Genomic DNA, 57,671 nt, shown 5'->3' with positions numbered 1-57,671 from the left:
AGAGGCACATTACAAAACCAATCCACAGGCATATACCATTCGTAAAATAACAGTAACCAGTAAATCAAAACTGTCAACTGTTAGTGCGCCGGGTGGCGGTTATGCCATCAGCATTATACCAGGTGTTAGCAAGTGACAATCTTTTTTAAGCAGCTGTTTCAGCGGCGAATGCCGTCCTTTGTGTGATTTTTATTGGTATCATCTTGTGGTTAAAAAAAATACTGGTCATTTTTTACAGAAACATAAAGCTATGCTTGCTGAATGAACTGGAAGTTCAGACGCCAGATTATTGCAGTGCAGTTCAGGAACGCTGAAAGAATTTGCTAAAATTGAACGAAAGCGAATGTTTTAGCTTTCGATGCATATAACATACACTCGAATAAACGGGGACGTATTGGTTGTTTAAAGCAGAAATTCAGTAGTGGTAAATTGTAATATTGAACTGTCCGGATTTAATTAGGCCGTTGACCTGATATTGACTCCGGATAATGATTTTGGCGCAAATAAAAATGGACAAACCGGGTTAAATGTCGGTTTGTCCACTTTGTGTTACCCGACCTGGATTCGAACCAAGACAGGCAGAATCAGAATCTGCAGTACTACCATTATACTATCGGGCAAAATTTCAGAGTGCAAACTTAAAGAAAAAATAAAACAAACCTTTTTTAAAATATTTTTAATTCTGCAAAAAAGATAGCGTGTTGCTTAATGGGTTACAATGAATGCCGGCAACAATTTTTATGAAGAGGCCCGTGTGTTGCAATAAAACTCACTATTATAAGTTATAAACTGGTTGTTAATATTTTATCTTTTTTTACATTTTATCAAACAGGTAGTTATTTTTGCACCGTGAACAATGTAACGAGTTATGCTTATGATAAAAGCTATGGATGGGGCGACGCCTGGCAGGACAGGTTGTTTCGTGCAAAGCTGATTATCGTCTTTGTGCTTTTTCTAACACAGCTTCTTTTGCTGCCTTCTTTTTTTGCTTTTATTGAAAAAAGAGATGGGGTAGTTTTAAATGACTGGTTGTTACAATATATTCCGGCACGTGATTTTTCGGTAGCTATTTTTATTTTAATATGGTCCGTTTTTTTGCTGGCCATTGTCCGCAGTGTGCAGGAGCCTGCAATTTTTTTACCCTTGCTGGCTTGTACTGTAGCCCTGCTGATGTTAAGGATTACCACGATCTACCTGTTTGCACTTGATCCACCAGAGGGATTAATTGTATTGAAAGACCCACTTACCAGCCTTACATATGGTGGGCGTGGACTGTTTATTACTAAAGATCTTTTTTTCTCCGGCCACACCAGCAACCTGTTTATGGTTTATTTACTACTTCCCAAAAAAAGAGATAAGTGGTTTGTGCTTGCCTGCTCGATAGCAGTTGGAGTGCTTGTCCTGATTCAACATGTTCACTATTCGATGGACGTTGCCGGGGCATTTATTATAACTTTCTTCCTGGTAAAAGGTGTTCGTAAATTTTTTGTTGTTTAGCCCGCGGTGATTTCTTTTCATAAACTGCTGTTGTTTAGTCAGATTCCCGTACAGATTACATGGTTATTAAAGAATGTGAATTTCTGCTGCCTGACAATCCAAAATATCGCATTCAAAGTCATTACTTGTATATCGGATGCAGTGCACCCCCTTATGGTTTCTTTGATACTTCCGGCTTCCAAAAGCCTTTAAGATAATATAATAAAGCCGTTGTCGTTTCAGTGTGGTTATTTAAAGGACAGGTGATTCCTTTTGTGAATTGGTTGCTTAATATTAAACTAAAGAAGGAATTTGCACACGGGTGCATCGGTTTGCACCGGTTGATTGTTATATTTGTATGGTTTTAATACAAGACGCAGTTATATTTTTCTGCGAACATTGTCCAGTCGCTGTAGTAAACATGTTTTAATAATGATCCGTTTAGAAATAGTTGTTAAGAACGTTACAATACTCTTTGTTTTATTTCTGCCGGCGCTAGCTGGCAGAGGACAGGATGTGTCTGCTGATAATCTACTGTCCATGACGGATTTACCTAAGTCAAAACTTTCATCTTATATCATAAAGAAGGGGTTTAAACATACCGGTAAAGATTTTATAAACGACACTTCATTTAATTTTTATCAGTTCAGAAAGCAGAGGGAGAAGGGTGATACAACTGTTGATTCTTCACTTCACTTTATAAATGAAGCCCAGTTAAAAGATGCTAATTGTATCATTTATCAAACTTCTCAGTTTACTGAATTCGGAGACCTGGTAAACCAATTTAAAAAGAAGGGGTTTTACACCAACCAGTCCGCCGACTCACTTTCCACACAACCGCTGATTTTTCAACACAATCAATATTTGGTACGTACCTTTTTTACGTTAAGCGACAGCACAAAATTGTTCAACTTAAGAGTGTCAAAAAATGTATTTCCAAATCCTAAAGATGTTGTGTATGCGGATGACTTGCTGGCCTTTACATCGCATGAATCGCTGGTATATTATTTCGGGAAAAATAATGTAAAGAGTGATGTGTATTTCTTTTCTGAAAACGAAGTGAACCGTTGCTCGGTTTTATTTTTAAATACCAGCCGGCAGGTAGTATATATCTGGAAAGATGATATTAATAAATGTGGCATTGATCATTTGCTATTCGGAGGACAACAAAAATTAGCCAGCTTGTCTACAAAAGATAACTTTGTTGCTGAAAACAACTGGCTTTTTAAAAGTGGTGTACATGCCGGCATGAGCCTGTATGAATTAATAAAGCTCAATGACAACGACTTTAAGTTTTACGGAGCTAACTCTGCTAATTCTGGTTTAATATTGGCAGATAATAGCGGCAAACTGAATTTTAAAAAGGAAAATATTGTATTAAGCTGTATCAATTGCCGGGATGATAAATTTTCCAAAACGCCTGTTATAAGTGCCAGCGATGCGCTTAGCGAAGAGAAGATTTTATTTGTATTAACTATCTCCCTTACTCCTGAAACAAGCACCGTTCCCTGATAAAAGATAGATGCGTATTTGATTTGTTTTTCGCTGCAATATGTCGTCGGAATGCAAAGCCGCAGATTACTTTAGCAAATGCTTTTTCACTTTGCACTAAATTGTTTAATTTCAAAATCTTTCCCGCAGCTTTTAAAATCATTATATGCCAACGACCCAAAAAAGTATGTTGTTTCTGCTGGCAGGAACATTTTTTATTATGAACACAGTGAATGCGCAATTGCAATACCCCGTTACAAAAAAGATAGAACAAACAGACGATTATTTTGGCACCAAAGTAAGCGATCCCTACCGTTGGCTTGAAGATGACAAAAGTGAACCCACCAAAGAATGGGTGACCGCAGAAAATTTAGTTACGCAAAATTATCTTGGTAAAATTCCTTACAGGGCAAGCTTCCAGGAAGCAATAGAAAAAGTATTTAACTATCCAAGATATTCAGCCCCTTTTAAAAACAATGGATGGTTTTATTTTTACAAGAATGATGGTCTGCAAAACCAAAGCGTATTGTACCGGCAGTTTGGCCTGGATGGGAAACCGGAACTGGTACTTGATCCCAATAAATTAAGTGCGGATGGAACTACCCGTCTGCAGCTTTTTGACTTAAGCAAGGATGGGCGTTATGAAGCGGTAGGACTTAGCAAAGGAGGCAGTGATTGGCAAACCTATTATGTGCGTGACATGAATACCGGAACCAATTTGCCCGACGAATTAAGCTGGGTAAAATTTAGTGGAGCGGCATGGAAGGGTAATGGCTTTTATTACAGCCGGTATCCTGAACCGCAAAAAGGCAGCAGTGATCTGAGTGCAAAAAATGAAAATCACCAGGTGTATTTTCATGTAGTGGGTACCAACCAGAAGGAAGATAAACTGGTGTATGAGAACAAAGAAAATCCGCAGCGCTTTGTTGGAGCCTCAACCAGTGAAGATGAACGTTATTTATTTTTAACCATCAGCGACAGGGGCAAAGGATTCGATGGCAATGCCGTTTATTTTAAAGACCTTTCTCTGGCAACCGACACAACATTCATCCCAATTGTAAAAGAAATTACCAACAGCGATTACCAGGTAATAGACAATACGGCAGACCAGTTTTTTTTGAAAACAAATGATGGTGCACCGAACAGTAAAGTGATAGCAGTGAACATTGCAAAGCCCGATATTGCAAATGCGAAAATAGTTATACCGGAAAAGCCGGAGCCATTGCAAAGTGCCAATACCGCCGGCGGAAGACTGTTTGTTGATTATTTAAAAGACGTTACCAGCCGCACGTACGTTTATGATTTAACAGGAAAATTATTGAATGAAATTAAATATCCCGGCCTGGGTAATGGTGGCGGTATAGGTGGAAAAGCAGATGACAAATTTGTGTTTTATGTGTTCACATCTTTTACTATTCCACCTACCATTTATAAATATGATATTGCCTCTGGCACAAGCACTGTATTTCGCCAGCCGGAAGTAAGTTTTAACCCTGCAGATTACGAAACGAAGCAGGTTTTTTATCCATCAAAAGACGGAACTAAAATACCCATGTTTATTGTCAGTAAGAAAGGTGTTAAGCTGGATGGCAACAATGTTACTTTGCTATATGGATATGGAGGTTTTAACATCAACCTGCAGCCTGCTTTCAGCGCAACCTTGCTGCCGTTTTTAAATGCCGGTGGTGTGTATGCGCAGGCTAACCTGCGTGGTGGCGGCGAGTATGGAGAAAAATGGCACAAGGCAGGGATGATCCTTAACAAGCAAAATGTGTTTGATGATTTTATAGCGGCAGGTGAATATTTGATTCAGCAGAAATATACGAGCAATCAAAAACTGGCTATTCGGGGCGGCAGCAATGGCGGCCTTTTAGTTGGTGCTGTTATCAACCAGCGACCGGATCTTTTCAGGGTGGCCATTCCGCAGGTGGGTGTAATGGACATGCTGCGCTTTCACAAATTTACCATCGGTTGGAACTGGATTGCGGACTACGGCAGCAGTGAAAAGGACGAAGCCAATTTTAAAAACCTGTATGCTTTTTCGCCTTTGCATAATATTAAGGCTGGCATTAATTACCCGGCGGTATTGGTAACAACGGCGGATCATGATGACAGGGTAGTGCCTGCGCATTCTTTTAAATACATTGCCACGCTTCAGGAAAAATACAAAGGCAGTAACCCGGTTCTGATACGCATTGATACCAACAGCGGACATGGCGCCAGCAACACTAAAAAGAACATTGAAACACTGGCCGATATTTATTCTTTCATTTTTTATAACATGGGCGTAACCCCTCAACTGTAATGAAAATTTTAATAACAGGATCTAACGGATTACTGGGTCAGCACCTGGTAAAAATGATACTGGACACAACTTCGTATGAGGTAATGGCCACCAGCAAACGGGAACCGCGGCTGGTAATACAGGATAGCCGTATTCATTATTATTCGCTCGACATTACCGACGGTATGGCGGTTAATTTATTGCTGGAAAAATTGCGCCCCGACACCATCATTCATTGTGCTGCATTAACGCAGGTGGATGAATGTGAACAGGACCCCATCAAAGCATGGGAGATCAATGTGACGGCCACCCGTTTTTTGGTGGAAGCAGCAAAGCAAATCAATGCTTTTATGATTTTTGTTTCTACCGATTTTGTTTTTGATGGCATACATGGTCCGTATAAAGAAACGGATGAAGTAAACCCGGTAAGTTATTATGGCAGTACAAAAGTGGCGGCAGAAAAAGCAGTTGCTGAAAGTGGATTGCCGTATGCTATTGTAAGAACCTGCCTGTTGTACGGCAATATCTTATTTGGCACCCGGAGCAATGTCATCAGTTGGGTAAAAGAAAACCTGGAGCAGGGGCAGAAGATAAAAGTAGTAAGTGATCAATGGCGCACACCTACTTATATTGAAGACCTCGCCAAAGGTATTTTGCTGATTGCAGAAAAAAAAGTCACCGGACTTTTTCATATTTCCGGGAAAGATTTTTTAAGTCCGTATGATATGGCCATGGCCACAGCGGAATACCTGCATTTGGACGCCTCCCTGATTGAAAAAGTGGATGCGGCTGTTTTTACCCAGCCAGCTAAAAGGCCCGCTACTACTGGTTTTATAATAGATAAAGCGAAAAATGAACTTGGCTATGAGCCACTGAGTTTTAAGGAAGGGTTACAAAAAATGTTGTCTTGATAGAAACGTTGATGACGCTGATTTAAACGGATTTTTTTATCCGATTTATCCGTATTTGTCCGTCTGATCAGCGTGCCTATCCTACATTCTTTCCGGCACTTTTATTCCCATTAACTCCATACCGCTTTTTAATACATTGGCTGTCATAACGGCGAGCTGTAAACGCAGTTGTTTCTTTTCATCGCTTTCTGCATTGGCGATGGAGTGCTCTACATAAAATGAATTGAATGTTTTTGCCAGGTTGAAAACGTACATCGCAATTGCAGAGGGGTTGTGTTCTGTACAAGCTTGCTCAATTGCATCAGGATATTGCTCCAGCAATACAATTACTTCTTTCTCCAGTTTAAGCAGGTCAGTTGCTTCTATTGGCTCCTGGCTGATGATTGGTTCCTTGCGTAAAATGCTTTTAATTCTTGCATGCGTGTATTGTACAAAAGGTCCCGTAAATCCATGAAAATCGATGCTCTCTTCAGGATTGAATACCATTGTTTTTTTAGGGTCTACCCGCAACAAATAAAATTTCATAGCGCCCAGGCCAATGGTTTCATAAAGGTCTCTCAGCTCGGCTTCGGTAAAGTCTTTTACTTTGCCGAGTTCTTCAGTAAGGCGCTGCGAAGTGGCGATCATTTCATCAACCAGGTCATCGGCATCTACCACTGTTCCTTCACGGCTTTTCATTTTGCCGGTGGTTAATTCTACCATGCCGTAACTTAGGTGCAAAATATTTGCGGCGTTGGGCATGCCCAGTTTTTTGCAGATCAGCTGCAATACTTTCATGTGGTAGTTTTGCTCGTTGCCGATTACATAAATGCTGCTGTCAATCTTAAATTCTTCATATTTTTGAAGAGCTAAACCAATGTCCTGGGTAATGTAAACGGATGTGCCGTCTTTGCGTTGTACCAGTTTTTCATCAAGCCCGTCGGCTGTTAAATCTATCCAGATGCTGCCATCTTCTTTTTTAAAAAATACGTTTTTATCCAGGCCCTGCTGCACAATGGATTTGCCCAGCAGGTAGGTGTTACTTTCATAATAGATCTTATCAAAGTCGCTGCCAATGCGCTTGTAGGTAATGTCAAAGCCTTCATACACCCAGCCATTCATTTTTTTCCACAGGTCAATTACTTCGGGTTTACCTTCTTCCCAGTCCAGCAGCATTTGTTTGGCTTCGGCAATGACTTTGGTATTGTTCCTTGCCAGTTCTTTTATTTCGTCATGCAGTTTGTCGATTTTTTCTTCATCTTTTATTTCATCCAGTTTGGTTAAAGCGATGAGTAATTTATCCAGTTTTTCCAGCGCTGGTCCGCTAAAATCGGTCAGGTCGGCCAGGTTAATTTTGTTGATTAAAATCTGGCTTTCGGCTTTTAAGTCATTTTCAAAACGCACATAATAATCACCCACCAAATGATCGCCTTTGATGCCGGTAGATTGCGGTGTAGCGCCATTGGCGTACTTCTGCCAGGCAATCATGCTTTTGCAAATGTGGATGCCACGATCGTTTACAATGCAGCTTTTAATAACGTCGTATCCGCTTGCTTTGTAAATCTCTGCCACGCTCCATCCTAAAAAATTATTTCTTAAATGGCCTAAGTGCAACGGCTTGTTGGTGTTAGGGGAGGAGTATTCCACCATAACCTTTTTGCCATTTTTTTCTTTATGTCCGTAAGCAGCATTGCTATAATTTTCCTGCAGCAGATTGCTCCAGAAAGTATCCGGAATGGAAAGGTTTAAAAAGCCTTTGATGATATTAAAATCAGAAAATAAATCGGGGTGATGCTGAACAAGATAGCCCCCCAATGCATCACCGATTACTTCCGGTGAAGTTTTCAGCGACTTCACCAGCGAAAACATTACAATGGTATAATCTCCTTCAAACTCAGGTTTGGTTTGGTTGATTTGAAAATCTTTTTCTGTATAGGGATGATTGTATAGGGCAGACAATGCGGCCGTTACATGCGATTTGATGGTGTTTACAATTGACATGCTGCAAAAATAATGAAATGAGGTTAGATGGTTTTGATGTTGTGGTTGTTACGCTGGTAATCAGCAGCGATGCTGAAGCGGCCTGTTCAAAATTAAACTTCGATCCATGGGCAACGGCTGCCAATTGCGTTGTCGCAAAAGAGGGCGATGCAAGTATGTTGCCATGGAAAACAATGCCCGGACTCAAAAAAATGCTTTTGATTATTCATTTAAACATTATCCATTATCCATTATTCTTTACCTTTGCCGACATTTTAAAGTTATGATAAGTGCAAATAATGTGACCCTGGCCTATGGCAAACGGGTTTTGTTTGATGAAGTAAATATTTCTTTTACCAAGGGAAATTGTTATGGCGTTATTGGTGCCAACGGTGCCGGTAAATCTACTTTTATAAAAATACTGAGTGGTGAAATTGAGCCCAACAAGGGAACGGTAAGCATTTCGCCCGGCGAGCGTATTGCCATGCTCAGGCAGGACCACTTTGGTTTTGACGAAGTATCTGTTTTGCATACCGTAATGATGGGCCACAAAAAAATGTGGGACCTGATGAATGAAAAGGATGCTATTTACCTGAAGGAAGATTTTACAGAAGCAGATGGCATGAAGGCGGGAGAACTGGAACATGAATTTGGCGAAATGGGCGGTTATACGGCTGAAAGCGATGCCGCACAACTGTTGAACGAGTTAGGTGTAAAAGAAGAAGTACACCAGCTAATGATGAAGGATATTGGTGGTAATGTGAAGGTGAGGGTGCTATTGGCGCAAGCGTTATTTGGTAACCCGGATATCTTATTGCTGGATGAGCCTACCAATAACCTCGATGTGGAAACCATCAGCTGGCTGGAAAACTTTCTGGCCGACTATCAGAACATTGTACTGGTAGTGAGCCATGACCGTCACTTTTTGGATGCGGTTTGTACGCATGTGGCCGACGTGGATAAACAAAAAATTAAAATTTATACCGGTAACTATTCCTTTTGGTACGAGAGTTCTCAACTGGCAGCCAGGCAGGCGAGTGACAAGAATAAAAAGCAGGAAGAAAAGAAAAAAGATTTGCTGGAGTTTATCGCCCGCTTTAGTGCGAATGCTTCTAAAAGTAAACAGGCAACCAGCCGTAAAAAGGCATTGGATAAACTGGTTTTTGAAGATATCACGCCAAGTAACAGAAAATATCCCGGCATTATTTTTAAACCGGAAAGAGAAGTGGGTAACCAGATTTTGAATGTAGAAAAACTTTCCAAATCGGTTGACGGCAGACCGCTTTTCAGCAATATTACTTTTGATATTAACAAAGGGCAAAAGATTGCCTTCCTCAGCCGCGACCATGTGGCACTGACTTCTTTTTTTGAAATCATCAATGGCAGGATGAAGGCTGATCATGGCAAATACGAGTGGGGTACTACTATTACATCGGCCTATTTGCCCAACGATAACAGTGAATTTTTTACCGGCAGCTTAAACCTGATGGATTGGCTGCGCCAGTTTGTGCCACCCAATACAAAGGATGTGGATGAAGATTTTATCCGCGGCTTTTTAGGTAAGATGTTATTTAGTGGAGACGAAATTTTAAAGAAAACAAATGTATTGAGCGGAGGTGAAAAGGTGCGTTGTATGATCAGCAAGATGATGTTGCAGAATCCTAACCTGGTTATATTGGATGAACCAACCAATCACCTTGATTTGGAAAGTATTACTGCGTTTAATGATGGCATGCTGACCTTTCCGGGTATTGTATTATTAACCACGCATGATCACCAGTTTATGCAAACGGTAGCCAACCGTATTATAGAAATTACACCAAAGGGTGTGATTGACAGGCTGATGACCTACGACGAATACCTGGCCGATGAACGGGTGAAAGCATTAAAAGAAGAACTATATAGTTAACACAAATATTTGCCAGTCTCCTGATATTGAGATAATTAAGATGTTTCAATCGTATGATCTGGCATGATTTTTACAAAACATTCAAAAACCCAAATTAAATACATGAGAAAAATTATTTTAAGTGCAGTTGTTATGCTGCTTGTTTCTGCAACAGCCTTCGCTCAAAGAGGTGGTCATACTGATTATAACACATCCGATAGTTATACGACTGCTGTTGGCGTTAAATTTTACCCCGGCGCTTTAACCATCAAACATTTCGTAAATGACAATACTGCACTGGAAGGCCTGGCATATTTCTGGAACAGGGGTGCAAGAATCACCGGGCTGTATGAAATTCACGGCAATATCAATGGGGCAGATGGTTTGAAATGGTATATCGGTCCGGGAGCGCACGTTGGTTTTTACAATACCAAATATGGCGGTGGTTCTTCTATCGGCGTTGATGGTGTTTTAGGGCTTGATTATAAGATTGGAGGAGCACCTATCAATTTGTCGCTCGACTGGCAGCCGTCATTTGAGTTTGGCAACAATTATGGCAACGGCTTTAGTGGAAACTGGGGCGGGTTTGCCATCAGGTACACATTTTAAATTAATTAATTTTTATTTATTAAACAGTTCTGCCCCAATGGCAGAACTGTTTGCATTACGGATACTACTCAAAATAATTATCTTCGCGGCGATTATATTTTTATGAGGGATGTTATTTTCGCACTGATTGATGTATTTTATCCGCCGTTCAGTAGAATTATGCCAAGGCAAACTTTTCGATATGCAGCTTGTGGCGGCGGAAATATGGTACTGGGGTTCTTAGTTTTTACAGGCGTATTTCATTTTATTGCCAAACAGCAGGAGGTGAATTTCGGCTTTATTGCTTTCAAATCCTATAGCTTTTCCTTGTTTTGCTCCTCTACAGTAGTTTTTATAATAGGCTTTCTGCTCAACAAATATGTTGTCTTCACTTCCTCAAACCTTAAGGGACACATACAATTATTCCGTTATTTTCTTGCCTCCATCTCCAGCCTTTGCATCAATTATGTAGTGTTGAATGGCCTTGTACTTTACCTCCATTTATATCCTGTGCTAGCCCAGGTAATAGCCACCGCTATAGTGGTAACCATCAGTTTTTTTATGCAGCAATACTTTACTTTTAAAGTTAAAGGAGAAATACCGCCGCAGATTGACAATAACTAACGTCATCGAAAACGCCTGATTCCCCCGCAATTTTTACATGGTTGACATGTAATTATTAACCCTTCACCAAAACCAGCAAGAAGTACTGCCATTTTTTCATCCAAAACCTTATGGCATAATCATTGAACATCTACCTTGAAACAAAAAAATAATCAATCATGGGTAAGATAATAGGAATAGATTTAGGAACTACGAACAGTTGTGTTTCCGTAATGGAGGGCAGCGAACCTGTAGTAATTGCGAACGATGAAGGTCGCCGCACCACACCTTCTATTGTGGCTTTTCTTAAAAATGGCGAGCGTAAAGTAGGGGATCCTGCAAAGCGCCAGGCCATTACCAATCCGCACAATACGATCATGAGCGTGAAACGTTACATGGGTCACAAATGGAATGAAGTTACAAGTGATATCAGCCATAGTAGTTACAAAGTGGTAAAAGGTGACAATGATACAGTTCGTATAGACATAGATGGCAGGATGTACACGCCGCAGGAAATAAGTGCCATGATTTTGCAGAAAATGAAAAAAACTGCAGAAGATTATCTTGGTTCAGAAGTTACTGAAGCCGTTATTACTGTTCCGGCATATTTTAATGATGCACAACGCCAGGCAACAAAAGAAGCCGGTGAAATTGCGGGCTTAAACGTACGCAGAATTATCAATGAACCTACCGCAGCTGCACTGGCTTATGGTTTGGATAAAAAGCACCAGGATCAAAAGATTGCCGTGTTCGACTTAGGTGGTGGTACATTTGATATCTCCATCCTGGAATTGGGCGAAGGCGTTTTTGAAGTAAAAAGCACCAATGGTGATACGCATTTAGGTGGTGATGATTTTGATAAAGTGATCATGGATTGGTTGGCTGAAGAATTTAAGAAAGATGAAGCCATCGACCTGCGTAAGGATCCAATGGCTTGGCAGCGTTTAAAAGAAGCTGCAGAAAAGGCTAAAGTGGAATTATCTTCTTCTTCTGAAACAGAAATAAACCTGCCTTATGTTACCGCTGTTGACGGTGTGCCAAAGCATTTGGTTAAAAAGTTTACCCGTGCACAATTTGAAAAATTGTCCGATGAACTGTTTTCAAGATGTTTAAAACCTTGTGAGCTTGCACTGAAGGATGCTGGTTTAACAATCAACGATATCAACGAAGTTATTTTGGTAGGTGGTAGCACTCGTATTCCAAAAGTGCAGGAAATTGTAGAAAAATTCTTTGGCAGAAAAGCCAACCGTAGTGTTAACCCGGATGAAGTAGTTGCAATCGGAGCTTCAATACAAGGTGGTGTTTTATCAGGCGATGTAAAGGATGTTTTGTTATTAGACGTTACGCCATTAAGTCTTGGTATTGAAACAATGGGTGGCGTTATGACAAGGTTGATTGAAAGCAACACCACAATCCCAACAAAAAAATCTGAAACATTCAGTACCGCAAGCGATAACCAGCCCGGTGTTGAAATTCATGTATTGCAGGGGGAAAGGCCTTTAGCCAATCAGAACAAGAGTTTGGGTAAATTTAATTTAACCGATATACCTCCCGCACCCCGTGGTGTACCACAGGTAGAAGTAACTTTTGATATTGATGCAAACGGTATTTTACATGTTACTGCAAAAGATAAAGGCACAGGTAAAAGTCATAATATACGGATTGAAGCAGGCAGTGGCTTAAGCAAAGAAGAAATCGAAAAGATGAAGAATGAAGCTAAGGCAAATGAAGCGACTGATAAAGCTGAAAAAGAAAAGATTGAAAAAATTAACCAGGCTGATAGTTTAATATTCCAGACCGAAAAGCAATTGAAGGAATATGGCGATAAAATCAGCAGTGGTAAAAAAGCACCGATAGAAGCCGCCCTTACTAAATTAAAGGAAGCTCATAAGGTACAGGACCTGTCACAAATTGATTCGGCCGTAGCAGAAATGAACGCAGCATGGACAGCAGCCAGTGAGGAAATGTACAAGGCAACCCAGGATAACGCAGGTGCGCAACAACCACAGGGTAATGCCGGCGGAGAGCAGGCCGCGGGAGATGGTAATGCCAATGCAGAAAACGTTACAGATGCTGAGTTTGAAGAAGTGAAGTAGTGTTGTGATGAAAATAAAAAGGAAGACCGCAGCGATTAAGTTGCGGTCTTTTTTATTCGGTTGATTTAATATATGGAGAGGGTAATTGAATTTACAATGGCAGATCCCTCACAGCGCTGGAACGGCCGCGGAGTAACAACCAGGTGAATCTTCGTTTCCGGACACCAACACCAGCAGCGGCAGAATTGCTTCTAACTTTACGGGGATGATAGAAGGAGCTTTAAATAAAAATACTAAGTACTCCTTGTGCACGCAATGTTTTCCTGATGCCGCTTAATCTAGTAGTGGAAAGCATGCCGGAAAAGCCGGAAGTGATCCATGCGATGTACCCGGTACTCATCATTTTGCCCATTTCAGTCAAATGACATATCTTTACATAGTCTGAAATCTTACCCAATCACACCTGCGTCCTTCCTGTTATTTTTTTATTGGAAAATTATATAATGTTATGAAGATTCAATTTCTTCTTAAGCTTCTTTGTGCGGGTACCTTTTGTGGCTGGTATTCTGCAGCTGCACAAAAAAAGGTGGTAATCATGGGCTCTTCAACGGCGGCTGGTTTTGGATCAAGTACCTATCAGTTGTCCTGGGCAGGCAGGTTGGAAGACAGTTATAATATCAACAAAACGGATGGAGAAGATACTGTTTTTTACAATCTCGCAGTGGGGGGGTATAACACTTACCAGGAATTGCCGGCTGGCTATACCCAACCGGCGGGTCGCCCTTCCCCCGATCCATTGGCGGATGTAACCAAAGCCCTGGGTTTCCATCCTGATATTGTTATCATCAATTTGCCCGGCAATGATGTCGGCGCCGGTTTTTCATTGACGGAAACGATGTGTAATTTTCGGCTGATGTACAATACAGTCACAGCCGCTGGCGCAAAATGTTATATCACCACTACTCAGCCAAGGAATGATTATAATATTGCACAACGTCAGGCCTTGCTGGTAATGAAAGACTCTATCCTTGGCGAGTTTGGAAATTTTGCAATAAATTTTTGGGATGATTTGGTGACTGGGGATGGCCTGAATATGCTCAGGGAGGACAGACGGAGCCTTGGCGGCCTGGTGCATCCGAACGATACAGGACACAATTATCTTTTTAAGAGAGTAAAGGATAGAAATATTTTTCGTGCCACTTCTGTAAATAGTCTCATAAATATTACTAAAATATATAGGGAGAATAACGGTGACAATTTAATAGCAGAGATTAGCTTAATTGGCAACCAAAATGTTTTGATGACTATTTACAATATCGCAGGTATATTGATGCAGCAAAAAAAATGGTATTTACCTCAGCCTTCAGAAAGGATGATTGTGCCGATAGCAGCTTTACCAACCGGAATATATTTCTTTAAGCTTAGCACTGGTAATAGTACTGATGCAGTAAAGGCTTTTATTAAATAATGAACTATAAATTCTATGATGATTGCTTGCCCGGTTTATTTTTAGGTTTAAATATTTAAAACGGAGGCAACATTACTGATGGTGACCGCAGTTGAGTAAAAAAACTGTCAAAGAATTATCGTACCAACCAAATACCCCATGTAAATCTTCAAACCTTCAGCATAGCATTGACGAGGGACGCATGGAGGCAATTGTATTGCCGTTATTGTGCCGTGGTCATCTTTCCGTTAATATCCATCTTAAGAAAACCACCAATTAAAAGGTCTTGCATCAGCATAAGTATGCAATTGAGAGGACTATATCAGATGATAATACCCCTCCAACAGTCAGCTGGTTGTTTCTTCACTATGATTTCTTTTGTAATCATAATCATCATAAAAATATTCGTCAAAGGTCCGTTCTGATGGTGTACCATCTTTTAGGATTTTATATACCATCCACAGTAATAAGAAAGGAGAGGCCAGGTACATTACGGCGATTGTATTGTCAGAAAAGCCGAGGAGTGACGCAGACTGGTAAATAATCAGATAGCTGGTTACAATCGCAATGGGCCATTTAATCTTTTGCATAAAAAATAGTTGAGTGGTTTAAAAATGTATTGAAAATAAGTGTGATAAAAGTTAAAATATCAATTGGTATGCCGCTGTTAACCCTTTCCTAAATCTCCACACCTGTTTATTGAAAAATCTCAGTTTGTGGTTAACTTGCCACAAATAAGCCATCGCATGAAGCAACTTTCCTTAGCAATAAACATTTTACTTACAGCAGCCGTGGTGGTACTGTTTTACCTGCATTTTGCAGGCAATAGGGGCAACCTTACCGAGGCTGAAAAACACACCAGCAACTATTGGGTTAAAGACAGCTGCGGTGACAATATTCCGGTGGTAGCTTATGTAGAGCTGGACTCACTGAACAATAATGTGTCGTTTATTAAAGTGCGTAAGAAAGAACTGGAGGCCGAACAAAAAAGCATTGCACAGGAGTACGAAAATGCTTACCGCTCTCTGACAGCAGAAAAAGATGAATTTTTAAAAAAGGGCAATGCCATCACACAGCAGGAAGCTGAAGCGTTCCAGGCAAAGCTGGGCCAAAAGCAACAGGAGATTGAAAATAACCGCCAGGTGAAAGGTCAGCGACTGGCAGAAAAAGGAGCTAAAATTATGGAAGATATGCAAACCCGGGTAAGGGCTTTTATGAAAGAATATAACAAAACAAAAAACTACAGTTATATTTTAGCAACTGGTACCGGATTAGATTATTTATTTTTTAAAGATTCAACCTTAAATATTACCAATGATGTAATTAAAGGTTTAAACCAGCAAATGAAGGAAACGGTTAAACAATAATTCCGATCAATTTATATATCTTCATTCCCGTTACAATGTAGCGGGATTTTTTATTATACAAGATTTTACCAGCTTATTATGGATGAAAAAATAACTTCGTTTAAACCCACCCTGAGTTTGTTTGATGCTACGATGATTGTTGCCGGCTCCATGATAGGGTCCGGTATTTTTATTGTAAGTGCAGATATTACACGAAATATAGGCAGTGCCGGATGGCTTATTGCTGTATGGCTTATCACAGGATTTATGACGCTTACAGCAGCATTAAGCTACGGTGAACTGAGTGCTATGTTTCCTAAAGCAGGCGGTCAGTATGTGTACCTGAAAGAATCTTATAACCCGCTGGTGGGTTTTTTATACGGCTGGAGTTTTTTCGCCGTGATCCAAACAGGCACCATTGCAGCCGTTGGGGTAGCTTTTTCTAAATTCGCTGCCTATCTTATTCCAGCCTTAAGCGAAGACAATAAAATAATCCAGGTACAAACTGGCACAGATGCCTGCAACGCACCCGTTTTTTTCAGCATCAGCGCAGCGCAGATAGTAGCAATACTGCTGATCATGCTTTTAACTTATACCAATACAAAGGGGGTAAAAGGAGGTAAATGGATTCAAAATATTTTCACTTCGGCAAAATTATTATCACTTTTCGGATTGATCCTTGCCGGCCTGCTTGCTTTCAATCCGGCAATATGGCATGCCAACTGGGCCAATGCCTGGCATGCTACCAAAACCTCGTTGCTGGATGTATGTAACTCCAGTGCAGGTTTTTCTGTTGCAACTATTACCGGTACTGCATTACTGGGCGGTATTGCCGCGTCCATGGTGGGGTCGGTATTTAGCAGCGATGCCTGGAACAATGTAACTTTCATTGCCGGCGAAATTAAAAATCCCAAAAAAAATATTGGCCTCAGTTTATTTTTAGGCACACTGATCGTTACTGTATTATATGTTTCTGCCAATTTGGTTTACCTGGCAGTTTTACCGATGGATAGTATTGCGCACGCTGATAAAGACAGGGTAGCTGTTGCTGCCAGTAATGCAATCATGGGTAATATTGGTACTTACGTGATTGCAGTTATGATCATGATTTCAACCTTTGGGTGTAATAATGGATTGATATTGGCGGGGGCGAGAGTATACAATACAATGGCAAAGGATGGACTCTTTTTTAAGCAGGCCGCTACACTTAATAAAAATGCTGTTCCGGGTTTTGCCTTGTGGATACAATGCCTGGTGGCAGCCCTGCTGTGTTTAAGCGGCAAGTACGGTGACTTGCTGGACATGATTTCGTTTGTGGTAGTAATGTTTTATGCACTCACCATTGCAGGTATCTTTATCTTAAGAAAAAAGATGCCCGATGCAGAAAGACCATATAAGGCCTTTGGTTACCCCATACTGCCGGCCATCTATATTGTAATGGCCATCTCTTTTTGTATTTTGCTGATTGCGTTTAAACCGGCATTTACCTGGCCGGGGCTGATAATTGTACTCATTGGCATCCCTATTTATTATATTGCAGTGCGAAATAAAAAAGTAAACGGATAATTTTTTTAGAATGATGATAAGTGAATTGTGCAATACTATTTTCGACCGCAGTATTAATGACTATCATGTGGAGGATAATGTAGAAACGCAGGTTAAAAATCCATTTACTGCGGCTACTTTAGAGCACCTGTTGTACACAAAGAACTGGATAGATACCGTACAATGGCATTTGGAAGATATAGTTCGTAACCCGGATATTGATCCTGTAGACGGTCTTTCTTTAAAAAGAAAAATTGATGCCTCCAACCAATTGCGGACAGATATGGTAGAATATATCGACAGTTATTTTTTAATCCAGTACAAAGATATTCAGCCCAAAAAAACTGCCACCATTAACACAGAAAGCCCCGCCTGGGCAATTGACCGTTTGTCAATACTCGCCCTTAAAATTTATCACATGAATGTGGAAGTACACCGCCGCGATGCCAGTGCAGAACACATCATAGCCTGCACGGATAAACTGGCCATTTTAATGGAGCAACGAAAAGACCTTTCGGCTGCCATAGATGCATTGCTTGCAGATATCGCAGGTGGCGATAAATACATGAAAGTGTACAAACAAATGAAAATGTACAACGATCCCGGATTAAACCCTGTTTTGTACCAACAGCAAACCAAGTAGTGCAGCAATCCCAACATATACTGGTAATCCGTTTTTCAGCAATGGGTGACGTTGCAATGACTGTACCGGTAATACAATCCGTCCTGTTACAAAATCCACAGTTAAATATTACCATTGTATCCAATGCATTCTTTCAGCCACTTTTCCACGGAATAGAACGTTGTCATTTTTATCCTGCCAACCTAAAGCAGCAACACAAGGGGATGAAGGGCATTTTCAGGTTGTATCAAGAGCTTAAAAAGTTTACTCAAATCAATGCCATCGCCGATTTGCACAGTGTTTTACGTTCCTCCATCCTTAAGTTCTTCTTCCGTTCCGGCAGTCACAAAATTGCTACCATTGATAAAGGCAGGGCAGAAAAAAAGGCGCTGACCCGAAAGGAAAATAAAATTAGTCGTCCGCTCACAACCACCCATGAACGTTATGCAGAAGTGTTCAGGCAACTTGGTCTTGTTGCGGATATAAAAAAACAATTGCCCGTATTTGATGTGCGGCCTGTTCCTGCCGGTGCAGCAGCAATGTTTGAAACAGGTAAAAAAATAATTGGAGTAGCACCCTTTGCACAACACAAAGAAAAAATGTACCCGCTTGAAAAAATGCAGACTGTAGTCCAACAACTTGCGGCTAAAAATAACAAGGTATTGCTTTTTGGCGGTGGTGAAAAAGAATCAGCTGTTTTGCAGCAATGGGAAAATGATATCGAAAATGTACATTCGGTAGCTGGTAAATTTTCATTTGCAGAAGAACTTGCTATCATCAGCAATTTAAGTACAATGGTCAGTATGGATTCTGCCAATATGCACCTAGCGGCTTTGTTTGGTGTTCCGGTAGTCAGTATTTGGGGCGCTACTCACCCCTATGCAGGGTTTACCAGCTGGGGTTTATTGCCTGAAAATATAGTGCAGGCGGATTTATACTGCAGGCCGTGTTCCGTATTTGGCAACAAGCCGTGTTATCGCGGCGACCACGCCTGTATGAATATGATTGCACGCGAAATGATACTTGAAAAAATAATACGGATGTCTGACGTATGATTTTTTGATATCTGATTTGGTGCTGCATCCTGAATGACGGATAAATTTAAGTGCTGCAAGGTTACAAGAAATAAGCTATTAGTGTCTAACCGTATTTTAGTTTCGACAGAAATCAGGTGTCAGCTATGAAAAACCAGGCACATAAATCAATTTCCAACGGTAACTGTTACTTTTTTAAACCCGGAATTCTGTAAAAAATTTTCCATAATCAATTTTGCTTTATCTCCCGCCTTTTGAATGATGTTTTGTCTAAGCACTGTGATGATTAGTTTGTCTTTTAGTTTTTGTTTTACAGCTCTTACTTCATCATCTGTCCAGGTACCGGTTTCTTCAAACGTTTCAAAATCCGACGGATTGAGAATAACCTGTAACAGCAGGGCCTTGGGCAGATGTATTGCCACTGAATCGCCCTTTACAAATATATCTTTATCTGAAAGTTTGGATAACTCTACGCCTGCCAGTACTTTTCCTTTTCCAATCAGTATTATTTTTTTATCAGGGAATTTTATGCCCGGTAAGGAGGGTACCAACGGACCGGAAAAAACAGGCACTCCCTTTATGGTCTGTTCAATTACCACTTCATTATAGGCCGTGATGGTAATCAACTGCGCCAGCGCATTTACTTCCTTTATTACCAGGGGCGTATTGTCAATTTCAAGTGGCTGACTTGTAAATACATCTTTGAAAGAGGGTAACCATTTTATTTGTTGCAATAGCAGCACCGTTGCCAGTAAAAGCACTATTAGCCATAGGTACCTGGTAATGGTTTTACGCATTTAATTTTTTGTATTGAGGACGTTACCAAATTGAATCACTATTTTTTCATATCCCAGATGGTGTAAAAAGCTGTTGACAAACAGGGCTGCATTTGTTTCGGCGGTTTGTAAAATGCCCAGTTCGGCAATACTGGCTTTTACCTGGTTTTCGGCCTGTATAGCAAGGGCGTTTCTTTCTTTTCCCGTAAAAGGTTGCCGTAAAACGTCAATGGATTCATATTCCTCCACAATGTCTTCCGGTTTGATATTTACGGCCATCATTTTAGAGTGCGGTAGTATAAGTGTAATATTTTTCCCCTCAATGTTTATATTTTCTCTTTTAATGGAAGAAAGATCAATACCTGCTGTCAGCGTGGCTTTGCAACTCATCAATATTTTTCTGTCGCCTATTTTATACCAGGTTTTATTATCGCTGGCTTTAATAATTTTAGTAACAACATACTCCACCGTAGCAAGATCGCTCATTTGTTGCAACGCCATTACCTGCTGTAATTGTTGTTCTTTTTTATTGCAGGCTGAAAAAAAAAGAACCAACAGCAAAAGGGGACTGTATCTACAAAAAAACATGGTGCAAAATAATTACTAATATTTATTGTACCCGAAAAATTATAATTTTGTAGTAATGAAAAAAGTAGCAGTAATAGTGGCCGGCGGTAGCGGCACAAGAATGAACAATACAATCCCCAAACAGTTTTTGCTTGTTAAGGGTAAACCCGTTTTGTATTATACACTCAGGACCTTTTTAGATAGTTACAAAGATCTTGAAATAATTTTGGTACTGCCGGAAGAGCATATTGCGGCAGGCCAGGAAATCATAGATGCATTTTTTGATTATAAAAGAATTCAGATTACAGCGGGCGGACGCACCAGGTTTCATTCTGTACAAAATGGGCTTGCTTTGATAACTGATGAATGCATGGTGTTTGTACATGATGGCGTAAGATGCCTGCTCACAAAAAAGCTGATCAAGGATTGTTACGAGGCGGCCCTTGAATTTGGTTCTGCAGTGCCAGTGACAGAATGCAAAGATAGCATCCGCCTTATAAAAGAAGATGACAACGAAGCTTTTGACCGCAACAGGGTAAAACTCGTGCAAACACCGCAAACCTTTCACAGTAAAATTTTATTACCTGCTTTTAAAATTGACTACAAAGATAAATTTACAGACGAGGCAACCGTTGTAGAAGCTTTTGGTTTAAAAGTATACCTGGTAGAAGGCGAAGAAGACAATATCAAAATTACCCGGCCAATTGACCTTGTAATAGCCGAAACACTATTGGCTGAATAATCTTTCCCGGCAGGTTGTTGCTATTTCAAATACTTCAGCGGCCAGGGCAAATGATTGTATCGCAGAAAGAAATAAGGTTCATTAACAGCTCCGAATTTTTGGTAAAAGCCGGCTATGCCGGGGATGGAAGAACCTTCAAAATCCAGCACAAAATCCTGCCCGCTGAATTCCTTTATCAATTGATCAAATAAAAAATGATTGGCTTCGCATTGCCTGCCCTCTTTTGTAACAGTTGACATGAGATTGTACAAACGTTGCTTGTCCTTCAACAGCAGTCCAACAGCGATCGTAGCGCCATCGTCATTTATAACCTTTCGTATCAATAACAACCCTTTTTGTTTTGCAGACTGGCAAAGCACCGAAAAACGTGCATAATCATGCTGATGCACATGCGGCATTCTTTGTGCGTAGTGAAGCTGGTAAAGCTGTATAGCCTCTTGTATATCGTGTGACGAAACATAGCTGAGATGGAATTTAGCCGCGTGTTTCAAATTTTTGAGTAAATCATTTTTGTATTGCTGCCGTGTTATTTCGTATGGCTGTTGAAGCGGTAAAATAAAATTCACCTGGGCTGTACCGACAGAAAAATTGACAAATATTTCAGCAAACCGGAATCGTTGTTTTGCTCCGGTAATAAATAATTGATGCAGTATGTCATCGGTGTTTGCCGGGGCGAAAATACCTAGTTGTTGTGTAAACGGCGGCTGGTACAAATAAGCGATGCCATATTTTTTATTCCAGGTCAATGGCATTACAGCTTCATAATCATTTAGTACAAGCGCATCCCAGTGTTTGGCCATGGCATCCAGGTAAAACGAACGGGCATATACCAGGCTGTTACAGGCTGACTCGATACAGGCATCCCATTTTTGTTTATTGATTTGCTGATATGGAATGTATTGAACAGGCACAGTTAAAATGCAATTTGAGGAACAACTTTCTTAAGGCTGAAGTTTTGTATGTCGATGCTGAAAGAGATATTTTTTAAGAATCGCTTTTCAGGTATCGTTGATTTAAAATAATCCCTGTATACCTTACTGTACAGCAGCGGAACATACACCTGTACTACATCTTTAAAGAAAGATAATTGCAGGCCGGCATCATAAATAAAACGGCCTGTTGCAGCATTTTTTTGCCATGATTCTGCGTAAGTGCCCACATCCACGAAGGCTTTTAACGGAATTTTTACCGGCAACAACTGTAAAATATTGATCGCTTTAGGTATGTCGGTTGTAAAGTTGGCTGCCATCAGCCAGTTGTCTGTTTTACCAACTTTGCTACTCAGCAAATCGGTCCTTACTTTAAAAAAGCCATCGCGGTTCATTATTTGTTGTGATGCCCACCCGTTGAATTCGTGTCGACCCGCAAAGTAATTGCTGTATGTATAGTCTTCATATCCTTTTGGTCCACTCATGTTCAAATGGTAGGCATCTGTTTCAAATTGTTTTAAATAAGTCTTATCACCCAGGTAAATAAACTTGCCTGCAAATAGGCGTAGGTTTAAGCCACCTTCCTTTGCATAGTTAAAATAATAGTTACCTGTAAATGCCAGCCTTAAAAAACCTTCGCCCTGTTCCGTAAGTAATTCGGTGTTATATGGATATAGCACCCTGCTGTTTGCCAGCACAAAACGAAGTTGATTCAGATAACGGCTGGCTGTCGGATAGGTAATTATGTTTTGTTGGTGAACAGTATCTTTTGTAAAAAGAAGGCCCTGTTCTTTAATAATAAATGTTTTCCATTGAATAAATTTGATGGTTGTATTCAAAGCATTTTTTCTGCCAAAAGTATATTTTACAGAAGGCACCAGTTTGCTGAAGCGAAATGTTTTTTTGTTGCCGGCAGAGTCTGTGAAAGAATCATTGCTAAATGTCTCGCCGGAGAAGGATATTGCTGTATTGGCACCATTACTGCCATTGTACCAATGATAACTGATTCGCCCAAGCCCATTCAACTGACGGCTTCCGGTTGCGTACATGGGAGCTAAAAAAAATTGAAATTTTTCTGCAGGCAAAGTATAATTATGTATCAAAATACCCATCATCAGCTTGTCATAAATATTGGCGCCAATAGCCGGTGCAACAAAAATGTAGTGATGCTTATCCGTATTGTTGAAACTAAATAGGGATGTAAATTTGATATCTCTTTTTACTGCTTTTTGCGGAAGCTGTCCTTTTTTATTGAGCAGGTTAAAGTCGGCCTCCAAATCCTTGCCGCTCACTGCTTCAAATACTTTTTGCAAGTCTTCGGGATAAGGATGTTTAAATTGCCAGCGCTGGTAATAGGTATGCATACAACTGTCAAATATTGCCCTGCCTAAATGCTCTTCCAGCATCTCCATCCACTTGCCTGTTTTATAGTAAGCGATGGTATTATAATTGGGTTCATTAAAATTCTGTGATTCAGTTTCAATGGGCTGGTCTTTTTTTGAATCATATAAATTTGCTGCTATAAACTGGTCATGGTCTGCCGGCATCTTGCTTTCCAAATATCTCCTGTTTCTTGCATCTTCATTTTGGGGAACAATGTTTTTACCAGCGCTGTAATAGCGGTTGTCGTAATAGGTATTGATACCTTCATCCATCCATGGATGCATTCTTTCGTTCGTCGCCAGGATACCATAATTCCAGTTGTGGCCCACTTCGTGTTCCAGTACGCTTTCCAGTGCTGCGCTGCTTTTGACGGGCGAAATGGAAGTAATAGTTGGATATTCCATACCGCCGTCAAAACCCATTTCCGCTTCAACCGCTGTAACTGTGCTGTAAGGGTATTCACCCAAAAAACTACTTCTTGTAATAACTGCTTGTTTGATATACTGCAAACTATTTTTCCAAATGTCTGCTTGCCCGGGCTGGTAATATGTTGCCACCTGGATGACTCTTCCCGACGGCAACTGCAAACTGTCTTTTTTTACAATAAAAGATTTGTCAGCAAACCAGGCAAAGTCATGCACATTGGCTTGTTTGTAAACAAGGGTTTTGGTATTGGTTGCAGATAGAATGGAATTGTCTGGAGCCTTCTTTTTTTTAAGAAACGGAGGATGCTTTGGAGTGGTAATTACCTGTTGTACAAATTTAGTTTTTAAACCAACGGGTGATGTGGTCTCACTGACTAGTTCGCCAGTAGCGGCCACTACATAATTGGCAGGTAAAGTTATTTGTACTTCATAATTTCCAAACTCGCTGTAAAATTCACCCTGATCAAGGTACGGCATCGTATGCCAACCCTTACGGTCATACACCGCCGGTTTGGGATACCATTGAGTTATTTGATAAGTCTGCCCAACATGGCCTCCACGTGAAAAATTGTAAGGCAGTTTGACATGAAAAGGCGTTTCAATTTTCGCCGTGCTATGTGGTGTAAGTGGTTGCGGCAACAGTAGTTTAAAAATATCCTGGTGCTCCGGATGATCCTGTAACGGTGCCAGTTGTCCGTTCACCTTAAAATCAAGCCGGTTAATGTAGCCGCGTTTATCTTCATTGCTAAAATAAAAATCGGTTCGTCCATTATGCAGCAACTGATCGCTAAAGGCCGTTCGATCGTTTTTATACGCATTGGGCCAGGCGTGTATCCAGATGAAAAAAAGTGTATCAGGCGAGTTGTTAGAATAATCCATTTTTACATACCCATCCAGTGTATGGGCAGTGTCATTTAAAGTAACATCGATTGTATAATTTACCTGCTGCTGCCAATAGTTAGTTTGACAAAATATTGCTGAAAAACAAAAACTAAAAAGAACCATTAACAGGATTGTTTTTTTCAAGACAGTTGGGGTTTATCCAAAAATAATAAAAATGTTTCGCACTGACGGGTTTCACACCAAGTGAACAACGGATACAACGGGCGCCAAGGACTTTTGTTGTACTTTGATTACAGATGTTTTCAGGACAAAGCCTCATGCAGTTATTTTCCTTTTCCGGATAAAATAATGCGAATGCTGTGCAGCATAATTTTCAAATCTAAGATGATGGATACGTTCTCTATATACATAATGTCATAGGGCATGCGTTCAATCATTTCGTCAACGGTTGAAGCATAGCCAAACTTTACCATACCCCAACTTGTTAAGCCGGGTTTTACTTTCAGCAGGTATTTATATTCAGGATGTTTAGCCACAATCTGGTCAATATAAAATTTTCTTTCGGGGCGGGGGCCCACCAGGCTCATTTCTCCCTTTATAATATTGATTAGTTGAGGTAGTTCATCCAAGCGCCATTTGCGCATTATTTTCCCCCACCTTGTAATACGCTGATCATTGGCACTGCTTAACATCGGCCCATCTTCTTCCGCATTTTTATTCATGCTCCTGAACTTGTAAATAGTGAAAGGTTTTCCCTTATAACCCATTCTTTGCTGAAAAAAAATGACCGATCCTGCAGATGAAAAGAGTGTTCTGACGGCGGCGTATAATAATAATGGAAAGAGTATTACCAGTCCCGTAAGTGCGATCGAAATATCCATCAGGCGTTTGATATTTTTTTGCCAGGATGGCAATATACCACTATGTACATCAATTAATGGTATCCCCATTACGTTGGTTGCCTGCACAGCACCACTTATGATATCAACGGCATCAGGTGTGATTTTAATATTGACATCTTTATCACTCAGCAGTCTTAAAATGTCAGCGAGCAGATCCCGCTCGTTTTTTTCAACAGTAATAATAACTTCTTCAATGGCATCGCCGGCAATAATATCGTCAATGGCAGACAGCTGATTGTATTTATAGACTGAGGCAGGTAAGTCAATGCCTGCATTACCATTAATATTTAAAAAGCTTGTTATTAAATACCCTGAGTGAGAATTGGTAGTAGTAAACGTATTAAAAAAACGAACAGCATTTTTACTGGTTCCAATAAGCAGCACATTAAAAAATACTTTATTCTTTTTTAGCTGCAAATTAACGGCTCTTAAAAATAAGAGTCTTGAAACAATGGTAAGGAAAAGTATCGGAATCAACAGGCTGTAAAATTCAGCGTAATAATTAAAATTATTTTGCTGGGGATTTTTTAATATAAAGATAAAAAGCAGCACAAGAGCCCCAATCAGGCTTACAACAATTGTTCTTAAAACCTCAGACAATTTTGATTTGTGATAGATATCTTCATATGCGCCGCTTAAAAAATGCAGACTTAACCAACCAGTGGTGTATAAAAGCAGTCCGAGATAAAACCCGGCAGGTAGTGTAAAAGGATAGTGGTAAATAACGGTTCTAAGAAAATAGAAGCAAAGCCATGTAAGTATGGCGATACCTGCATCGCTGAGTATATATAAGGTACTATTTATCCTGGGTTGCTTCAAAATGCAGCGTGAATTATCTTATGGAAAAAAATGAAAGTCTATACGCCGCCAATTTTATCCAGTATCTGGTGGGCCACATCCATTGCTCTGAAACCATCTACTACATTTACCGGTGTATCTGTATTTTGTACAATGGCCTGGTAAAATGCCTGCAGTTCCATCTTTATGGCATTGCCCTCTTCAATAACCGGGTTGGCAATGGCAATCGTTTTTTTACCATTGTTGGTTTCAATATCAAACGTAAATACATTGGTGTCGTCCGGTGCACTGAGCTTAATAATTTCTGTTTTCTTTTCTAAAAAATCAATACCAATATAGGCATCTTTTTGAAACAGGCGCATCTTCCGCATTTTTTTCATGGAGATACGGCTGCTGGTAAGGTTGGCAACACATCCATTATCGAACTCTATGCGTACGTTGGCAATATCCGGCGTGTCACTCATTACAGCAACACCATTGGCATTGATTGATTTTACATTGCTTTTTACAAGGCTTAAAATAATGTCGATGTCGTGTATCATCAAATCCAGTATCACACTAACATCTGTACCCCGGGGATTAAATTGTGCCAGGCGATGCACTTCAATAAACATGGGTTCCAGCCTGCGATTTTTCAATGCTAAAAAAGCAGGGTTAAATCGTTCCACATGCCCCACCTGGAATTTTATATTGGCTTCTTTGGTAAGTTTTACGAGTTGCCTTGCCTCATCCATTGTGTTGGCCAAAGGTTTTTCAACAAACACATGCTTGCCTTTGGTAATAGCTGCTTTGCACAAATTAAAATGGGTGATAGTAGGTGCTACAATGTCAACGGCATCACAGGCGTCCATCAATTCTTCCGCATTATCAAATCTTACTAACTTGTATTTTTCAATAACCGCGTTGGCTATTTCATCATTGGGGTCAAAAAAACCAACAAGTGTTGCGCCTTCTATTTCCAGCCAGTTATTTAAATGAAACTTTCCGAGATGGCCAACTCCTAAAACACCCACTTTAAGCATATCAATATTCTTTGTTCAAAGATACCATTGTATCGTTTAATGTGCAGTTATTAAGTTTGTTACGCTGTTCACATCACATGCCCACACTAACAAAGCTGTCGTACACATACTCCACCTCGCTAAAATCAACTTATCACTTACCACCTATAACTTATAACTATCTAAAGGTTTCCTTTCTTTAACTCGTCCACCGCATAATTAGCCGCTCTTGCTGTTAAAGCCATAAAAGTCAACGATGGGTTTTGTGTACTGGTTGAAACCATGCTGGCGCCATCGGTAACAAAAACGTTTTTACAATGGTGCATGGCATTGTTTTTATCTAACAAGGAAGTGGCCGGATCTTTACCCATCCTTACACCACCCATTTCATGTATATCCAATCCCGGCGCCTGTTTGCTGTCGTTGGTGCGGATATTTTTACAACCTGCTTTGGTAAGCATTTCCTGTCCCTGCTCTAAAAAATCTTTTAATAATTTTTCGTCATTATCATCATAAGCAACTGAGGTTACCAGCAACGGGATGCCCCATTCATCTTTTTCATCTTTGCTTAAGCGCAGATGATTAGATTCTTTCGGAATCGTTTCCCCCTGCATCATCATAAACACGCCCCAGCCGCCCGGTTCAGACATCGCATCTTTATAAGCGCCGCCAATATCTTCTTTGTTACTGCCATCACCGGTTCTTCTGCCCGCGCTGTAATGAACCATATAGCCACGCAAGAAATCCATTTCCTGTTTGTGTACATTTCTAAAATTCGGCATCATGGCACCTGTTGGCTTACGGCCATAATAATATTGATCCAGGTGTCCATCCACATCCGCTGTTAAAGTGCCACGGTAATTGTGAAAGGCAACATATTTTCCCAGTAGTCCATTGTCGTTACCCAATCCATTCGGAAAGCGACTTGAAGTTGAATTCAATAATACCAGGTTAGAATTTAAACAGGCTGCATTTACAAATATCACTTTGGCAAAATATTCAGTAGCAACTTTGGTGTGTGCATCAATTACCCGTACACCCGTTGCCTTCTGTTTTTTTTCATCATAGATGATTGAATGTACAACCGAATCAGGCCGCAAGGTAAGGTTGCCGGTCTTCTCAGCCCACGGCAGGGTAGAAGCATTGGAACTAAAATAACCTCCAAAGGGACAACCACGATCGCACATGGTTCGGCCCTGGCATTGTTGCCTGCCCTGGTCAAGATGAATTTGATTGGGTTTGGTTAAATGCGCACAACGGCCAATGATAACATTGCGGTCTTTATAATTGCTGTTTATTTTTTGTTGTAATTCCTTCTCTACGGTGTTCAATTCCCACGGCGGTAAAAATTCACCGTCCGGCATTGTGTCCAGTCCATCCATATTGCCGCTGATGCCTGCAAACTTTTCTACATGACTGTACCATGGCGCCAGTTCATCATATGTAATCGGCCATTCTACTGCAAATCCATCCCTTCCCGGCCCTTCAAAATCGTATTTGCTCCAGCGCTGCGTAGCCCTTGCCCACAACAAAGATTTTCCTCCAACCTGGTAGCCACGAATCCAGTCGAATGGCTTTTCCTGTACGTAAGGATGTTGTTTATCTTTTACAAAAAAATGTTCAGTCGCTTCACTCAGTGCATAGCACCTGCTTACTATGGGGTTTTCTTTTTCCACTTTCAGCGGCATGCGTAAACGATGTGTAAAATCCCATGGATCTTTGGTAGCGGTAGGGTAGTCTTTTAAATGCACTACATTTTTACCTCTTTCCAGTACAAGCGTTTTTAATCCTTTTTCACATAGTTCTTTCGCAGCCCATCCACCACTTATTCCCGAACCTATTACGATGGCATCAAAAGTGTTTTTGGCAGTACCGCCTGAATTGATGTTGATTTGTGTTGAATCGCCCGGCATAGTTTGTAATTAAAAATTAATAATTAAGAATTAACAATTTTTTCGAATCAGCAATACAGAAATAAGTAAAAATTCAAAAAGAAAAATTCAAAAAGAGCCTGTCAATCTGATCCCTATAGCTGATCACTTTTAATCTATGACTTTGTAACTCATAACTTATCACTATAACTCATAACTCTTTAAAGGTTTCCTTTCTTCAATTCTTCCACCGCATGGTTGGCAGCCCTTGCTGTTAATGTCATGTATAATATCGACGGGCTTTGATTGCCTGTACTTGTCATGCAGGCGCCGTCTGTTACAAAAACATTTTTACAATGGTGCAACGCATTCCATTTGTCCAGCATCGAATTGTTGGGATCGTTCCCCATCCTGCAACCGCCCATCTCGTGAATATCCAGTCCCGGCGCCTGTTTGCTGTCGCTGTGCGTAATATTTTTTACGCCGGCGCCGGTAAGCATTTCTTCTGTCTGCGTAAAAAAATCTTTCAATAATCTTTCATCATTGTCATCATATCCAACAGAGGTAACCAGCAATGGAATTCCCCACTGGTCTTTTTTATCAGCACTTAAGCGAACATGGTTGATTGCTTTCGGAATGGTTTCGCCCTGCACATACGCATATACATGCCACGGACCTGCTTCCGTCATCGCCTCTTTGTAAGCTGCCCCGATTTGTTCAGGGCAACGGTCGCCATCACCTCTTTCACGGTAGGCGCCGGCGAAGGTGGTAAAGCCACCCACAAAGTCAGTATCTATTTTATGTAAATTTCTATAGTTCGCAATTATGGTATCTGTTGGATTTCGGCCGTATACATACTTGTCTTCAAAGCCATCAATGTGGCCACTCATCCAGCCACGGTAGTTGTGAAAGCAAACATATTTTCCTAAAATGCCACTGTCATTTCCAAGTCCGTTAGGAAACCTTGCAGAGGTTGAATTCAGCAGAATTAAATTGCTGTTTAATGCAGAGCCGTTTACAAAAATTATTTTAGCAAAGTACTCTGTTGTTTCTTTTGTAACGGAGTCTATAACCCTTACGCCGCTTGCTTTTTGCAGCTTATCATCGTAAATAATGGAGTGCACAACCGAGAAAGGCCTGATGGTAAGATTACCTGTTTTGGCAGCCCATGGAAGGGTAGAAGAGTTGCTGCTGAAATAACCGCCAAACGGACAACCACGCATGCATAAATTTCTTGCCTGGCATTGCGCACGTCCCTGGTCTAGATGTATTTGATTGGGCTTTGTTAAGTGCGCCCATCGTGCATGTACCAGGTAGCGGTTGCCATAATTTTTTAAGAAACTATCTTTCAAATGCTGCTCCACCACATTCAAATCAAAGGGCGGTAAAAACTCTCCATCGGGCATAGATTCAATGCCATCCTTATTACCACAAATACCAATAAATTTTTCAACATGGCTATACCAGGGAGCTACATCAGCGTATCGAATCGGCCAGTCCCATCCATAACCAAACCGCTGCGGGCCGGTAAATTCAAAATCGCTCCAGCGCTGCGTAGCCCTTCCCCATGTAAGCGATTTGCCGCCCACCTGGTAACCCCTTATCCAGTCAAAAGGTTTTTCCTGCACGTAAGGATGGTCTTTATCATTTACAAAAAAATGCTGGTTGTCTTCGCCATAACCAGCCGCCTTTGTTATCAGTGGATTTTGTTCATGTGTTTCCTTGGTAATTCTGCCGCGGTGTTTTAATTCCCATGGGTCTTTGGTAGCAGTAGGATAATCCTTGTTGTGTTCCACATTACGGCCTCTTTCAAGCACCAGTGTTTTCAATCCTTTTTCACACAACTCTTTTGCCGCCCAGCCGCCACTGATGCCGCTGCCGATCACAATGGCATCGTAGGTATTTTTTTCAGCACCGCCACTGTTAATATTCACTTTTGAAGAATCACCAGGCATCGTTAATATTTTTATGTACCCAACTTATGTATTTCAATTAAGCTGTATTGGCGTCGCACTCTTGTACTAAAACAGCAACGGGCAACTTTTATCAAAGCGTAGCGGGTGTTTTAATATCTACACAGAAAAAATAAAAAACTGGGATTATTAAACACCGGCAGCTTCCGCGGGCAACTCATTCCAGAAGCCCATTTTTCCAAATTTTACAATGCGGTCAGCACAACGTTTTTCAGCAGGTATCTGTTTCAATTCTTTTATAATTGGTATCAAATGTTCTTTTAAAATCCGGCCTGCCTCATCATAATCCCAGTGACTGCCACCGGCGGGCTCTGGCACCACGCCATCCACCAGGCCAAACCGCATCATATCCGGACCGGTTAAACGCAATTGTTCAGCTGCTATTTCTTTTTTATCCCAGCTACGCCATAAAATGGAACTGCAGTTTTCCGGCGATATTACAGTGTACCAGCTGTTCTCTAACATCAAAATCCTGTCACCAACACCTATGCCTAGCGCACCACCACTGGCGCCTTCACCAATAATTACGCAAATCACCGGTACCTTCAACCGCATCATTTCGTAAATGTTGCGGGCAATGGCTTCGCCCTGTCCACGTTCTTCAGCTTCCATTCCGGGGTATGCGCCCGGTGTATCAATTAAGGTAACAATAGGTTTATTAAACTTCTCGGCCAGGCGCATTAACCGCAGGGCTTTTCTATAGCCTTCCGGGTTGGCCATACCAAAATTCCGCAGCTGACGCATTTTGGTGTTGATTCCTTTTTGCTGCCCTATAAACATAACGGTTTCTCCATCCAGCTGGGCAAAACCGCCCACCATGGCTTTATCATCTTTCACATTTCTGTCGCCATGCAGTTCAATAAAATTTTCCGTCATTTTATCAATGTACTTTAAAGTATACGGTCTGTCGGGGTGCCTGCTGAGTTGCACTTTTTGCCATGGAGTAAGATTGGCGGTCAGATCGCGTTTAGTATCATTGATTTTTTGTTCCAGTGTTTGTACATATCCGCTTACATCAGTCTTGTTTTTTTCAGCGGATACTTTTATCTGTTCTATCTGGTCGTATAAGTCCTTGATTGGCTTTTCAAAATCAAGGAATTGTCGTTTTTTAAATTCAGGCATAAGAGCAATTTACAGCTTTGTGTGTAAGCAGTGAAAAATAATAAATCAGCGTTGCAAAAATAAGTCTTCAAAATTTTTAATAAAAGTTTTGGCTCAGGAAATTGAAAAACATATCTTTGCAATCCCGAAAAACAAAGCAGGATTTTTAAATGAATTTTGTTGCTGTAAAAAGGGAAACGGATTGGTAGTTCAGTTGGTTAGAATGCCGCCCTGTCACGGCGGAGGTCGCGGGTTCGAGTCCCGTCCAGTCCGCAGAGTTACTTACTCAAATACTTCAAACGCTCGCAAACTCAATGGTTGCGGGCTTTTTTGTTTTTCCACCTTCTCAAAAAGTATCAAATAAGCTCAAATTTCTGAGGCAAATTCGGTTACCCGCATTTTTCCATTCACCGGGTAACCGAATTTCAATGAAATGCAGTACAGGCGAGCAGTCCATTGAATGGACATCTTGTTTTAAAGGCTTTTAAAATTTATTTTTAACTAAAAGAAAAGGAGGAAATTATGGACACGAAACTGAGTATTCTTTTTTACAGCAAAACATCTAAAAAAAACAAAGACGGATTGGTTCCTATTTACTTAAGAGTTACCATCAACTGAGTAAGATTTGAACAGACAACACAGCGGTATATAAGCCCGGAAAAATGGTCTGTTGATACGGGCTATGCAAAAGGCAATACCGAAGAAGCAAAATCAATCAACAGCTTTTTGGATGCGCTAAAACAAAGGGTGTATTCTTACCAAATAGAGATCGTTATGGAAGGCCTGCCTGTGGATGCTAATAACTTTCGAATAAAATGGTTCGGCATTAAAGAGAAGGTTTTCACTTTGCTGGAAGTGTTTAAAAAACACAATGATCAGATGTTTGAATTGATCGGAATTGACTGTTCCAAAGCAACCCATGGCAAATACAAAACGACTTATGATCATACCAAAGCGTTCCTGGAGTGGAAATATCAATTGAAAGATATTGAAGTACAAAAGCTGACCTATAATTTTCTCACAGAATTTGAATTTTACCTGAAAAGCAAACAAAAGTGTAACCACAATACAACGATCAAATATTTGAGCAATCTGAAAAAGATTGTGGGTGTTTGCATTAAGAATGGGTGGCTGGCGAAAGATCCCTTCTTTGGTTTTAAAATGAGTAAAAAGGAGGTTATTCGCCAATTTCTCACACAAGAAGAAATACAGACAGTTATAACAAAAGACTTTGGCAATGATCGTTTAAACCAGGTAAGGGACATTTTTATTTTTAGTTGCTATACTGGTCTTGCATATATTGATGCACAAAGACTAAAACGTGCCGATATAGGCATTGGTATGGATGGAGAAAAATGGTTATTCACTAAAAGAAAGAAAACAGATTCACCAACCCGTGTGCCATTGCTGCCTGCAGTACTTGACATTTTGGACAGATATAAAACGCACCCTCAATGTATCAATAAGGATTCGTTGCTACCAGTTCCCAGCAACGTAAAATTGAATGCCTATTTAAAAGAAGTGGCTGACATCTGTGGTATTAATAAACACCTCACTTTTCATATTGCCCGGCACACCTTTGCAACTACAGTCACCTTGAGTAATGGAGTACCCATTGATACGGTTAGCCAGATGCTTGGGCATAAAAGTATAAAGGTGACGCAACTTTATGCGAAGATACTTGACAGACGGGTAAGTAATGATATGCAAGTCTTGAGAAATAAATTTGCTGAAAAAAAAAAGAAGTTAAAAGTTGATTCATGATTTACTAGGATATAGCAGGTCATTTAAAAACTTTCCACCCAAACTAAAATATTGCTAATTCACGTGATTTCAATACAGAAGAAATGATGTTGGTTTTTTAATACAGCTTGCCTTTTCTTTACCAGACCTGTTTGCAAATGTTTTTGCACACTTATTATCGCAGATGGAATTCAACCGAATAATTACAGGTAGAAGCAATTTTTCAATCATTAGAAAAGGAGTTCACCAATCAGATGGGTCAGTTATAACAATTGATGTTCTCGATCCGCTGGCGATATTATCAAATGGTCCAGCAGCTTTATATCCAGTAGCTTTCCCGCATCCTTAATTCGCTTTGTCAAATCAATATCTCCTTTTGACGATTTCATGTTACCAGATGGGTGATTATGTGCCTGCAGGACACTTGTGAAAGATATTGTAAGCGCCACAGAAAAGATCAATCTTATATCAGCAACGGTACCTGTCATTTCACCGATGTACATTGGATAGACGCCTAAAATGCGGCTCATCCCGTTCATGTACATTACCATAAACGATTCCTGCAAATTGATGGGACTATCATCAAAAAACGGTTTAAATATAAGGTATGCATGGAGGGAGCTGATGACAATTGGTTTGTTCGCAACTGCCGGACGATAACTGACGCTGATCTCAGCGACTTTTGTATTTTCTTTTACCATGATTCTATAAATTAAAATGTCCGGCGTCCGTTCTTATAATAAAACGGACAACCGGACAGTGGTTAAAAATAATTCCTGATGCATTGTTGCACCAGGGACCGTTAAGTGTTTTTTGTTTTTTTTATATGTACGGATTTCATTGAAGGACCACATGGTATTAAACCTCGACGACAACGAAATTTAACTGGATTGAAATTGCATCAAGTGTGTTTATTGCCGAAATGATGGTAATCAAGAAATAGACTGATACCCATCATTTTTAAAACTAAGTAAGTTCACTTTTTTTGTTGTGCTTTTTTTACTCCACACAGTTCTCCCTTTATTACTGCAACATTTTTAAACTATAAATTCACTTTATGAAAAAGATTGCAATGGTTACTATTTACCTATTATGTTTTTTATTTCTGCACTCACAAGGAATTTACAAAATTTGGGGAACGACGTCGAAGGGCGGTTCTCTTAATAAGGGTGTACTTTTTTACACAGACGGTAACGGCAATCATTTAAAACCCGTATATGATTTCAGTGATAGCACGCAGGGGGCAGAACCCAGGTCAGTGTTGACCGAATGGAATGGAAAATTATATGGATCAACCCTATCGGGGGGTAAAAATAACAAGGGAGTTATATTTGAATGGAACCCGGAGAAAAATACATACACGAGAAAGGCAGATTTTAATGGGTTAAATGGCGCTAATCCACATGCTGGTTTAAGTTTGTACAACAACATATTTTATGGTACCACCTTAGCCGGCGGACTTTATAACAAGGGAGTTATTTTTGAATGGAATCCTTTGACGAATACACTCACGAAAATGATGGACCTAAGTGATACCACCGGTTATAGCTATGAGTTGGGTGGTCGTATGACGCTCAAAGACGGAAAATTCTATAGTGCAGCAAATCAGGGAGGATCCTTACACGGCGGTGTTATTTTTGAGTGGGATCCCGTAACAAATAGCTATCTTAAAAAGATAGATTTCAATTATCAATACCAACCACCAATCTTTGCTCAAACCAGGCCACAGGGTACACCCTTATTATTAAACAATGGTAAATTCTACTCAGTGGCGACAGATATAGTGAGAGGTCATACAAATAGTATTTGTACGTGGGACCCATTAACAAACCTTTATACTGACAATAATTTTATCGGTTACTATGTTTTTTCAATTGGTAGTTTAAAATTCCATGATGATCATCTGTATGGCGTATCCACAAGTGCGGGTGATTTTTCTGGTGGTACAATTTATGCATGGGATCCGGTTACGAGAGAATATGAAAACAAAGCAGGCTTTGATAATGCTAATTCAACTGAATATTCCCCTGCCGGAAGTTTAACAATGAGTGGCAGTAAATTTTATGGGATGATGAAAGCCGGGGGTACTAATAATCTCGGAGCGTTCTTTGAGTGGGATCCGGTTACCAATGTATATACTAAAAAGGACGATTTTAATGGCGTCAACGGTGCATCTCCACAGAACAATGACCTTACACTCGCCGCAGCTCCTGTTACTAAAGGGCTTCCAGGTAGTTGCATTACTGTACCATCAATAGCGATTGATCAAAATAATAATAATCAATGGGTGCCTATCGTAGATGAACAGGGAAATGCAGTAGCCGAGATAAAAGCTAATGGTAATAATCTTGGTGTTGTTAGTACATCTATCTTCATTAACAATGCAACTGTAAGACAAGATGAATCCCAAAAGTTATACCTTGACAGGAATATATCTATAACATGCCAGACACAACCAACATCTCCTGTAGACATACGTTTATACATTAAGGCTACAGAATATTCAGCTTTAAAAAACGCAGATAATTCAAATGGTCAGTCATCTGGTATTAACAGTATAAACGATTTAGGCATTTATCAAAGTGACAAAGGTTGTCAAAGTCAAATTTCAGTTTTAAAAAATGCTGTTGAAACTAATGCCGCTATCTGGGGGGCAGATTATGTTTTCTCTGCAAGCATCCACTCTTTTTCTTCATTTTATATCGCAGGTAAATGCTTGTCCGGAACGCCACATATTTCAAACGTTTGTGTAACACCCGCAATACTATGGCCGCCGAACCATCAGATGAAAAATGTAACGGTTAATTACAACGCATGGAGTGATTGCGGAGCTATCAACAGTTCGCTTTCAGTTACCAGTAATGAACCAGCGGACTGCACAGAAAATGGCGATGCATCACCGGACTGGATAATACTTGACAATCATCATCTACAATTACGTGCAGAAAGATCAGGCCGCGGGAATGGAAGGATTTATACCATTACCATCACCAGCACCGATGCTTCCGGTAATACTTCCACAGAAAAAACCAAAGTGGTGGTACTGCATGATAAAAATGGTAATGGCGGAGACGACGGTCTTCACCATCATTTTGATTGTAAAATACTGCCCAACCCAAGCAACCATTATTTTACAATACAAGTCACCTCAACCAACGCCAAAAAAGTGGAAGCTTTTCTACTTGATTTGAATGGAAGGTTAATGTTAAAATTAAATACAGTAAAAAATAACACTTTTCGGTTTGGCGAGGATTTAAGACCTGGCGTTTATATGGTTCAAATAACCCAGGGAGATCAGCGCAAAACAATAAAGGTGATAAAACAATAAGAAATATTTACAAATCCTTTCTGTGCCAATGCAGGGAATTTGTTTCACCAACGCTTTTAATTTCATTAAAATATCGAGAATAAAAAAGCTCCCCCATTTTGAATAGTTAGCACGGATAAAATTCCCGTCTATTCATTCTGATCCAAATTAATGTAAGATGCTTACTGGCATTTCAGGGTACTTCATATTTTAAAATAGCAAAACTGCGATAACTTTTTTGGACAACAACGTGCAATGATGAACATCAAGATAATCTCTGACAACCATCATTTGATTCAATAGTACTTTTATATTAGTTTGTTACTCAAAATCCTTTGTAGCTGCAGGTATTTTCTTTCTGATTGGTGACAAACAAAAACTAAAAAAATGAAAAGTATCACGTTATTTGTTGCAGTTTTCCTCATGTTTAGTGTAACCCGGGCACAGGTTGGTATCGGAACAGCGACACCTAACACATCAGCGCAGTTGGATCTGAGTTCAACTAGCAAGGGATTTTTACCACCAAGAATGACAGCTGCACAAAGAGATTCAATTGAGCATCCTGCGCAGGGCTTGATGATTTATTGTACAGATTGTGGAGACGGTGAACCAGAATATCTGAATAACAGTTCAAAATGGGTAAATCTAACAGGAGGACCTGTAGCACCACCTTTAGCAATTGGATCGGCATTTCAAGGTGGTATTGTTTTTTATATTTTACAACCAAGCGACCCAGGATATAAGGTTGGTGAAATACATGGTTTAATTGCTGCTACTTCAGATCAAAGTACGATAGCTACTAATTGGAGTGAGTGTCCTTATGATACTATTTCTGACCCTGCTAATCAAGATCCTCCCAAAGTCTGCCCACTTATAGTACCAGAAACAGAAAATTCAATTGGAACAGGGTTATCAAATACTAATGCAATCATAAAATCTCTGGGGCAACCATCCACAAGCTATGCAGCTGGGTTAGCAAGAGCGTATAATGGTGGCGGGTATACAGATTGGTATTTACCGAGTCAAGATGAATTAAATTTGTTGTTTTTAAATAGATCGGTTGTTAGCGGCTTTTATAGTACATTATTATTGCCAGCTTTGCCAAATCTCTTTGTAACGAAATATTGGTCATCATCACAAGCGGATTTAAGGGCTGCATATTTACAGAATTTTGACGGTGGTCAACAACTACCGGACTATAGGTACTACGGATACGCTGTTCGGGCTATTAGGTCTTTTTAATTATTTTTCAATTGAACCCGCAAAATCCTAACCCGGCATTTCGGGTTGTTAAAAAATGAAAAAGCTCCACCAGTTTATTAGTGAAGCTGTTGTTGTCGTTATTGCCGCAAAATAGTAAAGCACCAGTACACATACCAGTTCCCGGTTATCCGGTAGCACATTTTGTGTTCTTTGTGCAAAATAATTCTTTCAATGAAAACGGTGGTACCAACAGGTATTCCTTTAACAGCATATTTACATACTGCTGGTATGGGAACAAACAGCTGGAGTATTTTACCTGCCGGGTTGATCACCATCATTGATCCGGCGTTCATGTATATCGATTCTGGAGGGTCTATATTAATGATTTAGAAGTTTGTTTTCTCTTAGTTTAAATACCAATTGCTGCTTCTTCCTTCAAGCCCGGACCGTATCTGTTCAACGAAATTATGTGCACCAACGGAGCGTTCCAGAAAGCTATCAATATAGCTACTCTTATTGGCGCCAGTGAACAGATTATGCAGTTTCCAGAGGTTGATGTTCCCGTCATTATCCCTGCAAAAGCTCTTGTCTTTGTAAAAGTCTTTCACAACGGTTGACATTAGCATGAAATAGACTTTACAGCCTACGATGTGATGGATAATTCAGTTTTTTTTATACGCCCCGGCCAGGTGCACCAGTTGGGATTGAAAGCATGTTGCACGGGATATTTAGTTGAGTTCAATGCTGAATTTTATCACCCTAAAGACAAGCTTTCAATCCAGCGCTTAAGAAAAGCAAGCAATAAAAATTATTGCGAATTGGAAATAAGCAGGTTTAATAAACTGCAAAACATTCTGTCCTCTATGCTGGATGAATACACTTGCAAAGATGAAGGATACCGGGATGTTATAAAATCGAGCCTTGACATTTTCTTTATTGAATTTGGAAGACAAAGTTCCAATCCCAGGGGAATACAAACAGCTGCTAATTCCTATACACATGAGCGCTTTGAAGAATACTTAGAATTACTGGAAAACCATATTGCCACTCATAAGCAGGTTGCCCAATACACTGATTTGATGAACCTCTCTTCCTACCAGCTAAATGAAATCGTAAAATCATCTATTGGTAAAACGGCTTCAGATATGATCAATGAACACATTATCCTGGAAGCTAAGAGATATTTATTAGCAACTCCAAACCAGGTAAAAGATATTGCTGACCAACTAGGGTTTGAAGACACCTCTTATTTTATTCGCTTCTTTAAAAAGCATATAGACCATTCGCCTGAAGCGTTCCGACAAAGCTTTAAATAAGTCCTGCATAACTGCGGTATCGTCCTGTTATACTGCCTTGCGGTGAATTTACTTTTGCGTAAATAAACTTTAAAAATTTACAAAAATGAAAATTATCATCGTTGGTGCATCAGGCACTATGGGAAAGCATTTAACAACAGCCTTTACAAAAGATCACGAAGTAATCACAGCAGCTTCCAAAGGATGTGATGTGCAGGTAGATATTACTTCAACAACATCCGTTGAAAATATGTACAGGCAAGCTGGCGCATTTGATGCATTGATTTCAACTGCAGGTCCAACCTTTGTTGGTCCCTGGAAAAAGCTAACTGATAAAGAATTTCGGCAAGGCGTGGAAGGTAAAATGATGGGGCAGATTAACCTTGTATTAATAGGCCAGCATTATATTAATCCAAAGGGATCATTTACATTGATAACGGGAGCTCTGTCACATGATCCGCAGAAGAATTTTGCCAATGCATCGGCGGCCAATGGAGCGGTAGAGGGATTTGTGAGAGGAGCGGCTATTGAGTTGGAAAATGGTATCCGTATTAATGCAGTTAGTCCAACTGTTATAGAAAACTCCCCGCAATATTTCCCCTATTTTCCAGGTGATATTCCCGTAACGATGCAGCAATTAGAATATGGATTTCGTAAATCTATATTTGGCGCAAATACCGGCCAAATAATTAAACCTTATTAATTACAACATTCAATCAGCTTAAAAAAAGAGCCCGGATTTTTAAAAGCCAGGGCTCATTTTTTACATTTATATTGAGTATTATAACGCTCAAAAAGGTATCGATTACCATGTTGAGTATGCTAAATGTTAAATTACTTTAGGATTAGCCTGCACAGTTTGCTGTCCGTTTCTCTCTTTAAAAACAATTCCTTTATTTACAAATATTTTGATAGCAGAATAATGCCCTCTGTTATTTTTTATAATTCAATTTGGGCATCTTTATCAGGTACCTATTATTGGTAATGAGTTTTAAGGCTGGAAGCAGCACCGCCCCATGTTATTGTTTCTGAAGTTTTTAAAAAAGCCGTGGATGAAGGTTATGTGCCGATGCCGCCGCTAAACCTGGTTACACTGGTTTTAAAAATGTGCTATACAATTGCACGTTTGTCCTACTACGGAAGCCACTGCAAAAACTACTTTTGTGCCAGCAAAGAAATCATTCACTTAAAAATATTTATCATGAAAACAAAAATGAAAGTGATCGCATCTTTAAAAATCTGGATTGCTATCTATCCTTCTATCACTTTGTTTCTTTACCTGTTTGGGGAAAAGCTGGCTGCATTACCATCGTACCTGCGAACATTTCTGTTAACCATTTCATTGGTGTCCTGGATTGTATTTGCTGCTGTTCCATTTATAGATACAATACTTAAAAGAGTTGCATCTAATAGTTAGAACCGAAAAAATAAAACGCGTCGCTACTATGATGCAAATACAAAGACGTGACTTTATAAAAATGGGTACGATTGCAATACAAACTATTGCGTTACCATTTTCTTCTTCAACAATACTAAATATAACATGGCACCCGAAAATAAATTTGATGTAATCATTATTGGAGGCAGTTACTCCGGCCTTGCTGCCGGTATGGCACTTGGCCGGGCCTTAAGAAAGGTATTAATAATCGACAATGGAAAACCGTGTAACAGGCAAACACTTCATTCGCACAATTTTCTTACAAACGATGGAAAAACACCCACTGAAATAACAGCATTGGCCAACCTTCAGGTAAGCAGGTATGAAACCGTTCAGTTTTTCAATGGTCTCGCTGTTGCGGCAAAACAAATTGAAAAGGGCTTTCAAATACAGGTGGCCACCGGCGAAATATTTATGGCAAAAAAACTAATTTTCGCAACAGGCATCCGTGACATGCTTCCTGCTATTGAAGGGTTTGCACCATGTTGGGGAATTTCTGTGCTCCATTGCCCGTACTGCCACGGCTACGAAGTAAGAAATGAAAAGACTGGCATATTTTTAAATGGTGATGCTGCCTTTGATTTTGCCAGGCTTATAGCTAATTGGACAACGGATTTAACTTTGTTTACTAATAAACCTTCTACTTTATCTGCCGAACAGTCTGCAAAGCTCGAAAGTCACCACATCAAAATAATTGAAAAGCAAATTGAAAAATTAGCTCACGTTAAAGGGCATCTTGAAAGCATTGTTTTCAGCGATGGTACAACAACACCCTTAAGCGTTCTATATGCACCCGCTCCATTTGAACAGCACGGCACAATATCACAATCATTGGGGTGTGAACTGACTGAAGATGGATACATCAAAGTGGATCATTTGCAGGAAACTACCATAAAAGGTATTTATGCTGCTGGCGACAATGTAAGCCGCATTCGGACCGTAGCAAACGCAGTGTCGATGGGAACAACTGCCGGCATAGCCATAAGTAAGAAAATGATTTTAGAAGAATTTTAAAACAAATAATTATGAAAAAAAGCTGGGATGAAATGTATAAAAATATGTGGGATGAACGCTATAAAGAAACGACGTATGCTTACGGTAAACGGCCTAATGTCTTTTTTAAAGAATGGCTTGAAAAATTTACACCCGGTACCATTTTAATGCCTGCGGATGGTGAAGGCCGCAATGGAGTTTTTGCTGCACGTTTGGGCTGGAAGGTAACCTCCTTTGATTTGAGTATTGAGGGAAAAACAAAAGCATTGGCACTGGCAAAAGAGTTTAATGTTACGCTAGATTATATCGTTGCAGACCTGGAGCAACTCGACTTCAGCAATGAACCTTTTGATGCAATCGGGCTGATCTATGCCCATTTTGCAGCCGATAAAAAAGCAGCATTTCACGCTAAATTGAATAAATATTTAAAGCCGGGAGGACTAATTATTATGGAAGCTTTTAGCAAAAATCATATTGCACTCAATAAGCACAATCCCGGTGTTGGCGGCCCGAAGGATATTGACATGTTGTATTCTAAAGAGGAAGTATTGAAAGACTTTGATGGCTATCAGGTGCTGAAATTGGAGGAAGAAGAAATAAGTCTGAATGAAGGGAAGTACCATAACGGACAGGGTTCGGTAATAAGGTTTGTTGGAAGGAAAAGATAATCGTCGAATGTTATTAAAGAAACAATCCGATTCGCAATTTTTAAAGGAAATGTCCCTGGTTGTTATTTTTTGTGCATGAATTGACCTTTACCAGTATGTGACGGAGTCTTAACTAGTTGGTTTCTATATGGCCCGTTCGTAAGTCTTATTATTTATCTTTTTTCAAAAACACCTGCAGGTTTAGCCTTGCTTTATGAAAATTACTTTTGAGGTACCTTCGGAAATGTTGAGTTTATTAGCAATTTCCGCATGCGAATAACCTTCTATGGCATACAAGTCAAAGACCATTTTATAAACTGGTGATAACTGCTGGATGCAGTGGATTATGTCTTTGTGCTGTAATATTCCCACGGCATTTTTACAGGTATCTTCAATTGCTACCTTGGCGGGCTCCACTATTACCCTTCCTTCCTTTTTATTATACTTCCTTAAGTGATCAATGCAGGCAAATATTATTACTTGTTTAAACCACGCCATAAATGAAGCAGCTGTATTCTCATTTCTCGGCGCAAATTTTTTCAGCTCCCTGAAAATTTTAAAAAATCCGTCATTTACCATTTCTACTGCATTATCATAATCTGAAGTATATCTAAAAGCAATTGACATGGCATATCTGTAATACCTGTTGTACAATTGTCTTTGCGCCGCTCCTTCATTAAGCCTGCAGCCATCCAGGATCATTTCAAATTGTTCATGTTGTGAATCTACCCGTTCTGTTTGTTCCTTAAGAATGATCTTTTTCATAGTAAGAATTATTATAGCAGTCAGAAAATAGCAGAACTAATTTTTCAGTAATTGTAATTTTTAAGCCATGCAGCCTGGATCAATAAAATTACCCGGGCAATTTTTTAAACGGCAACTTTTTGCAGTTTCGCCGGCATAGGTATAGACTAAAAAAAGGTTGCTTTGCAAGGCAGAACATTGTGCACAGCCTGGTTAAAATAGTTGCAACAAGATTTGTCAAAACCCGTCCAGCAGGCAACCGTGACAATATACTTGCTCATCCACCGGAAGCACGCCTGAAAAAGGCCCACCTTACATTTTCAAAAACACGGATCGTAGTTGATTTAAAAACGGCCTTTGGCGCTTTTTCTTCAGGTGAAAGAATTGTTGGTATTTGTGGTTTTATAAAAGTGCCACGATTGAAACAGACCATCGGGAAGAGATTGCACACGTGTCTGTTAAGACACAATATGCAAGTCAGGGAGTCGGTACCAAATTACTTTAACTGATCATTAATAAAGCTTTTGACAATAGGCAGCATGAGCAAATAATACTGGGCGTTGTTTATACAAATGACAATGCAGTAAATTTTTATCAGCAATAAAAAGTAAGGTAATGAATCTTCCAGTCCTGATTCTCGCCTGTAAGAAAAGTTGTTTTAACCAGGAGCAGGATTTAACTCTAATTAATCAGCAACCGGGGCTGCCTCAGTTTTTTAAGATTCGCTGTAATTGTCTTGCTGTTTTAAAGCCGCACTGGGAGGCGATATATTCAATAGTATAATCAGGATTATTCAGCATTGTATTAGCATACTCTTTTCGTAGCAGTGTTAAATATTCCAATACCGTAGAGCCCGTTTTTTCTTTAAACACCCTGCTCAGATTTCTTGGACTCATACCCACCAGCGACGCCAGGGATTCAATACTGTTCTCTTTGGAAAGATTATCAATCAGGTGATCCTGCACCTCATGTACCTGGGGATTGATGTGATTCCTGTAGTCGAGGTATATGCTTTGTTGCTTATGCCTGCCGCTCCTTCTGTGATAAACAACCAGTCCACGGGCAACTTTATGCGTAAACAGTGCACCTTTTAAATCTTCAAGAATGGCTAATGCCAGGTCAATACCGGCACTGATACCTGCGCTTGTGTAAACATTGTTGCTTTTTATGTATAGGATATCTTCAACTACTTTTGCCTGTGGAAACTGTGTTTGTAAGGCCTTCACTCTTCTCCAGTGCGTGGTACATTCGGTATCTTTCAGCAGTCCTGCATGCCCCAACGCAAAAGCACCGTTGCAAATTGAACATACAATTACTTTCTTTTCCGAACATTCTTTCAGCCAGTTAAAGAATGCCCTTTCGGCTTTAAATGGAATACTGTTAATATAGTCGTTGTCCATGCCGGGTACAAAAACAAAATCTCCTTCTTTTAATTTTGCTTTTTTATAATTTTCAATTTTACCAAATCCAAGGCCGGCCGTGCTAACGGGTTCCTCGCTGTACTGATAAAATTCCATTTCTATTTCGAAACCATAAAATTTAGCTTCTGTAAAAACCTGGACAGGACCGGCAAGGTCCAGCAGTTCGACCGCAGGAGGGATGATAAAGGCTACCTTTTGCATATTATTTTGTTCTTTAAATTATTTAATAAAGGTAAAGCGATGTTTTGCTGAGAGCCGGACAAGATGGTGTCAATTACAGACAGTTAAATTGCTTTCAGTTTCACGGATATTTTAAAATTACCGGATAAATATTTAAGCTGCCAACCGTGTAGCAAATTGAACCCGAATCCATGGCTTTCCTTTGCAGCTTTAGCCATATCAGCGATCGTTTTTCACTTCATCAATTTCGTTCTGTATTCTTTTATTGATATCAATCTTAGCCTTTATAAAAACAAATATGGTTGTTCCATATTCCCTGGCAAAAGAATTTGTTATTGCCCCTGCTACATACGCAGTGTCAAAAAAAGGACTTGATTTTTTGAGTTCACTGCCTACGCCCTCCACTGTTTTTACCCTTATCAGATTAACAAATTTTGTATCCAGTACAAACCAGTTGATATAATCTGCATTAAAAGAAACGGCCCTGTTGTTTTTATTTTTTGTATAGTAATTGATAGCCCCGGCCTGGCCATAATTGTCACAAAGAATGAGCGTGTGTTCACGCTCCGGAAGCGTTGAATCAATTGAGTCAATCTTGTGCGCCAGCTCTTTCCAGCCAAGCATGTCTGCAAAGTCCTGTGGCAGGGAATGGTCTTTGCCGTCTTCCCAGCGTAATAAGCCCCAATTTTTATATGCTCCTGGATGACCTGCAATATAGGCGGGGCTTTTATTTGGAAATATTATTTTGTATAGAGGGATGAAAAATAATAATGGCAGGGCTATTACAAGGGGCTTTAAGTATTTTTTCCAGCCAGGTTGTAAAGTCCTTTCGAGGTAAACGGAACCAAAAGCTATGTAAACTGGATATAATCCGATGGCATAGTAGCTTTTTGCTTTCAGGTAAGTAAAAATTGCCAGCGTAAAGCACAGTGTCCAAAAGAAAAACCTGTATTTTTTGAACGGCGGGTAAAATAACAGTGCATACAGTGCTGAAAAAATCACCAACAATGAGCCGATAAAAAATAGCAACTGATCTTTTAAAAAACTCCACCTGTTTACATTAACCAACTGTGTTTTAGCCAACTGTTCCAAATGGTGAAATACAGGAAAGTGGTTGTTATACTGCCATGCAAGATTGGGTGAAATCAATGCGAGGCCAGGTAAAATTGAAAGGTAAAAATGTTTATTGGTAAAAACCGGGCGCCTTGTTAGTATGAGAGCGGGCACAAGTCCTGCCAGCAAAAAGACAATATTATATTTATTTAAAAAACCGATAGCAAACACAGTCATTGCTATGTAAAACCATTTCGGATGTTCATCATTGGAGTATTTCACTAGAACAAAGCAAAAGGTGGTCCAGCAAAGTACATCCAGCGAATTGGGATGATATAATAAGTTCAATCGCAGAAGAGCGGAAAATAATACGCAGGTGGCGCCTGATATCAATGCAAAAAGATTTCCGTTCAATGCTTCAATGGTTTTCCAGACAACTACTATTGTCAGCGCACCAAATAAAGCAGGAAAAAATCTAACCCAAAAAAGGGAGTTGCCTAAAAAGATGATGATGCTGGAAATCCAGCTTGTAACAGGAGGTACCGAGGTATATCCCCAGGCCAAATGTTTTGCCTGGTCAAGATGTAAAAACTCGTCCCTGTGCAACTCATATTCCTGGCCCACTACCATGTATTGCAGCAGCAATTTCGCAATTACAAAGAGTATTAAGATGTTTATTTTCTTTTTCATTCATTTATATTTTAACCCTGCTACAGCTAACCTGTGTCAAGTTAATTTAAAATTTCACATTTAAATCCCAGGTTATTCAGATCTTTTTCAAGTTCCTCTGTATGGGAATTTTCCTTCCATTTAATCAAAAAACTTTTCGGAATTATGCAAGTCAAAATTTACCCCGGCATCAGAAAATACTTTTGTCACGCTAAATTATATGCATTTTGCAGCTGCCTTACTTTGACCATTCATCTATCGTGGTATAAGTATTTATTTGGTGAGCCATTTATGTCTGAACTTATTTTGATTTTTACAGGTGCTCTGAACATAAAGTTATCCGTAATGGGATAATCCGGGAAGACAAACTTCTGTCATAAACAGACATAAAAAAAGCCGCCCCTATAAGGAACGGCTGGAGGTTGCTTCAACAGGATTAACTTACTTACAATTTGCACAAGTACAGTCAGCACCGCAGTTGCAGTTAAGACAGTCGCAGTTTGGGTTACTGCATTTTACATTTTGTGCGCCCTGGTTTTTTGTTGTCGTTGATTTCATGTTTTTATTTTTTAATTTTTATTTGATATCACAAAAGTAGTTGGAGAAAGAGGGGTGGTTGTTACATTACTTTGGGTAAACGTTGTACAATTTTGGGTTTAAATTTTATCCAGCGATTTACGCTTTGCAATACCAATCTCTTTAAAGTAAGTAGGCGTTAGCCCGGTTATTTTTTTAAATTGGGAGGAGAGATGTGCCGTACTGCTGTACTCAAGATCAAAGGCAATTTGCGATAAAGTCAGTTGCCCGTAAATTAATAGCTCTTTGGCTTTTTCAATCCGCTGTTCAATAAAATAATTTTCAATAGTTCTTCCTTCAACAGAAGAAAATAAACTGCTCAGGTAAGTGTATTCATGACTCACTTTTCCGGTAAGATAATGTGACAGTTTTATTTTACTTTCCCTTTCGTCAACTTCATTCCGGGCCCGTTTAATTACAACCTGCTTAATTTTTTCAATGAGTCCGCCGGTATAATTGTCAATCAGTTCAAAGCCAATTTTATCCAGCTTATTTACCAGCCGCTCCTGTTGGTCCGGCGATAGGTTTTCCACCAAATTGATCTCACCAAAATTTACATTTTGAAAGGGGATTGATTCCTTTTTTAAAATGTCCTCCACCGCAAGTATGCAGCGATGACATACCATGTTTTTAATAAGTAATGTTGTTGAAGTCATAACGATGCTATTTTAATTATGTGCCTTCATTTTCAAGTTTCGCTTGTTAAGAATCAAAAGGTATACAGCAATGGTAAAGTCGAGCGAGGAACAAAATAAATCGTAGTGCGGGGGAATTAATCCGGGGTCCTGAAAATAGTGGTATGCAATATCCCAGCAGCCATGCAGGAAATACCCTGCAGCCAAAAAGTTGAGGCTCTTTTTAATTCCATAATAGGCCAGGAACAAGAACAGGATTGCCTGCGCACAATTTACAACGAGTGCCTGCAAATTCGTCCAGGCAAAGCCAACGTAGAGAAATCCAATTCCTGCAAGTGCCATGCCATAAATTATCTTTTTATCCAGTTGTTTTAAAAGACCAATCAATAATATTATTAAAAGCCCCGAAGAAATTCCGATGATTGTTGCAGCCATTGTTTTGTCGTTTAATATGTCAATGTTTTTATTTTATTCTTTCAAAATATTCAGTGCGGCCAAACAGAGAAATGCCAACATATCCTCTTACTTTAAGTTTATCGCCTTCCAGGTTCATTTTGCAGGAGTACGTTTTACCAGTTTCCGGATCATATATTTCACCGCCACTGTATACCCCGTTATTGTAAGAAAACTTAGTTAACAATTCCAATCCCAGCACATCCCTGCTTTGTAATTCTTTTGCCGGGTTTTTAGTGTCCTTTTTGGGTGTTGCCAGCCATATAAATTTCCCAAAGTATTGCTGCCCCTTTATATAAATTTCAATTTTTGCATCTTTTTTAGGCGACCAGTATATCCCGATAATTTCATTGGGAGAAATATTTTTCATCTCCATAAATGCCTGTGAAAATAGTGACAGTAAAGTCAAAAAGATAACTGTGTGTAGTTTTTTCATAACCTTTATTTAAGTTTATCGTTAGTGATTATATTCTTTTTATTGATTTTATTTTTGCGTTAACTTATTAGTTGTAATCCAGCGATATTTTTACAAATTCGCCGAACCGGGTTCCATATTGCTCATTGATTCTTTTCAAACAAATATCAATCGGGTATTGGGATTGGACTGTATCGTAACAGATTATTTTAGCATTGTTAAAAATCGATCCGCCAACTTTTGGAAATGAGGAGGATTTCAATAAGTGCACTTCATCCAATCCTTTTAACCGGGCTTTACCTGTATTTATCAATGTCAGTCCATATTTTGTATGGATAGTAGAGTCGTTTAAATTGAAAGTGGTAAACGATGCCGGGAAAGTGCGGCCATAGGTCTCTATGATGCTTGCCATTTCAAATTCATTCATTCCATTGTCGAGCAGCATACCTATGTTCCTGTTCTTTCTAAACATAACTTTTTTAACCACAGTAAATATATTGCTGCCACCGAGTGCCACACTTGTATGTGCTGTTTTTATTGCATTGCCGGGGTAAGAGATACTTGTCAAAACGGTTTGCATTGTTTCCCTGCCAAACAATTCATTGATAACCGTAAGGCTGCCTTCCACAGCATTGGATACACCCGCGGTACTGTAAAGATTGCCGCTATTTGCAACCGCAACATCTTTTATCCAATCCGGTTTACTGAAGTGTTTTTTCAAACCGGTAAAGTCAGATGCATGACAGGTTAATGGTTTGCCATCGTAGAGCCCGGTGGCAGCTGCAGTAGATGCGCCATCACATACGGCCAGCATTTTAGTGGTTGGTGTAAAATGGGTTTTTATCCAATGGATGATTACCGGATCCTGCTGCTCATCTCTTGTTGATAAGGCCGGAATTACAATAACATCAGCCTGCAGTTGCATAGCATCGGCTTCGTCAAAAGTTAATTGTGGTGCTACAAACAGGTCCCGCTTTATTAAAATGGGCGTTTTGTCTTTTGTAATGATATACACATTGGCTTTTTCAGTTGCATTGAATAAATAGAATGGAGCCAACATATCAAACAGTACGGTCAATCTGGAGTCTGCTATGATGAAGACATTTTTTTTTGTCGTATCATGAACCAGCTTTTTGATCTCAAAATTACGTTCACCCTGCCAGGGGGCTGGCGGATGTGTAAGATTGCGAACAGGTCCGCAAGCATTTAAGCATATTGCTGCTAACAATAATAAGCTTACTGCTAAAGCTGAAGTTTTAAATATTTTCATGATGATGATAGTTTTTGATGGCAAAAAAATGCCTTGTAATTAATATTTTTTCGGAGAATCTGCCGTCAAAAACAGACGGCAAAAAATGACAGCCATTCTACTGACTAAGTATTGAATTAGTAGTCCTGAATTTCAGATTTTGCGAATTGCTTTTTAAAAGCAAAATGATACCGCTCACTTTCACCAATGCGAACAGGATAGGCGTTAATGAATACCCAACCGTCTCTACTCATATAATTCATGGCATCAATAATGGTATTAAATTTTTTAATTTTTCCACCATAAGTTTTAAGCCTTGTATCCCGCCAAAAACTTTTCTCTTCACCAAAGTCAATATCAATGGTTACTTTGTTGCTCAATAGTCTTTGAGTAGCGATTAGCTGGCAATATTGTTCAATCGTAGATGTGTCCCGCTGGGCATTTGAAGCCTGGGAATACAATAAGACTATCGCGATTACTAATATCTTTTTCATGTTATTTATTTTGTTTTATTTGATTTATATGATTGAACACTCCAAGATTGCCGTTGGTATGTGAATTGGGTTTTGAAATTTGCACCGCAATATTTCCAGGCAATCTCCCAGTGCCCGGCTTTATTTCAAGTGATACACATTTCAGAAATAAAGCAACGGAGCCGACAGCCTGTAATCCAAATAAGATTTTTTTCATGTTGTTTTTATTTCCCTGCTATTTGATGATGTAAAGGTATTGTGGCTTTCAGCGCCTTAAAGGACAGCATGATGTCAAAAACGGACAATCCATTTTTACTACTTTTACCGAAGAGATGCTTTTAGATTAGTTATAGAAAGAAGGGATTGTAAAACGCTGATTTTAAAAAGCATTAAAAAAGTTATGCTCCAGCCGGATAAAAAATCCATTTGGTGCGGTTCTTAATAAACTGCTGCTTACTTGTTTTCTATAGCCTATATCTATCCTGCTTTCGCTGTTAAATATCAATTGAATGGAAGGCGCAATATCCAGGTAATATTTTCCTGATCCGGTATTAACCTGGCTTAAGGTTTCTACCATCAGGTTTATATTTGTCTGATGGTAATTACTGTATTCCTTCGGTAACATTAATTTTCCAATTGATAAACTGTAGTTGATTGCCTTGTTATTTTTTGTGCCATATACATATTTGTTGTTGTTGCCGTTGTCCACCGCTTTTGCCAGTGATATGGAAGAGGATAAAGCAACCTTATGTAATAATTGAGTAACTACCATGCCTGCTTCAAAACCGGTGTTATGGCCGTACATATTGATTTCTTGCTGGTGAATATCACTGTTATTAAAACTCATTGTTCCAAAAGCAGCCACACGGAAATGCTTTTGTACTGCATCATTACTAAGGAACCGGTACTTGGCATAAATACTGCCTCCTTCTCTTTTAAGTTGTTTGGTCCGGTTACTGAAAAAGGCGTTGGCGTTAATCATCAGTTTCTTTAATACACCGATCCGTATTTCGGGAATGAGGTGATAGTTTATTTTTGAAGAGTTGGTCTCATCCATAATAGAATTATCAATCCTGAAACCAATACTTCCGGCAGCCATATTACTGGCCGGTTCCGTCATTGAAAACAATTCCTGGGCATGACAGGACAGGGAAAGAAAAAGCATTCCCAATAAAAGTAACTTCGTCATTGTTTAAATTTTTATGGATGATATTAACAAATCTGATGGCTACAGACTGACATGAAAGGTTTCAGGAGGTGAAGCTATAAAAGAATTCATTTTATATTCCTTTGGTGACACAAAGCCCTTGTCCAGTATTTTGACTTGTTTGTCACCGTTTAAAATATGCTCCCCGGTATTTACAAAAAGAAATGTTTTATCCTGAAATATGACAGGTTGCCGGTCCTTCACCCGGACATTGTCAAAATGAATATTGGCAACAAAAGCGCAAACAGTAAAGCCTGCGCTTTCAACGCTTTTTCTTAGCATGTCAAAATTGATAACACTGTTTGGTTTAAATGAAATTTCAAAAGTGGATGTCTTAATTTCTGCATCTACCTTTTGAACAAAATCGAGTTTCTTCAATGCTTTGTTAATTGCATTACTGCACATGCTGCATGTTAAACCACTTGCCTGTAAAGAAACAGTCCTAACCTGTGCCCTTGCCGTGAATGATGCAGCGATGGCAATAAAAAGAATAATCTTTTTCATCTTTATAAGTTTTTTAATTTTAAGTTTTAAATTTTTGGTGCCAGTAATTTGTATAGAACAGGCGTTACAACCCTTGAAAGAATTAATGAACTAATCAGGCCACCAACCAATACCCATGCAAGCGGAGAATATAAGGGAGAGTGCTCCAGTATAAGTGGAATTAAGCCGCCGATGGCTGTCATAGTGGTTAGAATGATCGGTAAAAAGCGTGTTTCACCTGCTTCATGAATGGCTTCATCCAATGTCTTTCCTTCACGGCGGAGATGGTTGGTATAATCTACTAACAGGATTGAATTTTTTACCTCAATACCTGCGAGTGCAATGATGCCGATGACCGCAATAAATGAAAGGGTGTTGCCGGAAATTAATAATGCTATTACAGCTCCGATGATTCCAAGCGGTATAACAGAAAGCACGATCAGGGTACTTTTGAAAGTTTTAAACTCCAATAATAAAATTGCCAGGAAGCCAAATACGGTAATGAGTATAATTTTTCCAAGGCCGCCAAAACTATGGGCCTTGCTTTCTACTTCGCCCGCAACCATATAACTAAAGCCCTCAGGCATACGAAGTTGCTCAAGTGATTCCACCACTTTATTAGTAACGGCTTCGGTGTTGAATCCCTGGGCTACTGAACTTGAAATAATGATGTACCTTTTTTTATTGTAGTGTTTGATTGTAGGAACAGAGGTTTGAAAATTAAGATTGGCCAGTTGATTGATGGGCACCATGGTACCTGAATAAGATGGTACATAAATTTTATTGAACACATCCAATGTTTGATTTTTCTCCCTGCTCAGACTTACCGAAATAGGATAATCATCTCCTTTTTGATCTTTATAGTTGGCGATATTGATACCTGAAACACCCAACCGGATGGTTCGGTCTATTTCTTTCAGCGCAATGCCCAGTAAGGCTGCTTTATCCTTGTTGATATCTACTTTAATATCTGTTTTATACGTTTGTAAAGGGTTATTCACATAAAGTGTTCCTTCGGTAGATTTGATGATCCCTTCCACTTGTTTTGCCATTTGCTTTAACGAGTCCAGGTCTTCACCAAATATCCTGATCACAATGGGTGCTTCAATCGGCGGGCCCTGCTCAAATTGCTTTATTTCAATTTTGGCATCCGCCACATTGCTGAACCTGCTTCTTAATTGCTGAATCAATTGTTCAATCTCCGGGAAATCCATTTCCTCTAACCGCACAAACAGTTGAGCATAATTAGGCGATTCATTTTTTTGAGCAATATTGTAATAGATACGGGGATTGCCTTTACCTATATTGCTGGAAACTGATTTTACTTTTTGTTGCGCTGCTATTACACGTTCCACCTCATGGGCAAGACTATCCGTTTTATAAATGCTGGTACCAAGCGGCGTTTCTATATTAACCAAAAACATCGGTTTTTCCGATCGTGGGAATAAACTGAATCCAACAACTTTAAACAAAAAGAGGCTTCCAACAAAAAGCAATAAGGCAATACCAAGCGTTGTTTTAGGTTTAGACAAAGCCTTGTCAAGCAGTTTGGAATAAGAGCCTGCAATTATTTTTTGCAAAACCTGCATAAATATATTCCCTGCCGGGTTGTGATTTTTTTTGAGCAACCTGCTTGCAAGAAAGGGGACAATGGTCATGGAAACAAAAAGAGAAGCCAATACAGTAAAAATAACAGCCATTGGCAGGCAACGAATAAAGTCGCCCGAAGTTTCCGGAAGAAAAACGATTGGTAAAAATGCAACAATTAAAATGGCCGTGCAACCCAGTACTGCGATTGCAATTTGTTTGGTTCCCTTAATCGCAGCATCCATTCTTGAATAGCCATTGCGTAAGTACCGCTCTATATTTTCCACCACTACGATGCTGTCATCTACGAGCAAGCCCAATGAAATAATTAAGCCTACAATGCTCAACTGGTTAATGGTATAGCCGAAACTATCCAATAAAAATAATCCGATAGCTATTGAAAGCGGAATGGAGATCATTACAATTATTGATGCCCGGCTACCAAGAGGGATCAGTGTTATAAGTACGAGCAATACCGCTATTAAAAAATCTTTTGAGAAATGAGACAGCCGCCTGCTCACATCCTCAGCTTGCACAAAACCTCTTTCAAGTTTTACAGAAGTTGGCAGTGAAGCAGTAAAACCGGACAAGAGTTGCTCCACCTGTTTGTTGATGGCAATGATATTCGTTTTGTCTTTTTCACTGATTGAAACAAACAGCGCTTTTTTTCCGTTGAAGCGGGCTATGTAGGTCTCATCCGCATGTTTCATTTCAACCGCAGCAATATCTTTTAAATAAACAATCCGGTCGGCTGTAGCCAATACAACCGTATTTTTAATTTCATCCAATGAAGCATAATCGCCACTGGTTTTGATATTGAATTTTTTTCCTCCTGCATCAACGCTTCCTCCCGGAATATTTTTAGCATCGCTTTGAACGGTGGCCAGTACAGCATTCAGGGAAAGTTTGTTCTGAGCCATCTTTTCCAGGTCTATTGAAATCCTTACCTGCTCCTGGGGATAGCCATTTATTTTAACCTTCTTGATATCGCTGATTGTTTCCAGGCTTTTTTTCAACCGGTCCGCTTCATCATAAAGTTGCCGGTAAGTGGCACTGTCTCCCACCAAAGCCAGTTGATAAGTATTGATATCAGATGCCGTAATTTTCTGAATATCTATTGACAATAAATCCGCAGGTAACGATGACCTCAGAGCGTTCATTTCTCTTACCACTTCATTGTATTTTTCATCCGGATTTTCTTTGTACATGAATTCCACTTCGGTAACACAAACCCCATCATTGATATCAGAACGGATTCTTTTAATATTATCCAGTTCATTTAATTTTTCTTCAATAGGGTCTGCCACCAGTTTCTCCATATCATTCGGACTGGTACCCGGATAAACCGAAACAACGACAAATGTGGGTGGCGTGAATGTTGGATCTTCGCCTCTTGGCATGTGTAGTAATGATCCGAGACCCAGTGCCAGCAGCAATACAAAAATGATGATGGTAAACTGGTAATTTTTAACCGAAAATTCCGTGATTCTCATGACTTAAATTATTAAGATGATTAATGTTGAATTGCTAAGGGGAGCTTATCAGATAAGTAAGCACCCCCATCAGTCACAACCTCCTGCACATTTTCAAGACCTGACCTGGCAGCAACCATATCCTTTAATATGTAGGCGACTTGAACCTTGTGAATGGTTGCCATTTTTCTATTAAGGGATACAGAAAAAACGTTTGCGCTTTTTGCATCAGCTTCGTGAATTGCGGCAACCGGGATAAGATATACTTTGTCTGTTATTGTTGGCAAAATCTGTACTTTACCAATGAGGCCGTTGGCAAATTTTTGTGACCCCGGATTGATTTTTAACTCAATTGCAAAAGTTCCAGAACCCTGATCTGAAGCTTGTGCTATATTGGAAACCGTGGCAGGAAATATTTGTCCGGGGTAAGCATCTAATGTTACTGCTGCTTTATCTCTTAAACGAATGCGGGCCCAGTCTTTATCAGCTACTCCAACGCGAATTACCCAGTCCTCTTCATTGGTAGAATTGATGATATATACGGGCGTACCAGGCGCCGCCATTTCGCCCTCGTTGCCCAATTTACTGATGACCCTTCCGGACACAGTGGAGTAGATCGCAGAGTACTGTTTGTTAAACGAGGCTATCTTCAGCGATTCTCCACTCATCTGCAATTCTGTACTGGCATTTTCCCATTGTTCCTTAGTAGTCCCACTGTCTTTTAGTAAGTTATCAGCCCGCAGAAAATCCCGTTTTGCTTTTTTGTAAGCAGATTGAAGCTGGGTAACCTGGGCATCAACCTCCGTCATATTTAACATGGCAAGCAGTTGCCCCTTGTGCACCATCTCGCCTTCTTTAACATACATGCGGGAGATAACTCCACCGGTTTTAAAACTAAGTCTTGCTTCAATTCCGGAACTAACAATTCCGCTGCTGATAACCGGCACAGCATACTCTTTAAACTCTACCTGTTGTGTTCTTACGGCAATAGGCTGGGTTGGCTTGTCTGCAATTGGTTTGTGGTGGCAGGCCTGCAAAAGCAACACCATCGCCATCAATTTTAATAATAGTTTCTTTTTCATTTTTTGTTGTTTATGTATTTGGGAAAATGTAAGATGCAGTTGCTCTTTCAACCTCTGCTTGCTTGATTAATATCTCTGTCTGATTCGTTTCAAATTCAAGCCGGCTGTTAATCAGCTGTGTGAAAGCATCCAGTAATTCGATACTTAATGCCTGGCCCTGGCGATACCGTAGTTGGGTTTCCCTGTAAATTTCTAAAGCGAGTAGCTGATTGGATTTTGACGCGGTTAATTTAGCCAGGGCAGAATTTAGTTCCAGCTTTTTGTTGATAGTTTCTAACTCAATCTGCCGCGTTGTTTCAATTAATTGTACCTGGAGCATTTGAAAATCTGTGGCCGCCTGTTTTGCTCGGCTGGATGTTTTTGAACCATTGTAAATAGTCCATTTTAGTTGTACACCGCCAAACAGGTATGCATGATCCGAATTCATTTTATAAGTACGCCCCTGGATGCCTGCGTTGAAAAATGCCCCTACCTGTGGTAACCAGGCGGCTCTCTCTTTTCTTACTAACAGCGCCGATTGCCTGGTCAAACTTTGAACAAGACTGATTTCTTCTCTGCCAAACCTATTTTCTTTTAAATTGTCATTTGCCGCAAGATCAGATGTTTGGTAAAAACCAGCGTCTGTGACAATCGATGCATCCAGTGGTGCATTGATCAAAAAATTAAAATAAGCTGCCGCTGTCTTCGATTTATTTTCTGCTTCTGAAAGCAAAGCGGCGTTGCTTGAAAGTTGTACCTGTACTTTCAGCAGACTACTTTTTAAAGCCCTTCCATTCCTTATCAGCACTTCGGTGTACCTGATATT

51 protein-coding genes and 2 tRNA genes (2 of these 53 running past the window's edge) are annotated in these 57,671 nt (G+C 39.8%); 26 read left to right on the top strand and 27 right to left on the bottom strand.

Annotated features, from left to right (window positions below):
- Positions 1–136: the 3' end of a glycoside hydrolase family 97 protein gene (locus JWR61_RS07675; protein ID WP_301927260.1), read on the top strand. Its footprint begins 1,982 nt before the window's first position; the window shows 136 of its 2,118 coding nt (coding positions 1,983–2,118); the start codon falls outside the window, past its left edge; the stop codon is at positions 134–136.
- A gap of 413 nt (positions 137–549) precedes the next feature.
- Here JWR61_RS07675 and JWR61_RS07670 read toward each other — a convergent pair.
- A tRNA-Gln gene (locus JWR61_RS07670) sits at positions 550–620 on the bottom strand.
- A gap of 229 nt (positions 621–849) precedes the next feature.
- Between JWR61_RS07670 and JWR61_RS07665 the strand changes: the two genes are divergently transcribed.
- From JWR61_RS07665 to rfbD, 4 genes are all read left to right on the top strand, one after another.
- On the top strand, positions 850–1,497 hold the full coding sequence (locus JWR61_RS07665) for a phosphatase PAP2-related protein (RefSeq protein WP_290335246.1): 648 nt from the start codon (positions 850–852) through the stop codon (positions 1,495–1,497).
- A gap of 411 nt (positions 1,498–1,908) precedes the next feature.
- A complete protein-coding gene (locus JWR61_RS07660) occupies positions 1,909–2,988 on the top strand; it encodes a hypothetical protein (RefSeq protein WP_301927259.1) in 1,080 nt (359 codons plus the stop codon).
- Between the two features lie 145 nt (positions 2,989–3,133).
- Positions 3,134–5,272: a prolyl oligopeptidase family protein gene (locus JWR61_RS07655; RefSeq protein WP_301927258.1), complete on the top strand. Its 2,139-nt coding sequence runs from the start codon at positions 3,134–3,136 to the stop codon at positions 5,270–5,272.
- Positions 5,272–6,162, top strand: coding sequence for a dTDP-4-dehydrorhamnose reductase (rfbD, locus tag JWR61_RS07650; protein WP_301927257.1), 891 nt, complete (start codon positions 5,272–5,274; stop codon positions 6,160–6,162). The genes JWR61_RS07655 and rfbD overlap by 1 nt, the downstream gene beginning before the upstream one ends.
- Before the next feature lie 81 nt (positions 6,163–6,243).
- Here rfbD and argS read toward each other — a convergent pair whose 3' ends face one another.
- Positions 6,244–8,142 carry an arginine--tRNA ligase gene (argS, locus tag JWR61_RS07645; protein WP_301927256.1) on the bottom strand — a complete coding sequence of 633 codons (1,899 nt, stop codon included), beginning with the start codon at positions 8,140–8,142 and terminating at the stop codon, positions 6,244–6,246.
- 17 nt (positions 8,143–8,159) lie between these two features.
- On the opposite strand from argS, the gene JWR61_RS07640 reads away from it, so the two are divergent.
- The 6 genes from JWR61_RS07640 to JWR61_RS07615 all read left to right on the top strand — a co-directional run bounded on the left by JWR61_RS07640 (position 8,160) and on the right by JWR61_RS07615 (position 14,704).
- Complete coding sequence (locus tag JWR61_RS07640; RefSeq protein ID WP_301927255.1) at positions 8,160–8,408, top strand: hypothetical protein; 249 nt, start codon at positions 8,160–8,162, stop codon at positions 8,406–8,408.
- The gene (locus JWR61_RS07635; protein WP_301927254.1) at positions 8,405–10,030 is read left to right on the top strand and encodes an ABC-F family ATP-binding cassette domain-containing protein; all 1,626 of its coding nucleotides are present in this window, start codon (positions 8,405–8,407) and stop codon (positions 10,028–10,030) included. The genes JWR61_RS07640 and JWR61_RS07635 overlap by 4 nt, the downstream gene beginning before the upstream one ends.
- A gap of 102 nt (positions 10,031–10,132) precedes the next feature.
- Entirely contained in the window at positions 10,133–10,618 is a 486-nt protein-coding gene (locus tag JWR61_RS07630; RefSeq protein ID WP_290335253.1) for a hypothetical protein, read from the top strand.
- 102 nt (positions 10,619–10,720) lie between these two features.
- Positions 10,721–11,221 (top strand): GtrA family protein, encoded by a 501-nt coding sequence (locus tag JWR61_RS07625; RefSeq protein WP_301927252.1) that lies wholly within the window; start codon positions 10,721–10,723, stop codon positions 11,219–11,221.
- 158 nt (positions 11,222–11,379) lie between these two features.
- Positions 11,380–13,296 carry a molecular chaperone DnaK gene (gene dnaK / locus JWR61_RS07620; protein WP_301927251.1) on the top strand — a complete coding sequence of 639 codons (1,917 nt, stop codon included), beginning with the start codon at positions 11,380–11,382 and terminating at the stop codon, positions 13,294–13,296.
- Positions 13,297–13,744: 448 nt separating this feature from the next.
- A complete protein-coding gene (locus JWR61_RS07615; protein WP_301927250.1) occupies positions 13,745–14,704 on the top strand; it encodes an SGNH/GDSL hydrolase family protein in 960 nt (319 codons plus the stop codon).
- A gap of 326 nt (positions 14,705–15,030) precedes the next feature.
- Here JWR61_RS07615 and JWR61_RS07610 read toward each other — a convergent pair whose 3' ends face one another.
- Positions 15,031–15,273 (bottom strand): hypothetical protein, encoded by a 243-nt coding sequence (locus JWR61_RS07610; RefSeq protein ID WP_301927249.1) that lies wholly within the window; start codon positions 15,271–15,273, stop codon positions 15,031–15,033.
- A gap of 156 nt (positions 15,274–15,429) precedes the next feature.
- Here JWR61_RS07610 and JWR61_RS07605 point away from each other — a divergent pair, with 156 nt between their 5' ends.
- The 4 genes from JWR61_RS07605 (at position 15,430) to JWR61_RS07590 (ending at position 19,251) form a co-directional block, all read left to right on the top strand.
- The gene (locus JWR61_RS07605) at positions 15,430–16,050 is read left to right on the top strand and encodes an OmpH family outer membrane protein (protein ID WP_301927248.1); all 621 of its coding nucleotides are present in this window, start codon (positions 15,430–15,432) and stop codon (positions 16,048–16,050) included.
- A gap of 78 nt (positions 16,051–16,128) precedes the next feature.
- Positions 16,129–17,595 carry an APC family permease gene (locus JWR61_RS07600; RefSeq protein ID WP_301927247.1) on the top strand — a complete coding sequence of 489 codons (1,467 nt, stop codon included), beginning with the start codon at positions 16,129–16,131 and terminating at the stop codon, positions 17,593–17,595.
- 10 nt (positions 17,596–17,605) lie between these two features.
- Positions 17,606–18,217 carry a DUF4254 domain-containing protein gene (locus JWR61_RS07595; RefSeq protein ID WP_301927246.1) on the top strand — a complete coding sequence of 204 codons (612 nt, stop codon included), beginning with the start codon at positions 17,606–17,608 and terminating at the stop codon, positions 18,215–18,217.
- Positions 18,217–19,251, top strand: a complete 1,035-nt coding sequence (locus JWR61_RS07590; protein ID WP_301927245.1) for a glycosyltransferase family 9 protein — start codon at positions 18,217–18,219, stop codon at positions 19,249–19,251. The genes JWR61_RS07595 and JWR61_RS07590 overlap by 1 nt, the downstream gene beginning before the upstream one ends.
- A gap of 146 nt (positions 19,252–19,397) precedes the next feature.
- Here the strand turns inward: JWR61_RS07590 and JWR61_RS07585 are convergent, their stop codons facing one another.
- Both JWR61_RS07585 and JWR61_RS07580 read right to left on the bottom strand, forming a co-directional pair.
- Entirely contained in the window at positions 19,398–20,027 is a 630-nt protein-coding gene (locus JWR61_RS07585; protein WP_301927244.1) for a DUF4230 domain-containing protein, read from the bottom strand.
- Positions 20,028–20,594, bottom strand: a complete 567-nt coding sequence (locus JWR61_RS07580) for a DUF4230 domain-containing protein (RefSeq protein WP_301927243.1) — start codon at positions 20,592–20,594, stop codon at positions 20,028–20,030.
- Between the two features lie 55 nt (positions 20,595–20,649).
- Between JWR61_RS07580 and JWR61_RS07575 the strand changes: the two genes are divergently transcribed.
- Positions 20,650–21,315 carry a 2-C-methyl-D-erythritol 4-phosphate cytidylyltransferase gene (locus JWR61_RS07575; protein WP_301927242.1) on the top strand — a complete coding sequence of 222 codons (666 nt, stop codon included), beginning with the start codon at positions 20,650–20,652 and terminating at the stop codon, positions 21,313–21,315.
- Between the two features lie 20 nt (positions 21,316–21,335).
- On the opposite strand, the gene JWR61_RS07570 is transcribed toward JWR61_RS07575, so the two are convergent.
- The 7 genes from JWR61_RS07570 to JWR61_RS07540 form a co-directional block, all read right to left on the bottom strand.
- Positions 21,336–22,226: a GNAT family N-acetyltransferase gene (locus tag JWR61_RS07570; protein WP_301927240.1), complete on the bottom strand. Its 891-nt coding sequence runs from the start codon at positions 22,224–22,226 to the stop codon at positions 21,336–21,338.
- A 2-nt stretch (positions 22,227–22,228) separates the two neighbouring features.
- Complete coding sequence (locus tag JWR61_RS07565; protein WP_301927239.1) at positions 22,229–25,078, bottom strand: M1 family metallopeptidase; 2,850 nt, start codon at positions 25,076–25,078, stop codon at positions 22,229–22,231.
- 140 nt (positions 25,079–25,218) lie between these two features.
- Positions 25,219–26,616, bottom strand: coding sequence for a sugar transferase (locus JWR61_RS07560; protein ID WP_301927238.1), 1,398 nt, complete (start codon positions 26,614–26,616; stop codon positions 25,219–25,221).
- A 38-nt stretch (positions 26,617–26,654) separates the two neighbouring features.
- Entirely contained in the window at positions 26,655–27,617 is a 963-nt protein-coding gene (locus tag JWR61_RS07555; protein ID WP_290335269.1) for a Gfo/Idh/MocA family protein, read from the bottom strand.
- 161 nt (positions 27,618–27,778) lie between these two features.
- Positions 27,779–29,509, bottom strand: a complete 1,731-nt coding sequence (locus JWR61_RS07550) for a GMC oxidoreductase (RefSeq protein WP_301927237.1) — start codon at positions 29,507–29,509, stop codon at positions 27,779–27,781.
- Positions 29,510–29,688: 179 nt separating this feature from the next.
- Complete coding sequence (locus tag JWR61_RS07545) at positions 29,689–31,422, bottom strand: GMC oxidoreductase (protein ID WP_301927236.1); 1,734 nt, start codon at positions 31,420–31,422, stop codon at positions 29,689–29,691.
- A 147-nt stretch (positions 31,423–31,569) separates the two neighbouring features.
- Entirely contained in the window at positions 31,570–32,562 is a 993-nt protein-coding gene (locus JWR61_RS07540) for an acetyl-CoA carboxylase carboxyltransferase subunit alpha (protein WP_301927235.1), read from the bottom strand.
- Between the two features lie 178 nt (positions 32,563–32,740).
- On the opposite strand from JWR61_RS07540, the gene JWR61_RS07535 reads away from it, so the two are divergent.
- Both JWR61_RS07535 and JWR61_RS07530 read left to right on the top strand, forming a co-directional pair.
- Positions 32,741–32,814 (top strand) — tRNA-Asp (locus JWR61_RS07535).
- A gap of 453 nt (positions 32,815–33,267) precedes the next feature.
- Complete coding sequence (locus JWR61_RS07530; RefSeq protein ID WP_301927234.1) at positions 33,268–34,305, top strand: site-specific integrase; 1,038 nt, start codon at positions 33,268–33,270, stop codon at positions 34,303–34,305.
- A 242-nt stretch (positions 34,306–34,547) separates the two neighbouring features.
- Here JWR61_RS07530 and JWR61_RS07525 read toward each other — a convergent pair whose 3' ends face one another.
- A complete protein-coding gene (locus JWR61_RS07525; protein ID WP_301927233.1) occupies positions 34,548–34,985 on the bottom strand; it encodes a JAB domain-containing protein in 438 nt (145 codons plus the stop codon).
- Positions 34,986–35,341: 356 nt separating this feature from the next.
- Here JWR61_RS07525 and JWR61_RS07520 point away from each other — a divergent pair, with 356 nt between their 5' ends.
- The 3 genes from JWR61_RS07520 (at position 35,342) to JWR61_RS07510 (ending at position 39,184) form a co-directional block, all read left to right on the top strand.
- Complete coding sequence (locus JWR61_RS07520) at positions 35,342–37,612, top strand: choice-of-anchor tandem repeat GloVer-containing protein (RefSeq protein WP_301927232.1); 2,271 nt, start codon at positions 35,342–35,344, stop codon at positions 37,610–37,612.
- Positions 37,613–37,978: 366 nt separating this feature from the next.
- Entirely contained in the window at positions 37,979–38,833 is an 855-nt protein-coding gene (locus JWR61_RS07515; protein ID WP_301927231.1) for a DUF1566 domain-containing protein, read from the top strand.
- Positions 38,834–39,025: 192 nt separating this feature from the next.
- Positions 39,026–39,184: a hypothetical protein gene (locus JWR61_RS07510; RefSeq protein ID WP_301927230.1), complete on the top strand. Its 159-nt coding sequence runs from the start codon at positions 39,026–39,028 to the stop codon at positions 39,182–39,184.
- A gap of 14 nt (positions 39,185–39,198) precedes the next feature.
- Here the strand turns inward: JWR61_RS07510 and JWR61_RS07505 are convergent, their stop codons facing one another.
- A complete protein-coding gene (locus JWR61_RS07505) occupies positions 39,199–39,414 on the bottom strand; it encodes a DUF3871 family protein (RefSeq protein ID WP_301927271.1) in 216 nt (71 codons plus the stop codon).
- A 33-nt stretch (positions 39,415–39,447) separates the two neighbouring features.
- Between JWR61_RS07505 and JWR61_RS07500 the strand changes: the two genes are divergently transcribed.
- From JWR61_RS07500 to JWR61_RS07480, 5 genes are all read left to right on the top strand, one after another.
- Positions 39,448–40,110 (top strand): helix-turn-helix domain-containing protein, encoded by a 663-nt coding sequence (locus tag JWR61_RS07500; protein ID WP_301927270.1) that lies wholly within the window; start codon positions 39,448–39,450, stop codon positions 40,108–40,110.
- An 85-nt stretch (positions 40,111–40,195) separates the two neighbouring features.
- Entirely contained in the window at positions 40,196–40,792 is a 597-nt protein-coding gene (locus JWR61_RS07495; RefSeq protein ID WP_301927229.1) for a short chain dehydrogenase, read from the top strand.
- A 498-nt stretch (positions 40,793–41,290) separates the two neighbouring features.
- Positions 41,291–41,506, top strand: a complete 216-nt coding sequence (locus JWR61_RS07490; RefSeq protein ID WP_301927228.1) for a hypothetical protein — start codon at positions 41,291–41,293, stop codon at positions 41,504–41,506.
- Between the two features lie 126 nt (positions 41,507–41,632).
- Positions 41,633–42,541, top strand: a complete 909-nt coding sequence (locus JWR61_RS07485) for an NAD(P)/FAD-dependent oxidoreductase (protein ID WP_301927227.1) — start codon at positions 41,633–41,635, stop codon at positions 42,539–42,541.
- 11 nt (positions 42,542–42,552) lie between these two features.
- Positions 42,553–43,188 carry a bifunctional 2-polyprenyl-6-hydroxyphenol methylase/3-demethylubiquinol 3-O-methyltransferase UbiG gene (locus tag JWR61_RS07480; RefSeq protein ID WP_301927226.1) on the top strand — a complete coding sequence of 212 codons (636 nt, stop codon included), beginning with the start codon at positions 42,553–42,555 and terminating at the stop codon, positions 43,186–43,188.
- Between the two features lie 180 nt (positions 43,189–43,368).
- Here the strand turns inward: JWR61_RS07480 and JWR61_RS07475 are convergent, their stop codons facing one another.
- From JWR61_RS07475 to JWR61_RS07415, 13 genes are all read right to left on the bottom strand, one after another.
- Positions 43,369–43,932: an RNA polymerase sigma factor gene (locus JWR61_RS07475; RefSeq protein WP_301927225.1), complete on the bottom strand. Its 564-nt coding sequence runs from the start codon at positions 43,930–43,932 to the stop codon at positions 43,369–43,371.
- Positions 43,933–44,618: 686 nt separating this feature from the next.
- Entirely contained in the window at positions 44,619–45,533 is a 915-nt protein-coding gene (locus JWR61_RS07470; RefSeq protein WP_301927224.1) for a GlxA family transcriptional regulator, read from the bottom strand.
- A gap of 198 nt (positions 45,534–45,731) precedes the next feature.
- Positions 45,732–47,255 carry a glycosyltransferase family 39 protein gene (locus JWR61_RS07465; protein WP_301927223.1) on the bottom strand — a complete coding sequence of 508 codons (1,524 nt, stop codon included), beginning with the start codon at positions 47,253–47,255 and terminating at the stop codon, positions 45,732–45,734.
- A 635-nt stretch (positions 47,256–47,890) separates the two neighbouring features.
- The gene (locus tag JWR61_RS07460; RefSeq protein ID WP_301927222.1) at positions 47,891–48,466 is read right to left on the bottom strand and encodes an AraC family transcriptional regulator; all 576 of its coding nucleotides are present in this window, start codon (positions 48,464–48,466) and stop codon (positions 47,891–47,893) included.
- A gap of 12 nt (positions 48,467–48,478) precedes the next feature.
- Complete coding sequence (locus JWR61_RS07455) at positions 48,479–48,880, bottom strand: DUF6010 family protein (RefSeq protein ID WP_301927221.1); 402 nt, start codon at positions 48,878–48,880, stop codon at positions 48,479–48,481.
- A gap of 28 nt (positions 48,881–48,908) precedes the next feature.
- On the bottom strand, positions 48,909–49,334 hold the full coding sequence (locus tag JWR61_RS07450) for a DUF2147 domain-containing protein (RefSeq protein WP_301927220.1): 426 nt from the start codon (positions 49,332–49,334) through the stop codon (positions 48,909–48,911).
- Positions 49,335–49,401: 67 nt separating this feature from the next.
- Positions 49,402–50,583: a DJ-1/PfpI family protein gene (locus JWR61_RS07445; protein WP_301927219.1), complete on the bottom strand. Its 1,182-nt coding sequence runs from the start codon at positions 50,581–50,583 to the stop codon at positions 49,402–49,404.
- 116 nt (positions 50,584–50,699) lie between these two features.
- On the bottom strand, positions 50,700–51,056 hold the full coding sequence (locus JWR61_RS07440) for a hypothetical protein (protein ID WP_301927218.1): 357 nt from the start codon (positions 51,054–51,056) through the stop codon (positions 50,700–50,702).
- A gap of 358 nt (positions 51,057–51,414) precedes the next feature.
- Positions 51,415–52,224, bottom strand: coding sequence for a hypothetical protein (locus tag JWR61_RS07435; RefSeq protein ID WP_301927217.1), 810 nt, complete (start codon positions 52,222–52,224; stop codon positions 51,415–51,417).
- 39 nt (positions 52,225–52,263) lie between these two features.
- Positions 52,264–52,746 carry a heavy-metal-associated domain-containing protein gene (locus JWR61_RS07430; RefSeq protein ID WP_301927216.1) on the bottom strand — a complete coding sequence of 161 codons (483 nt, stop codon included), beginning with the start codon at positions 52,744–52,746 and terminating at the stop codon, positions 52,264–52,266.
- A gap of 26 nt (positions 52,747–52,772) precedes the next feature.
- Positions 52,773–55,805 carry an efflux RND transporter permease subunit gene (locus JWR61_RS07425; RefSeq protein ID WP_301927215.1) on the bottom strand — a complete coding sequence of 1,011 codons (3,033 nt, stop codon included), beginning with the start codon at positions 55,803–55,805 and terminating at the stop codon, positions 52,773–52,775.
- Between the two features lie 20 nt (positions 55,806–55,825).
- A complete protein-coding gene (locus JWR61_RS07420; protein ID WP_301927214.1) occupies positions 55,826–56,866 on the bottom strand; it encodes an efflux RND transporter periplasmic adaptor subunit in 1,041 nt (346 codons plus the stop codon).
- 10 nt (positions 56,867–56,876) lie between these two features.
- Positions 56,877–57,671 carry the 3' portion of a TolC family protein gene (locus tag JWR61_RS07415; RefSeq protein ID WP_301927213.1) on the bottom strand. It continues 591 nt past the right edge of the window, so the window shows 795 of its 1,386 coding nt (coding positions 592–1,386); its start codon lies beyond the right edge, outside the window; it ends in the stop codon at positions 56,877–56,879.

It is taken from the genome of Ferruginibacter sp. (genome assembly GCF_028288465.1).
Classification (GTDB): Bacteria; Bacteroidota; Bacteroidia; order Chitinophagales; family Chitinophagaceae; genus Ferruginibacter.
Note: the sequence above shows the minus strand (reverse complement) of the source record. Positions and strands in the feature narration are given on the sequence as shown.

What these genes read in the sequence shown, in the direction of transcription:
- JWR61_RS07660 (WP_301927259.1), top strand. Translation starts at nt 1,909, where the DNA reads ATGATCCGTTTAGAAATAGTTGTTAAGAACGTTACAATACTCTTTGTT.
- JWR61_RS07655 (WP_301927258.1), top strand. Translation starts at nt 3,134, where the DNA reads ATGCCAACGACCCAAAAAAGTATGTTGTTTCTGCTGGCAGGAACATTT.
- rfbD (WP_301927257.1), top strand. Translation starts at nt 5,272, where the DNA reads ATGAAAATTTTAATAACAGGATCTAACGGATTACTGGGTCAGCACCTG.
- argS (WP_301927256.1), bottom strand. Translation starts at nt 8,142, where the DNA reads ATGTCAATTGTAAACACCATCAAATCGCATGTAACGGCCGCATTGTCT.
- JWR61_RS07640 (WP_301927255.1), top strand. Translation starts at nt 8,160, where the DNA reads ATGAGGTTAGATGGTTTTGATGTTGTGGTTGTTACGCTGGTAATCAGC.
- JWR61_RS07635 (WP_301927254.1), top strand. Translation starts at nt 8,405, where the DNA reads ATGATAAGTGCAAATAATGTGACCCTGGCCTATGGCAAACGGGTTTTG.
- JWR61_RS07630 (WP_290335253.1), top strand. Translation starts at nt 10,133, where the DNA reads ATGAGAAAAATTATTTTAAGTGCAGTTGTTATGCTGCTTGTTTCTGCA.
- JWR61_RS07625 (WP_301927252.1), top strand. Translation starts at nt 10,721, where the DNA reads ATGAGGGATGTTATTTTCGCACTGATTGATGTATTTTATCCGCCGTTC.
- dnaK (WP_301927251.1), top strand. Translation starts at nt 11,380, where the DNA reads ATGGGTAAGATAATAGGAATAGATTTAGGAACTACGAACAGTTGTGTT.
- JWR61_RS07615 (WP_301927250.1), top strand. Translation starts at nt 13,745, where the DNA reads ATGAAGATTCAATTTCTTCTTAAGCTTCTTTGTGCGGGTACCTTTTGT.
- JWR61_RS07610 (WP_301927249.1), bottom strand. Translation starts at nt 15,273, where the DNA reads ATGCAAAAGATTAAATGGCCCATTGCGATTGTAACCAGCTATCTGATT.
- JWR61_RS07605 (WP_301927248.1), top strand. Translation starts at nt 15,430, where the DNA reads ATGAAGCAACTTTCCTTAGCAATAAACATTTTACTTACAGCAGCCGTG.
- JWR61_RS07600 (WP_301927247.1), top strand. Translation starts at nt 16,129, where the DNA reads ATGGATGAAAAAATAACTTCGTTTAAACCCACCCTGAGTTTGTTTGAT.
- JWR61_RS07595 (WP_301927246.1), top strand. Translation starts at nt 17,606, where the DNA reads ATGATGATAAGTGAATTGTGCAATACTATTTTCGACCGCAGTATTAAT.
- JWR61_RS07585 (WP_301927244.1), bottom strand. Translation starts at nt 20,027, where the DNA reads ATGCGTAAAACCATTACCAGGTACCTATGGCTAATAGTGCTTTTACTG.
- JWR61_RS07580 (WP_301927243.1), bottom strand. Translation starts at nt 20,594, where the DNA reads ATGTTTTTTTGTAGATACAGTCCCCTTTTGCTGTTGGTTCTTTTTTTT.
- JWR61_RS07575 (WP_301927242.1), top strand. Translation starts at nt 20,650, where the DNA reads ATGAAAAAAGTAGCAGTAATAGTGGCCGGCGGTAGCGGCACAAGAATG.
- JWR61_RS07555 (WP_290335269.1), bottom strand. Translation starts at nt 27,617, where the DNA reads ATGCTTAAAGTGGGTGTTTTAGGAGTTGGCCATCTCGGAAAGTTTCAT.
- JWR61_RS07550 (WP_301927237.1), bottom strand. Translation starts at nt 29,509, where the DNA reads ATGCCGGGCGATTCAACACAAATCAACATCAATTCAGGCGGTACTGCC.
- JWR61_RS07545 (WP_301927236.1), bottom strand. Translation starts at nt 31,422, where the DNA reads ATGCCTGGTGATTCTTCAAAAGTGAATATTAACAGTGGCGGTGCTGAA.
- JWR61_RS07540 (WP_301927235.1), bottom strand. Translation starts at nt 32,562, where the DNA reads ATGCCTGAATTTAAAAAACGACAATTCCTTGATTTTGAAAAGCCAATC.
- JWR61_RS07525 (WP_301927233.1), bottom strand. Translation starts at nt 34,985, where the DNA reads ATGGTAAAAGAAAATACAAAAGTCGCTGAGATCAGCGTCAGTTATCGT.
- JWR61_RS07520 (WP_301927232.1), top strand. Translation starts at nt 35,342, where the DNA reads ATGAAAAAGATTGCAATGGTTACTATTTACCTATTATGTTTTTTATTT.
- JWR61_RS07515 (WP_301927231.1), top strand. Translation starts at nt 37,979, where the DNA reads ATGAAAAGTATCACGTTATTTGTTGCAGTTTTCCTCATGTTTAGTGTA.
- JWR61_RS07510 (WP_301927230.1), top strand. Translation starts at nt 39,026, where the DNA reads ATGAAAACGGTGGTACCAACAGGTATTCCTTTAACAGCATATTTACAT.
- JWR61_RS07505 (WP_301927271.1), bottom strand. Translation starts at nt 39,414, where the DNA reads ATGTCAACCGTTGTGAAAGACTTTTACAAAGACAAGAGCTTTTGCAGG.
- JWR61_RS07500 (WP_301927270.1), top strand. Translation starts at nt 39,448, where the DNA reads ATGGATAATTCAGTTTTTTTTATACGCCCCGGCCAGGTGCACCAGTTG.
- JWR61_RS07495 (WP_301927229.1), top strand. Translation starts at nt 40,196, where the DNA reads ATGAAAATTATCATCGTTGGTGCATCAGGCACTATGGGAAAGCATTTA.
- JWR61_RS07490 (WP_301927228.1), top strand. Translation starts at nt 41,291, where the DNA reads ATGAAAACAAAAATGAAAGTGATCGCATCTTTAAAAATCTGGATTGCT.
- JWR61_RS07485 (WP_301927227.1), top strand. Translation starts at nt 41,633, where the DNA reads ATGGCACCCGAAAATAAATTTGATGTAATCATTATTGGAGGCAGTTAC.
- JWR61_RS07480 (WP_301927226.1), top strand. Translation starts at nt 42,553, where the DNA reads ATGAAAAAAAGCTGGGATGAAATGTATAAAAATATGTGGGATGAACGC.
- JWR61_RS07475 (WP_301927225.1), bottom strand. Translation starts at nt 43,932, where the DNA reads ATGAAAAAGATCATTCTTAAGGAACAAACAGAACGGGTAGATTCACAA.
- JWR61_RS07470 (WP_301927224.1), bottom strand. Translation starts at nt 45,533, where the DNA reads ATGCAAAAGGTAGCCTTTATCATCCCTCCTGCGGTCGAACTGCTGGAC.
- JWR61_RS07465 (WP_301927223.1), bottom strand. Translation starts at nt 47,255, where the DNA reads ATGAAAAAGAAAATAAACATCTTAATACTCTTTGTAATTGCGAAATTG.
- JWR61_RS07460 (WP_301927222.1), bottom strand. Translation starts at nt 48,466, where the DNA reads ATGACTTCAACAACATTACTTATTAAAAACATGGTATGTCATCGCTGC.
- JWR61_RS07455 (WP_301927221.1), bottom strand. Translation starts at nt 48,880, where the DNA reads ATGGCTGCAACAATCATCGGAATTTCTTCGGGGCTTTTAATAATATTA.
- JWR61_RS07450 (WP_301927220.1), bottom strand. Translation starts at nt 49,334, where the DNA reads ATGAAAAAACTACACACAGTTATCTTTTTGACTTTACTGTCACTATTT.
- JWR61_RS07445 (WP_301927219.1), bottom strand. Translation starts at nt 50,583, where the DNA reads ATGAAAATATTTAAAACTTCAGCTTTAGCAGTAAGCTTATTATTGTTA.
- JWR61_RS07440 (WP_301927218.1), bottom strand. Translation starts at nt 51,056, where the DNA reads ATGAAAAAGATATTAGTAATCGCGATAGTCTTATTGTATTCCCAGGCT.
- JWR61_RS07435 (WP_301927217.1), bottom strand. Translation starts at nt 52,224, where the DNA reads ATGACGAAGTTACTTTTATTGGGAATGCTTTTTCTTTCCCTGTCCTGT.
- JWR61_RS07430 (WP_301927216.1), bottom strand. Translation starts at nt 52,746, where the DNA reads ATGAAAAAGATTATTCTTTTTATTGCCATCGCTGCATCATTCACGGCA.
- JWR61_RS07425 (WP_301927215.1), bottom strand. Translation starts at nt 55,805, where the DNA reads ATGAGAATCACGGAATTTTCGGTTAAAAATTACCAGTTTACCATCATC.
- JWR61_RS07420 (WP_301927214.1), bottom strand. Translation starts at nt 56,866, where the DNA reads ATGAAAAAGAAACTATTATTAAAATTGATGGCGATGGTGTTGCTTTTG.